This window comes from Nonomuraea sp. NPDC050383 (assembly GCF_044459125.1).
Taxonomy (GTDB): domain Bacteria; phylum Actinomycetota; class Actinomycetes; order Streptosporangiales; family Streptosporangiaceae; genus Nonomuraea.
In genome coordinates this window covers 278,401-335,251 of record NZ_JBITIP010000010.1, presented here as the reverse complement: position 1 = coordinate 335,251, position 56,851 = coordinate 278,401, and the positions used below count along the sequence as shown (strand labels likewise).

At 71.1% G+C, this 56,851-nt stretch carries 49 protein-coding genes and 1 pseudogene (2 of these 50 running past the window's edge); 28 read left to right on the top strand and 22 right to left on the bottom strand.

Features of this window, described 5'->3' with window-relative positions; genetic code table 11:
* Positions 1-570 carry the 3' portion of an aldo/keto reductase gene (locus ACIBG4_RS25830; protein WP_397203992.1) on the top strand. 348 nt of this gene lie to the left of the window's left edge, so the window shows 570 of its 918 coding nt (coding positions 349-918); the start codon falls outside the window, past its left edge; the stop codon is at positions 568-570.
* A 55-nt stretch (positions 571-625) separates the two neighbouring features.
* Complete coding sequence (locus ACIBG4_RS25825) at positions 626-1,855, top strand: MFS transporter (protein ID WP_397203991.1); 1,230 nt, start codon at positions 626-628, stop codon at positions 1,853-1,855.
* Positions 1,856-2,012: 157 nt separating this feature from the next.
* Here ACIBG4_RS25825 and ACIBG4_RS25820 read toward each other — a convergent pair whose 3' ends face one another.
* The 4 genes from ACIBG4_RS25820 to ACIBG4_RS25805 are packed head-to-tail and all read right to left on the bottom strand — an operon-like array spanning position 2,013 to position 6,712.
* Positions 2,013-3,713 carry an amylo-alpha-1,6-glucosidase gene (locus tag ACIBG4_RS25820; RefSeq protein ID WP_397203990.1) on the bottom strand — a complete coding sequence of 567 codons (1,701 nt, stop codon included), beginning with the start codon at positions 3,711-3,713 and terminating at the stop codon, positions 2,013-2,015.
* Between the two features lie 3 nt (positions 3,714-3,716).
* A complete protein-coding gene (locus ACIBG4_RS25815) occupies positions 3,717-4,523 on the bottom strand; it encodes a carbohydrate ABC transporter permease (RefSeq protein ID WP_310712552.1) in 807 nt (268 codons plus the stop codon).
* Positions 4,520-5,464, bottom strand: coding sequence for a carbohydrate ABC transporter permease (locus ACIBG4_RS25810; protein ID WP_397203989.1), 945 nt, complete (start codon positions 5,462-5,464; stop codon positions 4,520-4,522). Before ACIBG4_RS25810 ends, ACIBG4_RS25815 begins: the two co-directional genes overlap by 4 nt.
* A 6-nt stretch (positions 5,465-5,470) precedes the next feature.
* Positions 5,471-6,712 carry an extracellular solute-binding protein gene (locus ACIBG4_RS25805; protein WP_397203988.1) on the bottom strand — a complete coding sequence of 414 codons (1,242 nt, stop codon included), beginning with the start codon at positions 6,710-6,712 and terminating at the stop codon, positions 5,471-5,473.
* 270 nt (positions 6,713-6,982) lie between these two features.
* Between ACIBG4_RS25805 and ACIBG4_RS25800 the strand changes: the two genes are divergently transcribed.
* From ACIBG4_RS25800 to larC, 4 genes are all read left to right on the top strand, one after another.
* Entirely contained in the window at positions 6,983-7,999 is a 1,017-nt protein-coding gene (locus ACIBG4_RS25800; RefSeq protein ID WP_397203987.1) for a LacI family DNA-binding transcriptional regulator, read from the top strand.
* 202 nt (positions 8,000-8,201) lie between these two features.
* The gene (locus ACIBG4_RS25795) at positions 8,202-11,858 is read left to right on the top strand and encodes a LamG-like jellyroll fold domain-containing protein (RefSeq protein ID WP_397203986.1); all 3,657 of its coding nucleotides are present in this window, start codon (positions 8,202-8,204) and stop codon (positions 11,856-11,858) included.
* A gap of 101 nt (positions 11,859-11,959) precedes the next feature.
* Complete coding sequence (locus ACIBG4_RS25790) at positions 11,960-13,189, top strand: lactate racemase domain-containing protein (protein WP_397203985.1); 1,230 nt, start codon at positions 11,960-11,962, stop codon at positions 13,187-13,189.
* Complete coding sequence (gene larC, locus ACIBG4_RS25785) at positions 13,186-14,415, top strand: nickel pincer cofactor biosynthesis protein LarC (protein ID WP_397203984.1); 1,230 nt, start codon at positions 13,186-13,188, stop codon at positions 14,413-14,415. The genes ACIBG4_RS25790 and larC overlap by 4 nt, the downstream gene beginning before the upstream one ends.
* Positions 14,416-14,481: 66 nt before the next feature.
* On the opposite strand, the gene ACIBG4_RS25780 is transcribed toward larC, so the two are convergent.
* The gene (locus ACIBG4_RS25780) at positions 14,482-15,819 is read right to left on the bottom strand and encodes an FAD-binding oxidoreductase (RefSeq protein ID WP_397203983.1); all 1,338 of its coding nucleotides are present in this window, start codon (positions 15,817-15,819) and stop codon (positions 14,482-14,484) included.
* Between the two features lie 254 nt (positions 15,820-16,073).
* On the opposite strand from ACIBG4_RS25780, the gene ACIBG4_RS25775 reads away from it, so the two are divergent.
* Positions 16,074-16,958 (top strand): RNA polymerase sigma-70 factor, encoded by an 885-nt coding sequence (locus ACIBG4_RS25775; RefSeq protein ID WP_397204003.1) that lies wholly within the window; start codon positions 16,074-16,076, stop codon positions 16,956-16,958.
* Between the two features lie 48 nt (positions 16,959-17,006).
* Here ACIBG4_RS25775 and ACIBG4_RS25770 read toward each other — a convergent pair whose 3' ends face one another.
* Positions 17,007-17,441 (bottom strand): ester cyclase, encoded by a 435-nt coding sequence (locus tag ACIBG4_RS25770; RefSeq protein ID WP_355441558.1) that lies wholly within the window; start codon positions 17,439-17,441, stop codon positions 17,007-17,009.
* 262 nt (positions 17,442-17,703) lie between these two features.
* Here ACIBG4_RS25770 and ACIBG4_RS25765 point away from each other — a divergent pair, with 262 nt between their 5' ends.
* The gene (locus tag ACIBG4_RS25765; RefSeq protein WP_397203982.1) at positions 17,704-18,111 is read left to right on the top strand and encodes a hypothetical protein; all 408 of its coding nucleotides are present in this window, start codon (positions 17,704-17,706) and stop codon (positions 18,109-18,111) included.
* Positions 18,104-19,741, top strand: a complete 1,638-nt coding sequence (locus ACIBG4_RS25760; RefSeq protein WP_397203981.1) for a multicopper oxidase family protein — start codon at positions 18,104-18,106, stop codon at positions 19,739-19,741. The genes ACIBG4_RS25765 and ACIBG4_RS25760 overlap by 8 nt, the downstream gene beginning before the upstream one ends.
* 101 nt (positions 19,742-19,842) lie before the next feature.
* Here ACIBG4_RS25760 and ACIBG4_RS25755 read toward each other — a convergent pair whose 3' ends face one another.
* From ACIBG4_RS25755 to sigJ (ACIBG4_RS25745), 3 genes are all read right to left on the bottom strand, one after another.
* The gene (locus ACIBG4_RS25755) at positions 19,843-20,283 is read right to left on the bottom strand and encodes a hypothetical protein (RefSeq protein WP_397203980.1); all 441 of its coding nucleotides are present in this window, start codon (positions 20,281-20,283) and stop codon (positions 19,843-19,845) included.
* Positions 20,284-20,398: 115 nt separating this feature from the next.
* A complete protein-coding gene (locus ACIBG4_RS25750) occupies positions 20,399-21,562 on the bottom strand; it encodes an NAD(P)/FAD-dependent oxidoreductase (RefSeq protein WP_397203979.1) in 1,164 nt (387 codons plus the stop codon).
* 56 nt (positions 21,563-21,618) lie between these two features.
* Positions 21,619-22,491, bottom strand: a complete 873-nt coding sequence (sigJ, locus tag ACIBG4_RS25745) for an RNA polymerase sigma factor SigJ (protein WP_397203978.1) — start codon at positions 22,489-22,491, stop codon at positions 21,619-21,621.
* A gap of 179 nt (positions 22,492-22,670) precedes the next feature.
* Here sigJ (ACIBG4_RS25745) and ACIBG4_RS25740 point away from each other — a divergent pair, with 179 nt between their 5' ends.
* Positions 22,671-23,243, top strand: coding sequence for an ArsR/SmtB family transcription factor (locus tag ACIBG4_RS25740; RefSeq protein ID WP_397203977.1), 573 nt, complete (start codon positions 22,671-22,673; stop codon positions 23,241-23,243).
* Positions 23,240-24,520: an MFS transporter gene (locus ACIBG4_RS25735; protein ID WP_397203976.1), complete on the top strand. Its 1,281-nt coding sequence runs from the start codon at positions 23,240-23,242 to the stop codon at positions 24,518-24,520. The genes ACIBG4_RS25740 and ACIBG4_RS25735 overlap by 4 nt, the downstream gene beginning before the upstream one ends.
* 29 nt (positions 24,521-24,549) lie before the next feature.
* On the opposite strand, the gene ACIBG4_RS25730 is transcribed toward ACIBG4_RS25735, so the two are convergent.
* Positions 24,550-25,269, bottom strand: coding sequence for a nucleotidyltransferase domain-containing protein (locus ACIBG4_RS25730; RefSeq protein WP_397203975.1), 720 nt, complete (start codon positions 25,267-25,269; stop codon positions 24,550-24,552).
* Positions 25,266-26,318 carry a helix-turn-helix transcriptional regulator gene (locus ACIBG4_RS25725; RefSeq protein ID WP_397203974.1) on the bottom strand — a complete coding sequence of 351 codons (1,053 nt, stop codon included), beginning with the start codon at positions 26,316-26,318 and terminating at the stop codon, positions 25,266-25,268. Before ACIBG4_RS25725 ends, ACIBG4_RS25730 begins: the two co-directional genes overlap by 4 nt.
* 389 nt (positions 26,319-26,707) lie before the next feature.
* On the opposite strand from ACIBG4_RS25725, the gene ACIBG4_RS25720 reads away from it, so the two are divergent.
* The 3 genes from ACIBG4_RS25720 (at position 26,708) to ACIBG4_RS25710 (ending at position 33,745) form a co-directional block, all read left to right on the top strand.
* Complete coding sequence (locus ACIBG4_RS25720) at positions 26,708-30,598, top strand: metallophosphoesterase (RefSeq protein WP_397203973.1); 3,891 nt, start codon at positions 26,708-26,710, stop codon at positions 30,596-30,598.
* Positions 30,599-30,676: 78 nt separating this feature from the next.
* Positions 30,677-31,804, top strand: coding sequence for a HupE/UreJ family protein (locus ACIBG4_RS25715; RefSeq protein ID WP_397203972.1), 1,128 nt, complete (start codon positions 30,677-30,679; stop codon positions 31,802-31,804).
* A gap of 90 nt (positions 31,805-31,894) precedes the next feature.
* Entirely contained in the window at positions 31,895-33,745 is a 1,851-nt protein-coding gene (locus ACIBG4_RS25710) for a serine hydrolase (protein WP_397203971.1), read from the top strand.
* 19 nt (positions 33,746-33,764) lie between these two features.
* Here the strand turns inward: ACIBG4_RS25710 and ACIBG4_RS25705 are convergent, their stop codons facing one another.
* A complete protein-coding gene (locus tag ACIBG4_RS25705; protein ID WP_397203970.1) occupies positions 33,765-34,529 on the bottom strand; it encodes an SDR family oxidoreductase in 765 nt (254 codons plus the stop codon).
* Between the two features lie 143 nt (positions 34,530-34,672).
* Here ACIBG4_RS25705 and ACIBG4_RS25700 point away from each other — a divergent pair, with 143 nt between their 5' ends.
* Positions 34,673-35,545 (top strand): helix-turn-helix domain-containing protein, encoded by an 873-nt coding sequence (locus ACIBG4_RS25700; RefSeq protein WP_397204002.1) that lies wholly within the window; start codon positions 34,673-34,675, stop codon positions 35,543-35,545.
* Positions 35,546-36,115: 570 nt separating this feature from the next.
* Here the strand turns inward: ACIBG4_RS25700 and ACIBG4_RS25695 are convergent.
* The 3 genes from ACIBG4_RS25695 to ACIBG4_RS25685 all read right to left on the bottom strand — a co-directional run bounded on the left by ACIBG4_RS25695 (position 36,116) and on the right by ACIBG4_RS25685 (position 38,677).
* Positions 36,116-36,478: a nuclear transport factor 2 family protein gene (locus ACIBG4_RS25695; RefSeq protein ID WP_397203969.1), complete on the bottom strand. Its 363-nt coding sequence runs from the start codon at positions 36,476-36,478 to the stop codon at positions 36,116-36,118.
* A 219-nt stretch (positions 36,479-36,697) separates the two neighbouring features.
* Complete coding sequence (locus ACIBG4_RS25690) at positions 36,698-37,672, bottom strand: IS5 family transposase (protein ID WP_397203968.1); 975 nt, start codon at positions 37,670-37,672, stop codon at positions 36,698-36,700.
* A gap of 210 nt (positions 37,673-37,882) precedes the next feature.
* Positions 37,883-38,677, bottom strand: coding sequence for a nucleotidyltransferase domain-containing protein (locus ACIBG4_RS25685; RefSeq protein ID WP_397203967.1), 795 nt, complete (start codon positions 38,675-38,677; stop codon positions 37,883-37,885).
* Positions 38,678-39,170: 493 nt separating this feature from the next.
* Here ACIBG4_RS25685 and ACIBG4_RS25680 point away from each other — a divergent pair, with 493 nt between their 5' ends.
* Complete coding sequence (locus tag ACIBG4_RS25680) at positions 39,171-39,524, top strand: VOC family protein (RefSeq protein ID WP_397203966.1); 354 nt, start codon at positions 39,171-39,173, stop codon at positions 39,522-39,524.
* A 205-nt stretch (positions 39,525-39,729) separates the two neighbouring features.
* Positions 39,730-40,606: pseudogene (locus ACIBG4_RS25675) on the top strand (IS5 family transposase).
* A gap of 6 nt (positions 40,607-40,612) precedes the next feature.
* Here ACIBG4_RS25675 and ACIBG4_RS25670 read toward each other — a convergent pair.
* Both ACIBG4_RS25670 and ACIBG4_RS25665 read right to left on the bottom strand, forming a co-directional pair.
* A complete protein-coding gene (locus ACIBG4_RS25670; protein ID WP_397203965.1) occupies positions 40,613-40,930 on the bottom strand; it encodes a YciI family protein in 318 nt (105 codons plus the stop codon).
* Positions 40,931-40,973: 43 nt separating this feature from the next.
* Positions 40,974-41,255 (bottom strand): tyrosine-type recombinase/integrase, encoded by a 282-nt coding sequence (locus ACIBG4_RS25665; protein WP_397203964.1) that lies wholly within the window; start codon positions 41,253-41,255, stop codon positions 40,974-40,976.
* Positions 41,256-41,605: 350 nt separating this feature from the next.
* Between ACIBG4_RS25665 and ACIBG4_RS25660 the strand changes: the two genes are divergently transcribed.
* Positions 41,606-42,763 (top strand): WD40 repeat domain-containing protein, encoded by a 1,158-nt coding sequence (locus tag ACIBG4_RS25660; protein WP_397203963.1) that lies wholly within the window; start codon positions 41,606-41,608, stop codon positions 42,761-42,763.
* Positions 42,764-42,780: 17 nt separating this feature from the next.
* On the opposite strand, the gene sigJ (ACIBG4_RS25655) is transcribed toward ACIBG4_RS25660, so the two are convergent.
* Positions 42,781-43,719, bottom strand: coding sequence for an RNA polymerase sigma factor SigJ (gene sigJ / locus ACIBG4_RS25655; RefSeq protein ID WP_397203962.1), 939 nt, complete (start codon positions 43,717-43,719; stop codon positions 42,781-42,783).
* 175 nt (positions 43,720-43,894) lie between these two features.
* Between sigJ (ACIBG4_RS25655) and ACIBG4_RS25650 the strand changes: the two genes are divergently transcribed.
* Complete coding sequence (locus ACIBG4_RS25650; RefSeq protein WP_397203961.1) at positions 43,895-44,431, top strand: YceI family protein; 537 nt, start codon at positions 43,895-43,897, stop codon at positions 44,429-44,431.
* 189 nt (positions 44,432-44,620) lie between these two features.
* Here ACIBG4_RS25650 and ACIBG4_RS25645 read toward each other — a convergent pair whose 3' ends face one another.
* Together ACIBG4_RS25645 and ACIBG4_RS25640 are read right to left on the bottom strand one after the other, a co-directional pair.
* The gene (locus tag ACIBG4_RS25645; RefSeq protein ID WP_355441610.1) at positions 44,621-45,094 is read right to left on the bottom strand and encodes a hypothetical protein; all 474 of its coding nucleotides are present in this window, start codon (positions 45,092-45,094) and stop codon (positions 44,621-44,623) included.
* A 141-nt stretch (positions 45,095-45,235) separates the two neighbouring features.
* On the bottom strand, positions 45,236-45,946 hold the full coding sequence (locus tag ACIBG4_RS25640) for a hypothetical protein (protein ID WP_397203960.1): 711 nt from the start codon (positions 45,944-45,946) through the stop codon (positions 45,236-45,238).
* A gap of 140 nt (positions 45,947-46,086) precedes the next feature.
* Between ACIBG4_RS25640 and ACIBG4_RS25635 the strand changes: the two genes are divergently transcribed.
* On the top strand, positions 46,087-46,767 hold the full coding sequence (locus ACIBG4_RS25635) for a hypothetical protein (protein ID WP_397203959.1): 681 nt from the start codon (positions 46,087-46,089) through the stop codon (positions 46,765-46,767).
* On the opposite strand, the gene ACIBG4_RS25630 is transcribed toward ACIBG4_RS25635, so the two are convergent.
* Together ACIBG4_RS25630 and ACIBG4_RS25625 are read right to left on the bottom strand one after the other, a co-directional pair.
* On the bottom strand, positions 46,679-48,634 hold the full coding sequence (locus ACIBG4_RS25630; protein WP_397203958.1) for an NACHT domain-containing protein: 1,956 nt from the start codon (positions 48,632-48,634) through the stop codon (positions 46,679-46,681). The genes ACIBG4_RS25635 and ACIBG4_RS25630 overlap by 89 nt on opposite strands.
* Positions 48,635-49,639, bottom strand: coding sequence for a hypothetical protein (locus ACIBG4_RS25625; protein ID WP_397203957.1), 1,005 nt, complete (start codon positions 49,637-49,639; stop codon positions 48,635-48,637).
* 226 nt (positions 49,640-49,865) lie between these two features.
* On the opposite strand from ACIBG4_RS25625, the gene ACIBG4_RS25620 reads away from it, so the two are divergent.
* From ACIBG4_RS25620 to ACIBG4_RS25585, 8 genes are all read left to right on the top strand, one after another.
* Positions 49,866-50,780 (top strand): NmrA/HSCARG family protein, encoded by a 915-nt coding sequence (locus ACIBG4_RS25620; protein ID WP_397203956.1) that lies wholly within the window; start codon positions 49,866-49,868, stop codon positions 50,778-50,780.
* Positions 50,777-51,643, top strand: coding sequence for a TIGR03620 family F420-dependent LLM class oxidoreductase (locus tag ACIBG4_RS25615; protein WP_397203955.1), 867 nt, complete (start codon positions 50,777-50,779; stop codon positions 51,641-51,643). The genes ACIBG4_RS25620 and ACIBG4_RS25615 overlap by 4 nt, the downstream gene beginning before the upstream one ends.
* Positions 51,644-51,824: 181 nt before the next feature.
* Positions 51,825-52,787 carry a DUF6772 family protein gene (locus ACIBG4_RS25610; protein WP_397203954.1) on the top strand — a complete coding sequence of 321 codons (963 nt, stop codon included), beginning with the start codon at positions 51,825-51,827 and terminating at the stop codon, positions 52,785-52,787.
* 8 nt (positions 52,788-52,795) lie between these two features.
* A complete protein-coding gene (locus tag ACIBG4_RS25605; RefSeq protein WP_310712519.1) occupies positions 52,796-53,131 on the top strand; it encodes a hypothetical protein in 336 nt (111 codons plus the stop codon).
* Between the two features lie 13 nt (positions 53,132-53,144).
* Complete coding sequence (locus tag ACIBG4_RS25600) at positions 53,145-54,692, top strand: ABC transporter substrate-binding protein (protein ID WP_397203953.1); 1,548 nt, start codon at positions 53,145-53,147, stop codon at positions 54,690-54,692.
* 66 nt (positions 54,693-54,758) lie between these two features.
* Positions 54,759-55,781, top strand: coding sequence for a LacI family DNA-binding transcriptional regulator (locus tag ACIBG4_RS25595; protein ID WP_310712517.1), 1,023 nt, complete (start codon positions 54,759-54,761; stop codon positions 55,779-55,781).
* On the top strand, positions 55,778-56,704 hold the full coding sequence (locus ACIBG4_RS25590; protein ID WP_397203952.1) for an ABC transporter permease: 927 nt from the start codon (positions 55,778-55,780) through the stop codon (positions 56,702-56,704). Before ACIBG4_RS25595 ends, ACIBG4_RS25590 begins: the two co-directional genes overlap by 4 nt.
* A protein-coding gene (locus ACIBG4_RS25585) for an ABC transporter permease (RefSeq protein ID WP_397203951.1) crosses the window boundary here: on the top strand, positions 56,704-56,851 show its 5' end (the start). 761 nt of this gene lie beyond the right edge of the window; 148 of the gene's 909 nt are visible here — the first part of the coding sequence; it begins with the start codon at positions 56,704-56,706; its stop codon lies off the right edge, out of view. Before ACIBG4_RS25590 ends, ACIBG4_RS25585 begins: the two co-directional genes overlap by 1 nt.

Here is a 56,851-nt window from a genome sequence, read left to right as displayed (position 1 = left end):
CGCCGGATGCGCACCGACCATCTCGACATCCTGATGGTGCACATGAGCCCGAGCGTCGCGGTGATGCGGGCCGAGGAGACGATCGCCGAGATGCGGGCCCTTCAGGACGAGGGCGCGATCCGCTTCACCGGCATGTCAGGCGAGCTGCCCAACCTTCCGGAGCACATCGCGACCGGGGCGTTCGACGTCTTCCTCCTCCCCTACTCGGCGCTCGACCGCTCCCACGAGGAGCTCGTCGGCGCCGCCGCAGCGGCCGGCGCCGGAACGATCGCCCGCGGCTCGGTCGCCCGCCCGCTCACGGCCCCGCCCGAGGCCATGCCGGAGCCGATGCGCCGGCCGCTCGCCGACCGCCACGCGCGACTGGCCGCCGCCGGCCTGGACGATCTGGCCGACGGCGCCTCGACGATGGAGCTCCTGCTCCGCTTCATCCTCAGTCACCGGGATCTGGACTCGGTGATCGTCGGCTCGGCCCAGGTCGCGCACGTGCGGGCCAACGTCGCAGCCGCCCGGAAGGGCCCGCTCCCGGCGGACGTGTACGACGAGCTGCGGGACCGCCTCGGCACGGGGTGAGAGTGCGGCCGGTCCCCCGTCGGGCCGGCTCAAGGCCCCGGTGGATGATGTCCGGGTGACATTCCAGGCGAACGGCAGCAGACGCATGCCCGTCGGGCTCATCGCGCTCACCCTCGGCAGTTTCGGGATCGGCCTGACCGAGTTCGTGATCGCGGGCCTGCTTCCGCAGGTGAGCCGGAGCCTGGCCGTGTCCGAAGCCGCGGCGGGGTGGCTGATCTCCGGATACGCGCTGAGCGTCGCGGTCGGCGCGATCGTGGTGACCGCCGCCACCAGCGCACTGTCCCGCAAGGCGGTCCTCGTCGGACTGGTGGCGCTGTTCGTCGTCGGCAATCTCCTCTCCGCCATCGCGTCGGGCTACTCGATGATGCTGCTCGGACGCGTCGTCGCCGCCCTGTGTCACGGCTCGTTCTTCGGCCTCGGCTCGCTCGTCGCGCGGCGGATGGTTCCGGCGGAGCGGGCGTCGAGGGCGGTGGCGGTGATGTTCGCCGGGTTGACACTCGCGAACGTCCTGGGCGTGCCGTTCGGTGCCCTGGTCGGCGAACGCTGGGGCTGGCGGGCCACGTTCTGGGCGATCACCGCGATCGGCGTGATCGCGCTGATCGCCATCGCGGCGCTGGTGCCGCACTGGGCGGGCGCGGTGGACCGCGGGCATCCCTCGACGGCTTCCGGCCTGAGCGACCTGCGTGTCCAGCTACGCGCGTTCCGCTCCGCGCAGGTCTGCCTGACGCTGGCGGCCACCGCGCTCGGTTACGGAGGGATGTTCGGCGCGTTCAGCTACATCGCGTACACCTTCACCCGGATCACCGGCTTCTCCAGCGCCGACGTCGCCTGGCTGCTCGTCGTGTACGGGAGCGGGCTGGTGATCGGGAACATGGCCGGCGGGCGGGCCGCGGACGGCAACCGGGACCGCACGCTGATCGTCTCCCTGGCCGGCCTCGCCGTCACGCTGACCGCGTTCGGGCTGCTGGCCGGCAGTCCCGTCGCCGCGGTGGTGCTGGTCTTCCTGCTGGGCCTGTTCGGGTTCGCCGGCGTTCCCGGCATGATCACCCGCGTCACCGACTACGCGAACGGGGCCCCGCTGGCCGCCAGCGCCAACGTGTCGGCCTCGAACGTCGGGAACGCCCTGGGGGCCTGGCTCGGCGGCCTGGCCATCAGCGCCGGCCTCGGCTACACCGCTCCGCTGTACGTCGGCGCCGTCGTCGTCCTGGCCGGGCTCGTCGTGATGACGATCAGCGCGCGACGAGCAGCGGCCCAGGCTCCGGCGGATTTGCTAAGGCTCCGCTGACGGCAACACCCGGACCCCGACCCGCCCGGCCGTGCGGCCAGGACCGCCGTCCTGGCCGCGTCCGCCGGCGCCTTCGTCACGTCACCACCGGTCGGCGGCACCTGACGGGAACCGGACGCACCTGATCGGGACGGCCGTCCCCGGCCTGGTCATCCGGTCAGGCCGGGCGACGGCGGCGCCGCTCGTGGGCGGCGGCGAGGATCAGGTAGGCGCTGGCCGTCCACGTGTAGGCACGGTCGCGGAGCCCTTCGCCGGTGCGGGCGTCGAAGTTCTCGGCGAACCCGGACCGCTCGCACAGCCTGCGGAAGCGGGCGCTGATGTCGTCGGCCAGCGCGGTGTGGCCGGCACGGCGCAGCCCGTCCTCGATGAGGACGGTCGAGGGCGCCCAGATCGGGCCGCGCCAGTAGCCGTCGTCCTGGTAGTGCTCCGAGGAAGGGTGCTCGGTGGCGGGGCCGAACGTGGTCAGGTGCTCCTGGACCCGTGCGGCGAGCGCCGTGTGCACGGCCTCCGGGAGTTCGTCGCCGAGCACGATCGGCATGAGGTCGAGCAGGCTGGAGCTGGCCCAGGTCCTGCCGGAGTGCGCGCCGCGGGCGACGAACCGCTCCCCCGTCCACAGCTCGGCGAGCAGCGCGTCGCGCATCCGGTCGGCGGCGCCGGACCAGTGGGCCGCCGCGGCCGGATCCGGTGCGCGCCGGGCCAGCTCGCGCAGCTGCAGGACGAGGAAGGCGGCCAGGTCGGCGGTCTCGACGACGCGCTCGGGGTCGAAGGTGGTGGCGTTGTCCCAGCCGCTGTCGTTGCCGTGCTGGTAGTGCGGCAGCTCGTGGCCGGGGACGCGGCGGGCCTCCAGCCAGAAGGCGGTCCAGCGTTCCAGGAGCCGGTAGGTCTCCTCCGGCTCGTCCGCCGGCGGGAGGTGGCGCAGGGTCCAGCCGTGAATGGGAGGTTTGACGAAGTTGTAGAGGATCTCGGAGTGGGTGACGGAGTCGGGCAGCGCACCGGCGGCGTCCTGGTGGTCGAAGGGCAGCCGGAACTGGTCCCACGCCATCTCGGGCAGCCCGCCGCCCAGGGCGATGGCGTTGAAGCAGTGGTCCCAGCTCCACACCTTGTCCATCCAGTGCTTGGACATCAGCACGGCCGGTCGGGTGACGAATCCGGCCGGCCGTACGGTGGCCGACCACAGGACGTAGGCGGCCAGCTCGGCGGCGGGCGTGGCGTCGCTGCGCCAGGGGGCGACCGCCTCGGCGAAGACGTCGAACTCGGCGCGTGCCGCCTTGACCACCTGCTCGAAGGTGTCGGTGCCGGCGTAGGGAGCGCGGGCGGTCTCGTACTCCTCGATGGCGATCTCCCAGTCGCCCAGCAGCGTGACACCGCGTTCGGCGGTGCCGAGCGCCTGCGCGCCGAGCGCCTCGGCCTGTCCGCCGAGCACGGTGATCCGGTAGCGGCGTCCGGTCTGGTAGACGGTGAAGACGAACGATCCGTCGACGGGATCGCTGTAGAAGTACGGGCCGCTGAAGGGCGTCAGCACGGGGTCGGCGGCCAGCAGCCGCAGTCCGAGCCCCCGTCCGCGCAGCCGCACCGTGTCGGCGCTGTCGTAGGCGAGGTCGATCCGGCCGTCGTCGCGGCTCCAGGTGAGCTGGTGCGGGGTGGCGGTGACGTCGCTCTCGGCGGTGGGGGCCAGCCGCAGGATCGGGTGCATGCCGGTCTGGTGGGAGACCAGGTGCACGTCCTGGGCATAGGTGTGTTCGGCGATCACCGGCGAGAAGCCGAACCAGGAGCCCCGATGACTGAACGGGATGTCCCGCAGGGAGAACACCGGGCCTGAGGCGGCGACGGTCATGAAGAGGGGGTCCCTTCTTTTCACAGGTCAGTCCTTGACGGCGCCCGCGGTGACGCCGGCGGCGACGTAGCGCTGGGCGACGATGAGCAGCAGGGTGGCCGGGACGGAGGCCACGACGGCGGTGGCCATGATGGCGTTCCACTCCTGGTTGTTGTTGCCGATGTAGTGGTAGATGCCGAGCGTGATCGGCTGGTGGTCGCCGCCCTGGTCCAGGGTGGAGGCGAAGACGAAGTCCGACCACGCCCACAGGAACGCGAACAGCGACACGGTGATGAGCGAGTTGCGGGAGACGGGCAGCACGATCGAGACGAACGTGCGCACCACCCCGGCGCCGTCGGTGCGGGCGGCCTGCAGCAGCTCCTCGGGGATGCCGGACATGAACGTGGTCAGGATCAGCACCGCGAACGGCACCGCGAGGGTGGAGTCGGCCACGATCAGCCCGGGGACGGTGTTGAGCACGCCGGTGGTGAGGAAGATGGCGTAGAAGCCCATCGCCATGATGATGCCGGGGATCATCTGCGCGATGAGCAGCACGAAGCTCAGCGCTCCCCCGCCGCGCGGTCGCAGCTTGGCCAGGGAGTACGCGGCGGGCGCCGCGAGCAGCAGGGTCAGCGCCACCGTGCCGAGCCCGACGACCAGGCTCACGCCCAGGTACGGGAGCTGCTGGCCGAGGACCGCGCGGTAGCCGTCCAGGGTGCCGTTGACGGGGAAGAGGTTCGGCGGGCTCTTGCGCATGTCGGTGTCGCGGGTGAACGACACGTTGATCATCCAGTAGACCGGGAACAGCATGACGCCCGTCAGCACCAGACCGATGCACGTTCTGAGGTGTCTCATGCCGGGGACTGCCTTCGCTGCGTGCGGATGTAGACCAGCCCGAACACCAGAGCCATCACGATCAGCAGGTTGCCCACCGCCGCGCCGGGGCCGAAGGAGGGCACCAGGTTGCCGAACCCGAGCCGGTAGGACCAGGTGGCGAACGTGGTGGAGGACCCGCTCGGCCCGCCCTTCGTCATGATCCAGATGATGTCGAACACCTTCAGCGTGTAGACCAGGCCGAGCAGCAGCGTGATCGCCGAGACGGGCCGCAGCAGCGGGAAGGTCACCCGCCAGAACCGCTGCCATCCGTTCGCGCCGTCCAGCGCGGCGGCCTCGTAGATGGCCGGTGAGATGCCCTGCAGCCCGGAGTACAGCACCACGAGGTTGAACGGGATGCCGATCCAGACGTTGGCGATGATGACCGACCACAGCGACCAGTCGGGCGAGGTCAGCCAGTTCACCGGCCCTGCCCCGAGCAGGCTCAGCATGGCGTTGACCACGCCGGAGTCGCTGTTGAGCATCCATGACCAGGTCGAGGCCGACACGATCAGCGGCAGCAGCCACGGCACCAGGAACAGCGCCCGCAGCGTGGCCGACAGCCGGAAGTTCCTGACGAAGAACAGCGCCAGGGCCAGCCCGATGGTGAACTGGAAGGCCAGCGACACCACGGTGAAGAGCACGGTGTGCCACAGTGCCGGGCCGAAAGTCGCGTCGGCGAAGACCTTGGCGTAGTTGGCGAACCCGGCGAACGGCGCGTCCCCCTGCACGAAGGAGCGCACGGTGTAGTTGCGCAGGCTCAGCTCGACGTTGCGACAGAGCGGGTAGGCGTAGAAGACCAGCAGGTAGACGACGACCGGGGCCAGGAACGCCCACGCCGCCCACTGACCCGACCGGCCCCGCCCCGTCGCCGGGACGCCGGCGGGGGCGGGGCGGACCTGCGTCTGTGTGACTCGGTTCATCGCGGGTTACTGCGTCGCGCTCGCCGCGGCCGTCTGTGCCGAGGCCATCGCCTCCTGCGGAGGCTTCGACCCGCTCAGCGCGGCCTGCACCGCGCCCCACATCGGCTCGGAGATCTTCGGGTACTTGGTGCCGAGATCGTCACTGGTGCGACCCTTGGCCGCCTTGACCGCGTCCACCCACACCCGCAGCTCCGGGGCGGCGGAGACCTGCTTGGCCTGCACCGCCTCGGTGGGCGCGATGTAGGACAGGGTGGTCGTGGTGCTCAGCGAGTTGTCGGTGCTGGTCAGGCAGGCCACCAGCTTCTGCGAGGCGACGTAGCGGGCGGTGTCGGACTGCACCGGGATGCTGACGAACTCCCCGCCGGTCGGCGCCGGCGCGGTGCCGCCGTCCTTGCCCGGGATCGCGATGATGCCGTACGCGAAGCCGGTCTTCTTGGCGTTGGCCAGTTGCCAGGTGCCGTTCTCGGCGAAGGCGAAATCACCGCCGGCGAACTCCTGCCAGCTGGTGGTCTGCGTGTTGTTGATGACGGAGTTGGGTGCGTAGCCCTTCTTCAGCCAGTCGCGCCACAGGGTCACCGCCGCGACGCCCTCGGGCGAGTCGAGCTTGGTGAGGGTCGCACCGGAGCCCCAGAACCAGGGTAGGAACTGGAAGCTGCCCTCCTCGGTGCCGATCGCCGAGAACGTGATGCCCTTCTTCCCGGCCGCCTTCACCTTCTCCAGCGCGGCGGTCAGCGACGCCCAGTCCTTGACGCCGGCGGGGTCCACCCCGGCCTTCGTCAGGACGTCCTTGTTGTAGTACAGCGCCAGGGTGTTGGCGCCGATCGGCACGCCGTAGGTCTTGCCGCCGCTCTGCCCGGCCGCCAGCAGGTTGGGCGCCAGAGCGGAGACGTCCAGCTTGTTCTCCTCGGTCGTCGTCAGCACCCCGGCCTCGGCCAGCGTGGAGACGACCGGGTTGTCCACGATCAGCACGTCCGGCGAGTTGCCCTGCTGGGCCGCCAGCAGGGCCTTGTTGGTCAGGTCGCTGGTGTCGTAGCCGGTCCGTTCGACGGTCACCCCGGCCTGGGTGCCGCACGCCTGGAGCAGCTTCACCCACTCCGAGCTCTTGTCGTACTGCGGATAGGGGTCCCAGATCGTGTAGGCGCCGCCGCCCGCGGCGGTCCGGCCGGCGCTCGCCGAGCCGCCGCCGTCAGACGATGACGACGAGCAGGCCGCCAGTCCACCGGCGGCGGCCAGGACCGCCAGACTCATGCCGGCCGCGCGCCGGCCCCTTGACGCTGAACTCATTTGGCGTGACCTCCGCAGCGTTACGCGGCTGTTCTCGGGCCGCGGTCGAACCGATTCGGCGAATCGGTTCGACCGAACATAGGCCCGGCCTGTCGTGTGCGTCAATGGGCTGGGAGGCACGGTGTGCGGTCCGTGACACATCCCCGTCACGGACCCCGGGAGGGAAGGGCCGCGGCGTGAAACGATTCGACCTACGATGGTCTCCGGCCGACTGCCAGACTGAGGAGCGCGCGGGTGAACATCGGGGAGATCGCCAAGCGGGCAGGTGTGTCACGCAGCACCGTGTCGTACGCGCTCACCGGCAAGCGCCCCGTGTCCGAGGGGACCAAGCGGCGCATCCAGGCGGTGATCGACGAGCTGGGCTACCGGCCCAACGCCACCGCCAGGGCGCTGAAGGAAGGCCGCACCCGCACGATCGGCCTGGTCATCCCGCCCGCCGGCCGGCGCCTGACCGACATGCAGCTGGGCTTCGTGGCCAGCGTGGTCGACGCCGCCGCCCGCGCCGACCTCGACGTCCTGCTGTCGCCCTCGGGCGGCGAGCACGACCGCTCCTTCGAACGCGTCGTCACCGGCCGGCGCGTGGACGGCGTCATCCTCATGGAGATCCGGCTCGAGGACGACCGCGTCGCCCGCCTGAACGGCGCCGGCATGCCGTTCGTCGGCATCGGCCACACCAGCCATCCGGAGGAGATGTCCTGGGTGGACCTCGACTACGAGACGCTCATCGCCTCCTGCGTGCACCACCTGGCCGACCTCGGCCACCGGGACGTGGCCCTGGTCAACCGCAACGCCGAGCTGGTCGCCGCCGGTTACGGACCCGGCCACCGCGCCCAGGCCGGTTTCGACCGCGCGCTCGCCGAGCGCGGGCTGCGCGGCGTGCGGGTCTGCTCCGGGGACGACGCCCAGGCCGGGCAGGCGTGTGTCGAGCGGCTGCTGGCCGAGCACCCGGAGTTGACCGCCATCGCCACCATCAACGAGGCCGCCGTCGCCGGCATGTACCGAGCGCTGGCCGGAGCGGGCCTGGCCGTGCCCGCGCACTTCTCCGTCGCCGGCGTCGCCGCCCGGCACTGGGCCGAGAACCTGCACCCGCCGCTGACCGCCGCCGACGTGCCCGCCGATGACATGGGCGCGCACGCGGTCGAGCTGCTCCTCCAGCGCATCGCCGACCCGCTCGCCCCGCATCGCCGTCTTCTGCTCACCCCGCCGATCTCGCTGCGCGGCACGACCGGACCCGCCCGGCACCGCCCCTGACCCGGCACCGCCCCTGACCCGGGGACACGGCGGACCCGACTCCCGGCCCGACGCACGGCCGTGCGTGTCGGCGGCACGGCCCCGGCGTGTCGGCGGTGTTTCGGGCTCTTGACCGCTCCGCGGCATGACGCCTATCGTCCAGTCGAATCGATTCGCCGAATCGATTCGACTACTCCCCCGCACCCCCCGAAGGGGAAAGCGCATGGCACCTCCCTTGTCCCGGCGGACTTTCGGCCGCAAGCCGCACACCGCCCTCGCCACCGCCACCGCCCTCGCCACCGCCCTCACGCTGACCGTCCTCACCACGACCGCGATCCCGGCGGCCGCCCTGCCGGCCGCCGCCGCCGGCCCGGCACTCGTCCTGCACTACGACTTCGAAGGCGACCTGTCGAGCGGCACCGTCGAGGACCGATCCCCCTCAGGGCTGGACGGGACGCTGGTCAACCCCGGCTCGGCCACCACCGCCGCCGGCGCCGACGGCACGCAGGCGCTGTCCCTGCCCGGCGGCGCGAACGGCTCGGCCACCGCCCCCTACGTGACGATTCCGGGCGGCCTGTTCCGCGACCGCCACGCCATGACGATCTCCACCTGGCTCAGCTGGGACGGCGGGCCCGACTTCCAGTGGGTCTACAACCTCGGCAAGGACGCCGGCACCGCCACCTTCGTGACCCCGTCCTTCGCCGGCGACGCCACCACCCGCTCCTCCATCAAGCCGGTCAACGGCAGCGTCGAAGTCGGCGTCCCCGGCACGCAGAAGCTGCCCACCGGCCGATGGGTCAACCTCGTCACCACCATCGACGGCAGGACCCTCACCTACTACGTCAACGGCGCGGCCATCGGCAGCACCGCCGCCCAGATCGACCTGGCGGCGGTGATGCACGCCGACGGCAACACCACCTCCGGCTTCCTGGGCAAGGCGTTCTGGGGCGGCCACCCGTTCCTGGCCGGCGACCTGGACGACTTCCGCGTCTACGACGCCGCCATGAGCCCCGAGCAGGTCGCCGAGCTGGCCGGTGACCACCTGGCCACGCTGAAGAAGATGGAGCGGACCTCCTTCGGCGTCACCACCTACACCGGCATCGCGCCCGACCTGCCCAAGACCGCCACCGCCGAGTTCTCCGACGGCATCCGCCGCGGCGTGGCGGTCACCTGGGACCCGATCGACCCGGCACGGTACGCCGAGCCCGGCCAATTCACGGTCAAGGGCAGCGCGTACGGCACCCCGGTCGAGGCCACCGTCAAGGTGATCGCCAACAACCTCACCGTCGATCTGGGCGCCCCGACCGGGCCCTTCCACGGCGGCGCGTCCGGCACGCTGTATGGCGTCTACGGCGAAGGCGTCCCCACGGGCAACCTGCTGGAGGGCATGGGGCTGCGCACCGTGTCGACCAAGGCCCAGGACGGCCCGCAACACCCCGGCGCCGACGCGCTGGAGGTGGTCAAGCCGCTGGCCGACGCCACCGACGGCGACGTGTACATCTACATGACCGACATCTACCGCGGCTTCCCCTACCAGTGGCCCGGCGACACCCCCGAGGAGCGGCTGAACGACTACAAGGCCAAGATCGCCAAGCAGGTCGACCAGGTCCGCAAGCTCGACCCGAAATATCAAGACAACGTCGTCTTCGTGCCGTTCAATGAGCCCGAGGGCAACATGTTCGGCAGCGGCTCGTGGAGCTACAACAACGTCAGCTGGCTCGCCGATCCCCAGTACTTCTTCAAAGCCTGGGACGAGGTCAACGCGCTGATCAAGGGCAGGATGCCGAACTCCAGGATCGCCGGCCCCAACACCAGCTGGCTCTACGACGGCGTCAAGGGCTTCCTGCGGCACACGGCGCAGGCCGGCACCGCTCCCGAGGTCGTCACCTGGCACGAGCTGTCCGAACCGGCCCACATCCGCAGCGCCGTCGCCACGTACCGGCAGTGGGAGCAGGCCGCTTTCGACGGCACCGCCTACGCGGGCAAGCGGTTGCCGATCAACCTCAACGAGTACGCGCACAACTACCACACCTCGGTGCCCGGCCAGATGATCCAGTGGGCCTCGGCCATCGAGGAGTCGAAGGTCGACGCCGACATCGCGTACTGGAACATCGACGGCAACCTGTCCGACTCCGCCGTCCAGGCCAACCGCGGCAACGGCCAGTGGTGGCTGCTGAACGCCTACAGCCGGTTGTCCGGCGACACCGTCAAGGTCACGCCGCCGCGCCCGGACGTCAGCTACACCCTGCAGGGCGTCGCCACCCTGGACAGGGCCAAGGCGCAGGCCCGTGCCCTGTTCGGCGGCACCTCGGGCAAGGCCGGCGTCCGCTTCGACCACGTGGACACCAGACTGTTCGGCGGCACCGTGCACGCTCTGGTCCAGGAGATCCCGTGGACCGGCCAGGTGGGCGACTCGGCCCAGCCGGACGTCGTCGCCGAGCTCGACCAGCAAGTGAGCGACGGCTCGGTGGCCTTCGCCTTCGGCGACGTGCTGCCGCAGCTGAAGGAGTCCTCGGCCTACCAGATCATCCTCACCCCCGGCCGCAACGCCACCTCCCCCGCCAAGGCGACCAAGCTGTGGCAGAGCACCTACGAGGCCGAGGACGCGGCGCACACCGGAAGCGCCTACCGGCGCGAAGGTCCCCAGGGCTCGCCCGACGACGTCGGCCGGTACTACACCTCCGGCCGTCACGACGTCGGCGGCCTGCGCACCGGCTCCGACCTGACGCTCGACGTCAAGGTCTCGGTGCCGCGGGACGGCACCTACGACCTGTCGGTCTTCGCCAACTCCCAGAACACCGCCGACGCCGTCAAGGAGCAGGGGCCCACCAACGTCTTCCTCCGCGTGGACGGCAAGGCCGAGCAGGAGCTCCACCTGCCCCTGGGCTACCGCTGGCTGGTCTGGGACCACGCCGACACGAAGGTCGAGCTGACCAAGGGCGAGCACGTCGTCACCCTGGCCACCAGGAGCCTCGACGGCACCCGTTCCACGAAGGGCGACGCACTCATCGACAAGATCGACCTGTCGCTGGCCAATCCGGCGGCGGACGAGACGATCTACGAGGCCGAGTACGCCACCCTCAAGGGCGCCGGCACCGACTACACCCGCAAGAAGGTCTCCGGGTCCGGCGTGGCGACGGTCTCCAAGGACCAGACGGCCACCTTCTGGGTCTACTCCCCCGATGACGGCGAATCCACCCTGAACGTCGACACCCAGGGCGGCGGCCGAGGCCTGCTGGACGTCAACGGCCGGCGCCTCACCGGCGTCAGCGCCGACACCACGGTGAAGGCGTTCCTGTCCGGAGGCGTCAACAAGATCACTGTCACGGGCCAGGCCGGCAAGCTGGCGCTGGACCGCCTGCGCGTCACCGACACCGACGGGACGCTCAAGCCCGTCCGGTACGAGGCCGAGGCCGCCCGCCTCGCCGGCACGGCCAGGGTCATCGCCCACCCGCTGGCCGGCGGCGGCAAGGCCGTCACCGATGTCGGCGGCGCTCCCGGCAACGCCAACACCCTCACCTTCGACGTCACCGCCCCGGCCGACGGCACGTACGCGCTGACCGTCCGCTACGCCAACCCCGAGCAGTCCCCCGCCTCCCACTACAATCCCGACCCGCTGGCCCGCCACGCCGAGATCTCCGTCAACGGCGCCCAGCCCCGGCGGACCTGGTTCCCCCATTCCTTCCACGCGGGCAACTTCTGGGAGCTGAGCGTCCCGGTTCAGCTCAGGAAGGGAGCCAACACCGTCACCTTCGCCTCCCAGGAGCTGCCGAGCTTCGACGGCGGCACCTACATCTCCGACACCTTCCCCGACATCCTGCTCCGCTCGAAGTACGCCCCGATCGTCGACAGGATCGCGGTGACGCCGATCGCCAGGTAGCTTCCGCAGGTACTCGGAACCGGCCCTCGTCGCCATCCGTCTCGCCCTGGTCGCCCCCGCCGGCTTGCGCCCGCGGGGGCGGCCGTGGTCGTCTGGCCTCCATGACGTACCGGATCGGAGGGCCTGACGCCGTCCTCACCGAGGAGCGGATCAGGAGCTTCGTCGCCGAGCGGCTGGCGGAGGAGGATCTGGACGGCCGCAGCGTGTGCCTGGTGGTGCCCGACGGCACCCGGAGCTGCCCGCTGCCGTTGCTGCTGTCGGCGGTGCACGAGGCGCTGCACGGCCGGGTCTCCCGGCTGACCGTGCTGGTCGCGCTCGGCACGCACGCGCCGATGGGCGAGGCCGAGCTGGCCGCGCACGTTCCGCCGTTGCCGGGGATGACGGTGCTCAACCACGCGTGGTGGGAGCCGTCCACGTTCGTCTCGCTCGGCACGATCGGCGCCGACCGGGTCGGCGAGCTGTCCGGCGGGCTGCTGCGTCACGAGGTGGACGTACGGCTGAACCGGGCGGTCGTGGAGCACGACGTGGCGCTGGTGATCGGGCCGGTCTTCCCGCACGAGGTGGTGGGGTTCTCCGGCGGCGACAAGTACTTCTTCCCCGGCGTGGCGGGGGCCGACATCATCGACCTGTCGCACTGGCTGGGCGCCCTCATCACCAGCGCCGACATCATCGGCACGCGCGGCGTCACCCCGGTGCGCGCGCTCATCCACGAGGCGGCCTCGCTCATCCCCGCCCGCCGGCTGGCGCTGTGCGTCGTCGTGCGGTCCGGCTCCGACGAGCTGCACGCCATGGCGTACGGGCCGCCGCAGCGGGCGTGGGCGGCGGCGGCCGAGGTGTCCTCCGAGGTCCACGTGCGCTACCTGGACGCGCCCGTGCGCAGGGTGCTGTCGCTGATCCCGGCCAAGTACGACGACATGTGGACCGCCGCCAAGGGCTTCTACAAGCTGGAGCCCGTCGTCGCCGACGGCGGCGAGGTCGTCCTGTACGCGCCCCACGTCACGACGATCTCCGCGATGCACCCCGAGATCGAGCAGATCGGCTACCACTGCCGCGACTACTTCACCCGGCAGTGGGACCGCTTCAAGCACCTGCACTGGGGCGTGCTGGCCCACTCCACGCACCTGCGCGGCGCGGGCACCTACGACGAGGAGCACGGCGAGCGCTGCCGGGTGACCGTCACCCTGGCCACCGGCATCCCCGAGGACGTCGTGCGACGGGCGAACCTCGGCTACCTCGACCCGGCAGAGGTCGACGTCGAGGCGTTCGCCGCCGACCCGGAGACGCTGGTCGTGCCCCAGGCGGGCGAGGTCCTCTACCGGCTGCGCCGATGAGGCACGCGTGGATCGACGCCTCGGCGGGCGTCGCCGGGGACATGCTGCTGGGCGCGCTGCTCGACGCCGGCGCCCGGCTGGAGACGGTACGGGCCGCCGTCGAGGCCGTCGTGCCGGGGCAGGTGCGTCTCGGCCGGGAACAGGTCACCCGTGCGGGGCTGCGCGCGACGCGGGCCCACGTCACGCCGGCCGGCCACGGGCATCACCGCACCTGGCGCGACATCCGCCTGCTTCTCACCCGGGCCGAGCCGGCGGAGCCGGTGCGGGAGAACGCGCTGGCGGTCTTCGCCGAGCTCGCCCGGGCCGAGGCGCACGTCCACGGCATCGAGGCCGACGAGGTGCACTTCCACGAGGTGGGCGCCTGGGACTCCATCGCCGACGTGGTCGGTGTCTGCGCGGCCCTCCACGACCTGGATGTGAGCGAGGTGAGCGCCGGGCCGGTGGCGGTGGGCTCCGGGCGGGTGGTCACGGCGCACGGGGAGCTGCCCGTGCCCGTCCCGGCGGTCGCCGAGCTCGCCGCCGGCTGGCGGATCCACGCCGGTGGCCAGGGCGAGCTGGCCACGCCCACCGGCATGGCGCTGGTCACCACGCTGGCCCGGGAGTGCACGGAGCTGCCGCCCATGCGGCTGGAGGCCACGGGCGTCGGCGCGGGCGCCCGTGACACGCCCGGCCGGGCCAACGTCGTACGGGTGCTCGTCGGCGCCCCCGGGGCCGGTCCCGCCGAGGCCGTGGTCCCGGCGGAGGCCGTGGTCCTGGAGGCCAACGTGGACGACCTGGACCCGCGCGTGTGGCCGAGCGTCCTGTCCGCCCTCATGGAGGCGGGCGCGTCGGACGCCTGGCTGGTGCCCATCCTCATGAAGAAGGGCCGCCCCGCCCACACGCTGAGCGTGCTGTCCCCTCCCGGGCACGCGGACGAGCTCCGCGCGGCCATGTTCCACCTGACCACGACCCTGGGCGTCCGGGAGCGGACGGTCCGCAAGACCGCGCTCGAACGCGGCTGGGTGCACGTGGACGCGCTCGGCGCCCGGCTGCCGGTCAAGGTGGGCCACCGGGACGGCGTCGTGGTGCAGGCCACGCCGGAGTACGAGCCCGCCGCCCGGCTGGCGGCCGAACGGGGCCTGCCGGTGCGGACGGTGCTCGACGCCGCCGTGGCCGCGGCGTGGACGGCGGGACTCGCCCCCGGCCGGTCCGTTCCCCGCGATCTGCGCCCGCATCCGTCCCTGTGACCCGCCGACGCCGGCGGAGGCGGCAGGTGGCGATGCCTACGGCGACGGCCGGCCACCGCACCCTCGTCAGGGCCGGACGTTGTGGTTGCCGGCGAACAGGTTGGCGGGGTCGTACCGGCGCTTGACCGCCGCGAGCCGCTGGTAGGTCCGGGTCGGATAGACCGCGGCGACATCCTCCTCCGTGGCGGAGGCCAGGAAGTTCGCGTAGGCGCCGTCGACGTGAGGCGCGAGTCTCCCCCAGATCGCCTCCAGAGCGGGACGCGCGGCCTCGACGACCGCCTCCGGACCCGCGCTGGTGGTCACGACCATCAGCTCCGCCCGGCGATGCGCGTAGGCGGTGGCGTCGTCGGGGACTCGCGACACCGCGCCGCCGACGCTGCGAACGGCGATGAACGGCGATCCCTGCGATGCCCCGGTCTCGGCGAGGATCCGCAGGACCTCGGGCACCGACTCCTTGCCGACGAACGCGCTCCGGGTGACGAGCCGGATGCCGGGCGGCGGGGTCACGCCGTCCACGAGTATGTCCTCATTGGGCTTCAGCGCGACGTCGTCGTCGATCACCGTGCCGAGCCGGCGGATCGGGTCGATGGCCCGGGCCGCGAGCTCCGGGTCGTCGCCGTCGAAGGCGACCTGGATCTCGACCGGCGCTTCGGGGCCGCCGGCGAAGGGGTTGGCGAAGCTCGCGATGGAGGTGAGCTCCTCGGGGGCGGTGCGGAGGTGGTCCGCCCACCCCTGGAGCACGCCGGCCGCCTCCGCCGCCGGGAAGGCGATCCTGCCGTAGAAGACGTCTGTCGTCGGGTGTGCCGCGAACTCGAAGACGGTCACGATCCCGAAATTGCCGCCGCCGCCGCGAAGCGCCCAGAACAGCTCCGGGTTCTCCTGCGCGCTCGCCCGCACGACCTCTCCGCCGGCGGTGACCACCTCCGCGGCGACCACGTTGTCCAGGGCCAGACCGTACTTCCTGACCTTCCAGCCCATGCCGCCGGTCAACGTCAGCCCACCGACGCCGACGCTCCTGGTGTCGCCCGAGGAGATCGCCAGGCCGTGCGGGGCGAGGGCGGCCGCGACCTGACCCCAGGTGGCGCCGCCGCCGATCCGCACGAGGTGACGTTCCTTGTCGACGACCTCCACGTCCGCGAGGCCGCCGAGGTCGATCACGACGCCGTCGTCGTTGGTGCCGAAGCCCGCGAAGGCATGGCCGCCGCCTCGCACGGACAGCACGAGTCCCGCGGCGGCGGCGAACCTGACACCCGCCCGCACGTCCCCCACGCTCTTGGGCCGCAGGACGTAGGCCGGGCTGCCCGAGGCCAGTACCGAGCGACGGGCCGACTCGTACTCCGCTCCGCCCGGTTCGATGATGTCGCCGCCGAAGTCACGGCGAAGGGTTTCAAGCGCTGCGGTCATGACATTCCTCTCGTGATGCGAATCGTTCATGCGAACTGGCCCGGCTGGGCCGAACGAACACAAGATGCCGACGGCCCGGTCCTTGTGACGGCGCGGCGTGGTGACGTACGCCACAGGGACGGGCCACCGTCCCGGTGTCACAGAACGGCCGGGGCCGGCGTCTGATGGGTGTGACGAAGAACGAACAGGAGCCGCCCATGTCCGGCACGCCGGAGAGCAGGCCGGAGAGCACGCCCGCGGACCGCGGCGACGACATGAGCGGGCACGACGGCCCGGACCCCGCCACCGAGGCGTTCGTCGCCCACCGCAACCTGCTGTTCACCGTCGCCTACGAGATGCTCGGCTCGGCGGCCGACGCCGAGGACGTGCTGCAGGAGACCTGGCTGCGGTGGGCGGGCGTCGACCTGGCCACCGTGCGGGATCAGCGCGCCTACCTGGTTCGGATCGCCACCCGGCAGGCGCTCGGCCGGCTGCGTGCGCTCGGCCGCCGCAAGGAGTCCTACGTGGGCCCGTGGCTGCCGGAGCCGCTGCTGACCGCGCCCGACGTGGCGGAGGACGTCGAGCTGGCCGACAGCGTCTCGATGGCGATGCTGCTGGTGCTGGAGACGCTTCAGCCGACCGAGCGGGCGGTGTTCGTGCTGCGCGAGGTGTTCGATCTCGACTACGACGAGATCGCCGAGGCCGTCGACAAGAACCCGGCCGCGGTCCGCCAGATCGCCCACCGGGCACGCTCCCACGTCGCCGCCCGCCGCCCGCGCGGCACCGGCTCCCCGGCCGAGCACCGAGCCGCGCTCCAGGCCTTCCAGCGAGCGGTCCAGACCGGCGAGTTGCAGAGCCTGCTCGACATCCTCGCGCCCGAGGTCGTCCTGCTGACGGACGGCGGCGGAATCAAGCAGGCCGCGCTGGCTCCCGTCATCGGGGCCGGCATGGTGGCCCAGGTGCTGAGCAGGATCACCAGCACGGCGTCGCTACGGCCGGCACAGGTGAACGGCCACCCGGCGCTGACCGTCCACCTCGACGGCGAGCTCGACACCGTCGTGGCGGTGCGGATCGACGACGGGCTCATCACCGGGCTCTACGCCGTGCGCAACCCCGAGAAGCTGTCGCACATGGAGCGGGAGACCCCGGTGAGCCGCTGAGCCCGCCACTGACGGCCGACGAGACAGCGGCCGTGAGCCGGCGAGGTACTACGCCTGGACGAGGCCGAGTTGCCGCAGCTGTGAGTAGACGTCGACGACTCCCCAGAGGTCGGTGATCCGGCCGTCGGCGAAGCGGGCGATGAAGATCTCGTTGTAGGTGACGGATCTGCCGGTCGGGGGCATGCCGCGGTAGGCGCCGGAGTTGGTGCCGGTGACCGTCTGCCGTGCGACGATCTTGTCTCCGTCGGCGAGCAGGTCCTCGACCGCTACGTGAATGTCGGGGAACGCGCGCAGGAGTACCTCCCAGATGCGCTTCTGCGCCTGCACCGCCGTCATGTCCGTCAGCTCCGTCGTGTGAAAGCGCGCGTCCGGGTGGATGACCTCGTCGATCGCCTTCGAGATGATCTCCAGATCGCCGCTGTTGATGGCCTCGTGGAAGCGGTGGTACGTCTCCTTGTTGCGTGCTTCCTGAGCTGTCGACATGTCGTCTCTCCTTGATCGCGATGATGGGGTCCTCGTGGTGATGCGCTCCCCCGAGCAGTACGACGTCACAGCACCGCGAAATGTGAGGTGACGCGCCGACCTCACAAGTCGTACCGATGAGGGCGGATACGACCGAGGGAGCCGACGACACCATAACGTCCGACGCATAACTACATAACAATATTGATCTTGGAGAAAATAACTTCGAAGTCATAACGTCGGAGTCGTGCACAAATCGAGAACGGAGCCGGGAGGAGTCCCCATGCTCACCGTGGCCGCGCCCCGGACCACACCCACGGGATGGACGCTGCGGGCCGTCGTCAGCGCGCACGTGCTGGCGATCGCCGGTCAGCCGGTGTTCGCCGGGGTGTATCTGACCGGTGACTACGACGGTTTGCGCCTGCATGCGGCCGGCGCCGACGTCGTCACCTCCATCGGGTACCTGCAGGCGATCGTCGCGATCGCGGTCTGGGTCCGGCTGCGCCAGGTCTGGCCGTTCCTCGCCACGACGGCGGTGGTTGCGGCCGAGACGGTGCAGTACTTCGCCGGGCTGAACGGCGCGCTGTGGTTGCACCTCCCGTTGGGGGTGATGACCGTCGTCGCGGTCGTGGTGCAGTTCATCGACGTGTGGCGCCGGCCTCTCCTTCGTGAGGGGGCCCGGAGTGCGTGACAGCCGCGGCATGACCAGGCGGCGGGCGCTGGGCATCGGCGGGGCGCTCGGGTTGACGGCGGCCACCGGCCTGTCGGCCTCGGCCGCGCTGGCCCGGCGGCCGCCGACCACCGGTGCCGAGCTGCGCAGCGCCGTGCCGCTGCCGCCGCCGTTCCAGGTGCCGCTGCCGATTCCCGCCGTGCTGAAGCCGGTCGGCACCGCGGGCGGCGCCGACCGTTACGAGATCACCCAGCGGGAGGCGAGCGCGGAGATCCTGCCCGGCGTGAAGACGCCGCTGTGGACGTACGAGGGCACCTTCCCCGGGCCGACGATCGAGTCGCGCCGCGGGCGGCCGATCACCGTGACACACCGCAACGAGCTGCCCGTACCGACCGTCGTGCACCTGCACGGCGGACGGACCCCGGCGGCCTCCGACGGCTACCCGACGGACCTCGTCCTGCCCGAAGGCCGGCACGACGCCGCCACGCACATGGAGCACGGCTCCGAGCAGCACATGCAGCACATGCAGCACATGCAGCACGGCTCCGAGCACGGCATGCGGGACCCGAGAGCCGTGGTGACCAGGCTGACGCGGGACTACACCTTCCCGCTGGACCAGCGGCCGACGCTGCTGTGGTACCACGACCACCGGATGGACTTCACCGCCCCCGCGATCTGGCGCGGCCTGGCCGGCCTGCATCTCGTCCGCGACGACGCCGAGGAGGCGCTCGGCCTGCCCGCCGGGCCGCGCGAGCTGCCCCTCATGATCGCCGACCGCGCGTTCGCCGCCGACGGCAGACTCGCCTACCCCGCCCTCGACCCCACGCTGCGCGGACGGCCCGGCGTCCGCGAGCCGTACCTCGCCGGGGTCCTCGGCGACGTCATCCTGGTCAACGGCGCGCCGTGGCCCGTGCACGAGGTCGACGCGGCCCGCCACCGGCTGCGCATCCTGAACGCCTCCAACGCCCGTCACTACGAGCTCGAAGCCGTCACCGAGGACGGGCGCCGGCTCGACCTCGTGCAGATCGGCGCCGACCAGGGACTCCTCGCCGCCCCGGTCACCCACCGGCTGCTGCCGATCGCGCCCGCGGAACGCTACGACGTGGTCGTCGACTTCTCCGGCGTCCCGATCGGCGGCCTCGTCAGGGTGGTCAACCGGCTCGGCTCCGGCCGTACCCGCGACGTGATGGCCTTCCGGGTCGCGCGTGCGGCCGCCGACGACAGCCGCATCCCCCGCACCCTGTCCACCGACCTGCCGGCCTGGCGGCGCTCGGACGCCGTCAGGGTGCGCGAGTTCTCCTTCCGCGCCGGGCGGATGAACGCGGGCCACGGCTGGCTGATCGGCGGCCTGCCGTTCGACCCCGCCCGCACCGACGTCACCACCCGGCTCGGCGACGTCGAGGTCTGGCGGCTCGTGGCCGACGTCCATCACCCTGTCCACCTGCACCTGGTCGGCTTCCGGGTGCTCTCACGCAGCGGCCGGCCCCCGCTGCCCCACGACGCGGGACTCAAGGACACCGTCTCGCTACGGCCCGGCGAAGCCGTGGAGATCATCACCCGCTTCGACGGCTACCGCGGCCGCTACCTCTTCCACTGCCACAACGCCGAACACGAGGACATGGGCATGATGGCCAACCTCGAGATCGTCTAGGACGCCCCGCGGCCCGGCCGCCTGGCGCTCCCGCGGCCGGGCCCGCCGTACGTGTGGACCAGCGGTGCCCGGCCGGACCGGTCGTCAGGTGAGGGGGACGCTCAGCCGTGCGACCCGTACTTGGTGAGCAGCTTCTCCAGGTGCCGCACCACCGGCTGCCAGGTGGCGGGCGGCGTGTATCGGCTGGCCCGGTGGCCCTTGTAGGTGAGCGTGTACTTGAGGAAGTCGGCCCCCTGCGGCTGCGGCTCCGACGTGCCGACCTTCAGTTTCTGCAGAACGGTCCGGAGCCCGCGCAGCTCCTTGCCCGTCAGGCACGAGCTCACGATCGGACCGGTGCGGCGGCTGAACTGACCGCAGCCGTCGGTGAACACCCGCACCCGGTTGTCGAGTCCCGCGAAACCGCCCTGCTCCCGGAGGTCGACGAGCGTCTTTCGCTGCGCCTCCACTCCCTCTCGCACGTCCGCTCGCGCCTGTCGTCCGTCCGCGTGCGCCACCGAGACCCCCGAGGCGCCCAGGGCCAGGACGAGCACCGGTGGAAGCATGATCCGCCACATCTTCATGCCTACTCTGACGTACCGGGGCGGCGAATGGCTCACACGAACGGCAGGGAAGGCTCATCGGACCCGAGACCGACGAGCCGTGCCGGAGGTACGGGGCTCATGCAGCGGGGGCGGCCTTCCGCTCGTCGAGCTCGTCGAGAGGGAAGAAGGGCAGCTCGAGGTAGACGCTGCCGGCGGCGGCGAGGATCTTCGAGGCGTCGTCGACCGGCGGGTGGATGAGCTGGTTGATCAGCTTCTTGATGTCCGCGCCGTCGGCGCCCGAGGCCATCACCCTGCGGTCCCAGCCCCGGGCGAAGATCGCACCGGCGCCACCCAGGTCCAGGCAGGTGACGTACGGGCCGGGGGTGAAGTCGCGCAGCAGCATGCCGAGCAGGTCGGCCGCCGCGTTGTACCCGGCGACCTTGCCGAGCGGGGTGGCGTGCTGGCAGGCCTGCATGACCGTGTGCTCGGCGTCGAACGCCGCCGCGGCCGTGTCCCCGGCGACGAACACCTCGGGCAGGGCGCGCAGCCGCTCGTCCACCGGCACCCGGCCGAGGTGGTCGAGCTCGTCGGAGATCTGCCGGGTGAGCTCGCTGGCCCTGATCCCCGCGCACCAGACCACCGCGTCCGCCTCGACCCTGGTGCCGTCGGACAGGACGGCGTGTCCCTCGCCGACCTCCGTCACCGTCGTGCCGAGGCGGCGTTCGACGCCCAGCTCGTCCAGCGCCGCCTCGATCGCCTCGCGCGGGCCCGGGCCGAGCTGGTCCCCGACCACCTCCGACCGGTCCACCAGCAGCACCCGGCCCCTGGCGGCCAGCGCGGTGGCGGCCTCCAGGCCGACGAACCCGGCGCCGACGACCACGGCGGAGTAGTCCTCCCGCTCGCGCAGATGGCCGGTCAGCCGCCGGGCCCCTTCCAGGGTGTCGATGTCGAAGAGCCGTTCGGCGCCGGGCAGGCCCTCGGGACGGACGAGTTCGCTGCCCGCCGCCAGCACGAGGCGGTCATAGCCGATCTCCTCGCCGTCGGCCACCACCACGCGGCGGCCGGTGTCGATCGTGCTCACCCGGGCCCGCAGGTGCTCGACGCCGATCGGTTCGAGGACCCTGCCGAGCTCCACCTTGGCCAGGTCCGGCTCCGGCTCGTACAGGCGGGGCCGCAGCACCATGTGCTCGTCCGGCGCGATGAGCGTGATGCGCAGGTCCGCCTCTCCGCGGGCCAGCGCCGCTCCCGCCGCGCTCCACACGCCCGCGAAACCGCCTCCGATGATCACAATGTGTGCCACTGTCTCGTCCTTCTCTCATCCCGGGGATGGTTCGGCAGGGAGACAAGACGGCGGGTTCAGATGTGACCGAGGTGAGCGAGTTTTTCGGGATTGACCAGTCTCCTGAACGCAGTGATACGCCCGTCGGCGATCTCCACGGTGTCGAGCCAGACCAGCTCGCCGCCGTGGTAGGTCGCCAGCGCCGGGTGCCCGTTCACCTCGATGATCTGGAACGCGTCGGGGCGTCTGAGCTCGATCTGCCTGACCGCCAGCAGGGCGATGCGCTCCGCGCCCCGGACCGGCCTGCGCGCGGCGGTCACCTTGCCGCCGCCGTCGGCGACGTAGACGGCCTCGGGGTGCAGCAGCTCGACGAGCCCGGCCAGGTCCCCCGCGTCGGCGGCCGCCTTGAACGCCTTGAGCACGCGTTCGGTCTCGGCCCTGGACGCCCGGGGCGGCTCCTCGGCCGCCGCGACCCGTGCCCGCGCGCGGGAGGCCAGCTTGCGGCTCGCGGCGGGCGTGCCGCCGAGCACCTCGGCGATCCGGCCGAACGGGAGGTCGAAGACGTCGTGCAGCACCAGCGCCACGCGTTCGGCGGGGGTGAGCCGCTCCATGACCACCAGCATCGCGGTGCTCACCGACTCGTCCAGGAGCACCTGGGCGGCGGCGTCGGGCCCGGTCAGCAGCGGCTCGGGCAGCCAGGGGCCGACGTAGGACTCGCGCCGGACCCGCGCCGACATGAGCACGTTGTACGACGTCCGGGCGGCCAGGGTCACCAGCCAGGCCCGCAGATCCCGCACCTCGGACAGGTCGGCGGCGGCGGCGCGCAACCAGACGTCCTGCGTCACGTCCTCGGCCTCGGTCACGGTGCCGAGGATCCGGTAGGCCGCCCCGAAGACCGCGGCGCGATGCGATTCCCAGTCGGCCTCCGCCAACGTGCCGGTCAACTCCACCCGGGCCTCCCGCCCCCTCGGATCAGTGGTCGACCTCCGATCCTAGGCAGGTCACCATCGACGCCGGCACCGACACCAAGGTGAACGGGGCGATCACCGGCTCCGGCGGCGTGGGCCGCCTGGATGCATACGTACAAGAGCTGTTGTGCAATGCCTCTTGTCCGTATACGCTCCTCGCTGTGCCCGACGACGATCATGCGATCACCGACTCCCGGGTCCTGGCCGCCATGGCGCACCCCGTGCGCCGTCGCCTCCTCGACCTGCTGAAACTCAACGGCCCGTGCACCGCCAGCACCCTGTCCGAACACACCGGGGAAGCGGTCGGCAACGTCAGCCACCACCTGCGCGCCCTGGCGGCCGCCGAACTGATCGAGGAGGCGCCCGAGCTGGCCCGCGACCGGCGCGAACGCTGGTGGCGCCGGACCACTCCCACGCTCTGCTGGTCCTCCACCGACTTCGCCGACGACGCCGCGGGTGAGGCGGTGGCGCGGGCCGTCGAATCGCTCAACCTGGAGCGGCAGACCGGCCACGTGCGCCGCTGGGCGGACCAGCCCCAGTCCGAGCAGGAACGCTGGCCGCTCGGCCCGTTCTCGGCCGAGGCCTGGATCCGCGTCACCGACGAAGAGCTGGCCGAATACGCCGCCGAGCTCAAGGCCGTGATGAACAGGTGGGCAGAGCGCGAGCTGCCGGACGACGGCCGGGACCGCGGCACCGTCTTCACCTTCGCCCGCGCGGTTCCGGGCCGGCCGTGACGAGCACCGCGAAGACCCGGTTCGGGCTGCTGCGCCGGCGCGACTTCCGGCTGCTGTGGGTCGGGGAGAGCGTCAGCAGCCTGGGCAGCTCCGTCACCGGCGTCGCGCTGCCCCTGGTGGCGGTGACCGTGCTGGACGCGCCGCCGTTGGCGGTGGGCGTGCTGGCGGCGGCCACCTGGCTGCCCTGGCTGCTCATCGGCCTGCCGGCGGGTGTCTGGGTGGACCGCCTCCCCCGCCGCCGCGTGATGCTGGCCGCCGACTGGGCGTCGATGGCGGCCTTCCTCAGCGTTCCGATCGCCGCCGCCCTCGGCCGGCTGACGATCGGCCAGCTGATCGTGGTCGCGCTGGCCGCGGGGACCGCCAAGGTGTTCTTCGCGACCGCCTACCGCGCGTACCTGCCGTTCCTGGTGGACGGGCCTGACCTGCTGGAGGCCAACGCCAAGCTCCAGGGCAGCGAGCAGGTGGCGAACCTGGCCGGCCCCGGCCTCGCCGGGCTGCTCGCCCAGCTCTTCTCGGCGGTGGGCGGCCTGATCGCCGACGCCGCCACCTTCGCCGTCTCGGCCGTCTGCCTCATCCGCATCGAACGCCGCGAAACCCCCGTCCGCAGGCCCCGCCGGCGCCTGCGCGCCGAGATCCGCGACGGCTTGCTCCTGGTCGCCCGCGATCCGTTGCTCCGCGCCAACACGTTGTACGGCTGCGCGGCCAACCTGGCGCTGACCGGTTACACGTCGCTGACCGTGCTCTTCCTGGTCGACGACGTCGGGCTGGGCGCGGGCCAGACCGGTCTGCTGATCGCGGCCACCAGCCTGGGCGGCATCGTCGGCGCCATGGTCGCGCGCCCGATGGCGGCGCGGTTCGGCAGCGCGCGGGCCGTCCTGCTCGGCAAAGCCGGCCTGGCCCCCACCGGGCTGCTGATCCCGCTGGCGGAGCGCGGAGCCGGGCTGGCGCTGTTCGTCCTGGGCGGCGTGATGATCGTCGCGGGGGTCGTGGCGGGCAACGTGGTCTTCTCCGGTTTCATCCAGACGTACGTGCCGGGCGAGCTGATGGGGCGGGTGACGTCCAGCGTGCAGATGGTCAACTTCGGCGCGATGCCGCTGGGCGGCGTCCTGGCCGGGGCACTGGCCGGTGCGCTCGGCGTGCGCGCAGCGCTGTGGGTGATGCTGATCGGGTTCGCGCTGAGCGGCCTGATCCTGCTCGCCGGCCCTCTGCGCCGCCTGCGCGACCTGCCCTCCGGCCGGCTGGACACTGCCGGCCGCGAGGACCTTATGGGCGTGTGAGACCGGGCCCAGACAGCCGCGCCATCCAGTCAGAGGGTTTCCGCCACGAGGTCGAGGTAGGCGTGCCCGGCCGAGACGCTGGCGGGCGGCCCCGTGGCGGCGAATCCGCCGAGCAACCGGCGAAGGGTGGCGAGGTGGTCCCTCCAGGAGGCGGCGGGCGCATGGGGACCGCCGAGGAACTCGATCATCCGGGCCGTGTCCGGTGAGCGGCGGGCGATCCGCTTGCCCGCCACCGGGACGAGCCCGAGCCGCAACGCCTGGTGATCGTCGGGGCCCTTGGCTGTGGCCGGCTCGTGTTCACCGGCGTTCAGGTGCTCGGCGAAGGTGGTCGCGAGCCGGCCGAGTCCTCGCCGGTCGAAGATGACGGTGCTGTCGACGGTCCAGCCGGCCTGGGAGACCGGGTGGATGTGCCAGTCGACCCAGAGCGGGAGTCCGTCGACGACGTACTGTCCGCTGACCGCCCTGGTGCCGCGAGGGCCGTTGTGGCGCGCGTCGAAGGCGACTGCCGGCTTGCCGGGACCGGAGGGAAGACGGCCGGGTGCCGCGTAGTCGTCGATACGTGCGTCGTCCACGACGACGAGCAGATCGATGTCGCTCCAGTCGTCGGCGTGACCGGCTCCCAGCGAGCCGACCAGGCCGGCGCCGGCCACTCGCGGGTCGCTGTCGAGGGCGGCGGTTACGGCGCTGAGCCAGCGGGTCCGTATGTGGGCCAGTCGCGGGGCCGGGGGCCCGCTGTTCGTGACGCTCATCGAAGGGATGATCGCCCGGCGGAGGTGGGGGCGCAACCCGGCGCGGGCGGCGTGGCAGGGGTGGCGGTCGCCGCGTCGGCGTAGCGGCGGGCCAGGTGGGCGAAGGCGTCCTTGAGCTCCGGCGGGCCGACGACCTCGATGTCGGCGTCGTACCTGCCGATGGCGGCGGCCAGGCCAGGCCATGACCACGAGCCGAGGACGAGCCGGCAGCGGTTCGGGCCGAGCTCCTCGACGACGCCGTCGCGGGTGTGGCGGGACACTTCGGCGGCGGGCAGGTGGAGGATCACCTCGCCGCGGCAGGGCCAGTCGCCGGAGCCGTCGGAGCCCCGGAACCGGCCGGCCACGAAGGCGGCCACGTCGCCCCCGGGCAGCTCGCGAGGGGTGAAGCGGGGCCCATTGGGGGTGCGCGGGGTGATCCGATCGGCGCGGAAGGTGCGCCAGTCCTCGCGGTCGAGGTCCCAGGCGACGAGGTACCAGCGCCCGCCCCAGGTGACGAGATGATGGGGCTGCACCCGGCGCGGCGGGGCCGGCGCGCCGGTGTCGTCCGCCCCGGGCGGGGACGCGGGGGCGTAGTCGAAGCGCAGCACCTCGCGGGCGTGGACGGCGGCGCTGAGCGCCGTGAGCACGCCGCTGTCGGCCTGTGCGTCCGGCCGGATCGCGGGCCGCTCGACAGCGGTGACCTGGAGGGTGTCGATCCGGCGGCGCAGCCGTGCGGGCATGACCTGCCGGACGGTGTTCAGCGCCCGCGCCGCGGCTTCCTCGATGCCGGCGCCGGTGGTGGTGGCGATCTGGAGCGCGATGGCCAGGGCGACGGCCTGCTCGTCGTCGAACAGCAACGGGGGCAACTCCGTTCCGGCGTCGAGCCGGTACCCGCCGTCCGGCCCCTTGAAGGCCACGATGGGATAGCCGAGCTCGCGCAGGCGGTCGACGTCACGGCGTACGGTGCGCGGGCTGATGTCCAGCCGCTCGGCCAGCAGCGCCCCCGGCCAGTCGCGGCGCGCCTGGAGCAGCGAGAGCAACGCCAGCAGGCGCGCTGAAGTCTTCGGCATGATGCCCATGTTGCCCTGAGAAGCGGCCACATCCTGACCTCTTCACCCCGCCCGGCGAGACGTCGGCCGGGATCCTCGGGCGACGTACCCGATGCCGCGAACCTGACCGGCCGGGGTTCCGGTACGTGCCTGATGGTCGGCGTGTGACCTGGTTGTGCCTGTCTCGTGACAGATGACCAGAATGAGCGGATAGTTTCCGTCCCCTTCAGCCTCTCCACGCACACCGTTCACTCGTGCGCTCCAGTGTGTCCGCCCGAGAGCATGCCGCCTTATCGGCTGCTTATGAACGATGGAAGGGACTGCACCTGATGCAGCCAATGGCAGCACGAATGTCGTCGGGTGGCTTACGAGCTCGTCTGGGCACGGCCGCCGCGATCGCGACGCTCCTCGTGAGCAGCTTCGTGACCGCGGCGTACGCCGACCCGGGCCCGGCGGAACAGGAACGGGGACGGCCCACCCCGACGCCGACCAGTACCAGTACCAGAACCCCGCCGACGCTCACCCCCGCCGACGGTTCGTACCTGGAGGGCACGGCCAAGGTCGCGGCGGTCCCGGCCACGGCCGGTGACAGCGTCACGAAGCTCGCCGTGGACGGCACCGCGCTCGACGCGACCCGGACGGTGGGCGTCTCCAAGCTCCGCTTCGACGTCGGCTCGAACTCGACGGAGGCGCAGTACCACAGCTACGTGCTGGTCAACGGCGGGTACCGCAGCGAGATCGGCAACTTCGTCAACCAGCGGGCGACCATCGACATCCCGAACGAGCACCTCGTCAAGGGAGAGAACACCGTCGAGATCGTCCTCGGCGCGATCCAGTCGTCCTGCGGCCTCAACTACGACGACTTCGTACTCTCCGACGTGGGCCTCGAACTGCTCGGTGAGGTGGCGGACGGCGAGGACAACCCGTACACCCTGTCCTTCGGCGACGGCACCTGCGGCACCAACACCACGCTGCTGAAGCGGGCCACGCTCACGTTCTTCACCCAGTCCGACCCGCAGGCCACCACGGGCCTGGCCGCGGACGTGGACACCACGACGCTGCCCAACGGTGAGCACGCCATCACCGCGACGACCGCCTCCGGGGTGAGCGTCAAGAACACCGTGACGGTGAACAACGCCCGGGCCGGGGCGCCGCGGCTGCTCCCCACGGACGGCACGCTCGTGGCGGGCACCAAGCCGGTCTTCGCGACCGTGCCGGCCGGCGGCGGGGACGGCGTCAAGTCCCTCACCGTCGACGGCGACAAGCCCGCCACGAAGCCCACGCTGGGCAACGGCGCCGCGACGCTCGCCTTCGACGTGGGCACGGACCCGATCGACGACAAGTACGACGACTTCCTGCTCGTCAACGGCAAGCGCATCGACCTGGGCGGCACCTACGCGAGCCGGCGCGTGACCATCGCGGTCCCCGCCCGCTACCTGGTGCCCGGCGACAACACGATCAAGGTCGTCACCGGCGACTGGAAGAACACCTGCGGCAACGACCGCGACGACTTCACGATCGCCGGCCTGTCCCTCGCCCTCGACGGCGCCACCGTGACCGGCCGGGACGTCAAGCCGTCGTACGAGATGGGCGACGGCGACTGCGGCGGCGACCAGAGCCGCCTGCGCGAGGCCGAGCTGCGCTACACCATCGACGCCCCGGCGGTGACCGTCGTCGAGACGCTCGGCTCGGGCGACGCGACCCTCAGCTTCAACGTGGGCAGCAACTCGATCGAGGCGCGCTACCAGAACTTCGTGCTCGTCAACGGCCAGAAGGTCGTGCTCGACGGCGACTTCGTGAGCAAGCGCGTGGACTTCACGATCCCGAACGAGTTCCTCGTGCCCGGCTGGAACACGATCGACTTCGTGGCCGGCACCTTCCCGACGTCGTGCGGCAACAACCGCGACGACTTCACGATCTCCAACATCGCCCTCACCCCCGCGCAGGGCAAGGCGACCGGGCAGCTGCTCAAGACCTCGTACGGCATGGGCGACGGCAACTGCGGCGACAACGTGAACGCGCTGACCGAGATCGACCTCGAGTTCCTCGTCGACGCCCCGGCCCGGGGCCTGCGCGCGGACCTCGACACCACGGCCATCAAGGACGGCAAGCACACCATCGCCGCGACGTCGGCCGCGGGCCAGGTCGCCACCCGCGTCCTGATCACCGACAACTCGGCCCCGAAGGTCGCGAGGAGCGTCCCGGCCGCGGACGAGAAGATCACCGCCTCGGTCGTGCTGGACGTCAAGCTGGAGGACGCCTCCGGCGTCGTGTCCGGGCCGGACGTCAAGCTCGACGGCCGGCCGGTCGAGCTGGGCGCCGCGGTGGGCCCGGGCCTGAGCGCCGGCAAGCACACCCTGGCCGTGACCGGCGCCGACGGGCTCGGCAACACCACGACCCGGGAGATCGTGTTCGAGTCCGCGGGCATCCCGGACGCACCCGCCGAGCTGTCCCCGGCGCTGGGCGCCGTCGACGTGTCCGACCCGGTCAAGCTGTCGGCGAAGGTCGCCGAGCCCGACGGGGGCAAGGTCACGGCGACGTTCTCCGCGGCCGAGATCCTGGCTCCGAACCAGGTGTTCCAGGGCACGGCCCCGTCCGTCCCCACGACCCTGCAGGTCCCGGGCGAGCAGCGCGTCAAGACCGACGCGCTCGAACCCGCCGACGGCAGGACGCTCGACGCGCCCGCCGGCCAGGACCTCGTCTACCAGCGCTACGACGTCAAGGTGCAGGGGCACGTGGACTCCCCCGTCCTGCGCTGGGAGGGCGTCATCGACCCCGAGCGCCTGGCCTCGCTGCGCGTGTGGAACACGAAGCCCAAGGCATGGGACCTGCTGACGAGCGCCCGTGGCGGCGCGGCCGAGGGCAGGACCGTGCTCACCGCCGTCGTCGACCAGGAGTACGTGGACAAGCAGCAGGTCCACGTCATGGTGACGGCCGAGGACCCGTTCGCCGACGACATCGACCCCGGTGACCCGAACGGCTTCGCCGACCCCTCTACGTACGACTTCTCGATCGTCCACTTCACCGACACGCAGTACATCTCCGAGGGCGCGGTGGAGCAGGAGACCGCCGAGGAGCGCGCGGTGTGGGAGTCCGCCTACGCCGGCATCGTCAACTGGATCAAGGACAACAAGGACCAGCGCAAGATCTCGTACGTCGCGCACACCGGCGACATCATCGAGAACAACATCCGCAAGCCCGCCGACGAGGCCACGCAGCGGCAGATCGTCGGCGAGATGGAGGTCTCCTCCAAGCAGCAGCGCGTGCTGGACGAGGCGAACATCCCGAACGGCGTGATCGCCGGCAACCACGACAACCAGTCGGGCACCGAGGACGGGCCCGACGCGATCTACAACAAGTACTACGGCCCCGGCCGGTACCGCACCGCGGCGCAGGGCTGGCAGCACGCCGAGTACGGCGGCCCGTGGAAGGAGGGCGACAACCAGAACCACTACGACCTGTTCTCCGCGGGCGGACTGGACTTCGTGGTGGTCGGCCTGTCGTACGGCGTGACGAGGGAGGAGGCCGAATGGGCCGACTCCGTCTTCAAGAAGTTCCCGGACCGCAACGGCATCCTGCTCTCGCACGACTACCTCGTGCCGAGCACCAACCCCGACGGGCGCGGCACCGGATTCTCGGCACCCGACGGCTCGATGCTGTACAAGACCGTGGTCGAGAAGAACCCGAACGTCTTCCTCATCCTCGCCGGGCACGAGCACGGCGTGGGCACCAACGTGAAGCCGAAGGTGGGCCGGCTCGGCAACGGCGTCGTGGAGCTGCTGGCGGACTACCAGTTCTACACGGTGTCGGCCGACCGGCTCGGTCTCACCGAGGTCGGCGGGTACAACCCGGAGGACCAGCTCCAGTTCGGCGCGAGCTTCTTCCGGCTGCTCCAGTTCAACGTCAAGCGGGCCGAGCTGAGCGTGGACACCTACTCCCCGCTGCTCAAGGACTTCGGCGCCTCCGAGTTCGACCCGCTGCGCCGCTACGACGGGCGCGAGGACAACATGGTGCTGCCGGTGGACCTCACCTCCCGTACGACGAGCTTCCAGACCGACTCGCTGGCGCTGTACAAGCCCACGCGGATCATCGGCAGGAGCACGGTGCCGTCGGGTCAGGTCGCCTCGGTGACCTGGGACCGCCTCAAGGACGACACGGCCTACGCCTGGTTCGTCACGGCCCGCTCCACCGGCGGCGGCGTGACCGCCTCCGAGCCGAGCGTCTTCGTCACGAAGGACGAGCACGGCCGCCCGGGCACGTGGGGCCAGGAGTCGCCCATGTACCGCTGGTTCCAGCACTAGCCACACCCCTATCCCCATCCCCGCCGCCCCGGACCACGTCCGGGGCGGCCCCTGTCCCCGAACCTGGAGAGACACCACATGCCTCGCAGGAGCTGGCTGTCCGCCATCGTCCTCGCCGTCATCCTCGGCGGCGCGCCGGCCGACCTGGCGCACGCCGCTCCCGCGGCGGCGCACGACGCCACCACGACCGCCCACGCCGAGGTGACCGGCACGGGCCGGAACGTCAGGGTCGTGCTCGACCTCGAGTACGACCTGCTGATGAAGTCGGCCTGGCTCTACGCGGAGGCCTACGAGGCGAAGGAGCGGACGGAGCAGCTCCGCCAGCTCAAGGTCAACCGTGACGCCGTGATCGGCTACGTCACGGGCCGCTTCGCCGTGGCGTACGACGACAAGCCGTGCGTGCCCACGATGGCGGGCGACGCGGACGTGCGCGTCCGCGGCAAGGCGGCCTTCGCGGTGCTGACCCTCGCCTACGCCTGCGGCGGCGAGGGATCCCACGCCATCTCCAGCGCGCTGTTCCCCGACGCCGAGAGCTTCGTCCACAGCACGGAGACGATCGTCCGCTACGACCTCGACGGCGAGAAGGGCTCCGCGGTCCTGGTCGCCGGCAGCCCGACCCTGCTGATCGGCGAGCGCCGGGCATCGACCCAGGTCGGTGAGTTCGCCCTGCTCGGCGCCGAGCACCTGCTGTTCGGCCTCGACCACATCCTCTTCCTGCTGTCCCTGCTCATCGGCGCGCGCCGCCTGCGCGACATCGTCCTCACCGCCACGGCCTTCACGGCCGCCCACAGCATCACGTTCCTGCTGGCGGCGATGGGCATCGTGGACGTGCCCGCGGCGATCGTCGAGCCGGTCATCGCGGTGTCGATCACCGTCGTGGCGCTCGCCAACCTCCTGGGCCGCCAGGAGGACCGGCTGGGCCGCTGGCGCCTGCCGATCGTCTTCGCCTTCGGCCTGGTCCACGGGCTGGGCTTCGCGGGCGCGCTGGACATCGACCGGAGCGGGTCGTGGGAGCTGCTCCTGTCGCTCCTGAGCTTCAACCTCGGCATCGAGGTGACGCAGCTCGCGATCATCGCCGCGCTGTTCCCGCTGCTGGTGCTGCTGCGCCGGACGTCCGCCGCCCGCTGGGCGGTGGCCGCGCTGTCGGTCCCGATCGTGGCGGTCAGCCTGTACTGGTTCTTCGACCGCATCCCGCTGCCGCTCTGAATCCCGCTGCCGCTCTGACGCGTCGCCGCGAGCCCCTCGGCGATCTGCCATGATGCATCCGCACCTGGTGATCATCGAGGAGTTTCGCCCATGGACCGGAGACGTTTTCTCACCCTGACCGGCACCGCCGCGGTAGGCGCCGGGCTGGCCGCCGTGGACCCCGGCTCGGCGGCGCAGGCCGCCGGCTACCCGTACGCCGACAGCGGCGTCCCCGCCGAGGCGCACACGAAGACGGGCGAGCTGGCGCCGTACGGCATCACGGCGTTCGCGTTCACGCCGTCCAACGGCTGGGTCGTCGTCACCCAGGACGGCCGCTACTTCGCCCGCGGCATCCCGGACGCCTGCTTCGCCGAGCTCGGCCGGATGATCGGCAACGGCACGAAGATCCACTGCGTGGCGTTCCCGCCCGAGGGCGGCGACAGGTGGGTGATCACCGGCGACAAGGGGATGTCCGCCCGAGGGCTCCCCGACGAGTGCCACCAGCGCCTCACCGCCTGCTACGACGCCGGGCTCCAGGTCGTCGACGTCGCCTTCCCGCCCGCGGGCGGCAACCGCTGGGTGGTGGCCGACACCAAGGGCCACTACGCCCGGGGCATCGACGACGAGTGCTACCAGATGATGCGCAACCTGACGCAGGGCGGCCGCCGCGTGACCCGTGTCGCCTTCCCCAAGGCGGGCGGGTGGGTGGTCGTCGCGCAGGACGAGTTCCACGCGCGCGGCATCGACGACGCCTGCTTCCAGGAGCTGAACGACCTCGCCGGGAACGGCTGGCAGCCGCACAACCTGGCCTTCTCCCCCACCGGCGGCTGGTCGGTGAGCTCGCGCGGCAAGGTGCCGGCGCTGCCCGCGGACCGGGTCCGCCAGGTCGAGAACGCGGTGGGCGGCGCGACCGTCTGGCAGCGGATGAGCGCGTGGAAGACGCCCGGAGTGGCGGTCGCGGTGGTGGTCGGCAACAAGATCGCCTGGTCCACCGGGTACGGCTGGCTGGAGGCGGGCAGCGGCGCCGCCGCCCATCCCGAGACCGCCTTCCAGGCCGCCTCGATCAGCAAGGCCGTGGCCTCCGTCGGCGTCCTGCGGCTCATGCAGACGCGCAAGCTGCCCCTGACCAACGACATCCGCCCCTACCTGGGGTGGACCCTGCCGCGCCGCTCGTGCGTCCCGGCGACCGGGGTGCCGACGATCGACCGCGTACTGACGCATCGGGCCGGTGTCATCGGGCGCGGCTCCACCTCCCCGGCGGGGGCGTGCTCCGGCTTCGACGCCGGCGGTGGCGGGTTCGCCGGCTACGGCCCCGGCGCGACCGTCCCGTCACTGCTCCAGGTCATGAACGGCGAGGGCAACTCGCCGGGGATCGAGCTCACCACCGCCCCCGGGGCCGGGTTCCACTACTCCGGCGCGGGATTCGTGCTGCTCCAGCGGATGGTGGAGCAGCAGAGCGGCCTGCCGCTGGCGCAGTACATGGACAAGGAGGTGTTCGCGCCGCTCGGCATGAAGACCAGCTCGTACGCGCTGTCGCCCGCATTCGAGCTGGCCGCCGGGCACACCGCCGCCGGCGCGGTGATCCCCGGCAGGCGCAACCGCTACCCGGAGTCGGCCGCCGCCGGCCTCTACACGAACGTGCTCGACCTGTGCCGTCTCGTGTCCTACCTCAACCGGGCGTGGACCGCCTCCGGCGACATCGCGGGCCCGCTCAGCAGGGCCTCCGTGCGCACGCTGCTCAGCGCGGGCCCCGAGCCCACCATGGGCAGGGGGTTCTTCATCGCCGGCGCCGGCACGAAGAGCTTCTCCTACACCCATGACGGCTCCAACTACGGCTTCAAGTCCGTGGTCAAGGGCTATCCGGAGCTCGGCGCCGGCTACGCCGTCCTGGCCAACGGCAACAACATGACCCTGGTCAACGAGATCGCCTCGGCCATCAGATCGGTCTACGGCTGGGCCTGACCGGCGGCGCGTTCTCGCTTCACGGCTGCTTGGCCGGCATCACGATGATCTCGGGAAGGTTGACGTGGCGTGGCCGGCCGACGGTGAAGGCGATGACCTGCGCCACGTCCTCGGGGGTGAGCGGGTCGATCCGCGTCTTCATGTCCTCGGCCCAGGCGGTCCCCAGCTCGGAGCCGGACAGCAGCTCGGTGACGACCATCCCCGGCTGGACGTCGGTGACCCGCACGTTCCGCGGCGCGAGCTCCAGCCTGAGGTGCCTGGACAGATGCGTGACGGCCGCCTTCGTGGCCCCGTACACGGCGGTGCCGAACTCCACCCGGCTCGCCGCGACGGACGAGACGTTGACGAGGTCGGCGGCGCCTCCGGCGGCCGCGGCTTCGAGCAGGTCCGGCAGCAGGGCCCGGGAGAGGCGGAGCAGTCCGGTGAGGTTCAGCTCGATCTGGCGCTCCCCCTCGTCCACCGGACCGTCCGCCAGCGTGCCGGGCGACAGGATTCCCGCCGCGTTCACCACCAGGTCCACGCCGCCCAACTCCCGGGCCGCCAGCCGGGCGCCGGACTCGATCGCGCCCGGCTCGGTCCCGGCCAGGTCCAGGGCGATCGGCACGGCCCGGCCGCCCGCGTCCTCGATCTCCTTGCGCAGGGCGTCGAGCCGGTCGCGGCGGCGGGCGACCAGGGCGACCCGCGCGCCCTGCGCCGCCAGCAGCGTGGCGGTGGCGGCTCCGATGCCGGACGAGGCCCCGGTCACGACCGCGCGCCGACCGGCGAGGGGGGACAGAACAGTCATCGCTTGCTCCCAAGTGCTCGACATCTCCTGTGTTCACCACGATGCTCCGGCCTGCCGTACGGGGACAGCCAGGACCCTGGTGAGGGTGGTACTGGCAGGGTCAGGGGAACACAGGTGAGATGTCCGATACTGGGGGCGTGGACATGGACCGAGAACTGGGCGAGTTCCTCCGCTCGCGCCGGGCACGCGTGCGGCCCGAGGACGCCGGGCTCCCCACCTACGGGGAGCGCCGCAGGGTCGCGGGCCTCCGCCGCGAGGAGGTGGCCCTGCTCGCCGGGGTGAGCGTGCCGTACTACGTGCGCCTGGAGCAGGGGCGTGCCACCAACGTCTCCGACGAGGTCCTCGGCGCGATCGCCCGGGCGTTGCGGCTGGACGAGGCCGAGCAGGCCCACCTGCGCAACGTGGGCCGCCCCGTGCGCCGGTCCCGTACGGTGCGAAGGCCGTCGCAGCGCGTGCGGCCCACGATCCAGCGGCTGCTCGACGCGCACGGGTGTCCCGCGTTCCTCATCGGCCGCCGCAGCGAGCTGCTCGCCTGCAACCGGCTGGCCGCCCTTGTGCTGTTCGGCGGCTCCGATACGGCGCAAGAGGATATCAACTGCGCGCGCCTGGTGTTCCTCGACGACGCCGTGCGGGCCCTCTACCTCAACTGGGAGGACAAGGCCCGCGAGACCGTGGCCTTCCTGCGGCTCGACGCCGGCCGCCATCCCGACGACCAGGAGCTCGCCACGCTGATCGGCGAGTTGTCGATGCGGAGCTCCGACTTCCGCCGCCTGTGGGCGGAGCACGACGTCAGGGAACGCTCGAACGGCACGGTCCACCTGGATCACCCGCTCGCCGGCGAGCTGCTCCTCGACTACGAGAGCCTGCGGGTCGGCGACGATCCCGACCAGGTGCTGGTGACCTACCTGGCCGAGCCGGATTCGCCCAGCGACGCAGCGCTCCGTTTCCTGGCCAGCTGGCACGGCGAGCACCCGACATCACCGCAGAGCCCGGTGACGAGATCGACCGGGACCTGAGGGGCCCGCCACTCGGGTCCGCGCGACCAGCCCCGGGCGGGCGGTGTGGTACTGGATGGCGACCTTGCCCCGGCCGGTGCGGCAGGGTTAGCCGGCCGGGGCGGCGCAGGGAGACATCGGGCAGTCGCGGGACTCCACCCGCTGGAAGTCGTCGAGCACCGCCCAACCGTTTCATAGGTGGTCACTTATGAAACGGTTGGGCGGCCCCGGGACACGCGCTCCGCGAGCGTGATTACAGAAAGCTACTTTGGGGCTGGTCGCGTGGACCCGAGTGGAGGGCCTGGAAGGCCCGGAGTTCACGCGAACTGAAGGTTCTTCAGCGGGAACTCACGTGGGTTCGGCATCTCAAGGCCCGTTTGCCTCGTGGGTTCAGCGCATTGAACGTCGCTAAGAGGGTGTCTCTGATCCCACTGGCTTTGATCCTTTCGTGCATGGGCCGGAGCTGGGATACCAAGATCCAGTCCTTGATCTTGCCGGGATAGCCTGGCTTCCAGCTCGGCCCCCCGGGGGCGGTCGAACCTCGCCGGCTACCATCCGGCTGGCCGGTCGTCGGACAACGTGCCGGCTATGTCAATCGGTCGTGCCGGCGTGCACGGCGATGATTCGCCAGCCGTGCGTCTCGCTGTATAGCCAAGTACGGGTGTAGCGCATCCTGGCCGCGAACGGCGCACCGGAGACGGTCCCTTCGACGGTGCCGAGAAACCACGTCACCCCGGTGCGCCCATCGGCGAGCACGGTCAACTCCTCCTCGGCCACCCTCGTCACCACCTGCGTCCGAGTGCGGTGCAGCTCCAGGTCGTCCGCCTTGGTCGCAACGTTCGCACCGAAGGTAAAGATCAGCCGATCATCCAGCAGCCGATCCAGCGCCTCGACATCTCCAGCAAGCTGCGCGGCCTGGAGTCGGCGCTCGGCGTCCCGCAAGTCCTCCATCATGAGGTCCACCCTCCCAGCCAGCGCCGTATCCGCGCCAGGACGTTCACGCTCGGCTGATCTTTGCGGTCCGATCCAGGAACTCCGATCGTCGGTGAATGGGTGTCGGGTTCAGAAGGCTTTCCGACAGGCCGTTGAAGTGGTGCGCGGCGGCCCGGAACATCAGACCGTCGCGAGTTCGCGTCTTCTGTGATTCGCGACGGTCGAGGATTGAAGACACCTCTAAGAGCCTGCTGACAAAGGCTTAAGCGCTCGTGGGCATGGGTCCGTAGAGGGCTGGTCCGATCTTGTTGATGTAGCCCTGGTGGGACCTTGGGACAGTTGGACGCGGAAGCTGTTGATGTTCTCGATTCCGAGGATGGTGGCCAGCTCGGCCCCTTTCCAGGCTCGCCAGGGCTGAGCGGCCAGGAGTTCCAGGACCTTGCCACGCCGGTCGGGACTGGACAGCTCTGGCAGCGGGGGCGGGTCGCTCCAGCGGCCATGGGGTGGTTGACCTGCCAGTTCTCGGGTCAGGCGGCGGGTCATCCGGTGTACGTCGGCCCACCAGATCATGGCTTCGTGGTGCTCGGGCTTGCGTTCGTAGTTCCGCGCCAGCCGGCGATAACGAGTCAGCCAGGCGAATGTTCGTTCCGCCACCCACCTACGCGGCAACACGACGAAACCGCGCAGGTCATCAGAGCGCTTGACGATCGTGACGGTCAGGTGGAGCGCGTCGCGCGCCCAGGTGAGCAGGCGTCCGGCGTAGCCGCCGTCCGCCCATACCAGCGCGATGGTGGAGAACTTCTCCCGCAGCCGGGCCAGCAACGGGTATGCGCCGTCACGGTCCTGGACCGACGCGGCGGTGACGATCACGCACAGGAGCAGTCCCAGCATGTCGACCGCGATATGCCGCTTCTGTCCCTTCAGCTTCTTGCCCGCGTCATAACCGCAGACCGCGGCCCCGACGGTCTCGGCTGCCCTGATCGTCTGGGAGTCGATGCACCCGGCCGTCGGCAGTTCGCCGCGTCCGGCCATGATGCGCAGACGGCCGCGTAACCGCCCGACGAGCCGTTCGGGCAGACCACGCCCGGACCACCGCAGGAAGAACGCGTACACCGCCTCGTGCGGGGGGAAGTCGACCGGCAGGGCCCGCCACTCGATCCCGTACCGGGCCACATAGCCGATCGCGTCCAGCACCGCCCGCAGGTCATGCACCATCGGCCTGCCCGTGGCCGCGACCAGTGTAGACAGACAACCACGGGCTCCTGGTCGCCGAGTTGCGTAGACAACACCTCAGCTACCAGGAGCCCGCTCCTGTCCGCAGGCGCATCAGGATGCGCCTGCGGACAGGAGCGGCGTCAGCCTCGGCGCCTCCAAACGTCTCCTGCGGGGCGGCGTCTGTCAGACGGTGCGTGATGGGATGGCTGGTCAGCTCACCTGATCGATGACGTCGTGGAGGTACTGCACGGCGAGCTTTTCGGCGTGGCGACGGGGTTCGATCACCGCTGCGGAGTCGTCGAGCCACTGCCGGTAGAGCTCGACGCAGGCGAGCAGAGCCCGACCGGCGTCGAGCCGGTCGTAACCGCAGAGGGTTGCCTGAAGGGCGCGCGCCTCATCCGGTGCGATGGATTCGAGGTGGCGGACACCCCGCGGTGACGCACCCATCCGCCGAGCGGCCAGAGGACTCAGCACGGCCTCGCGCAGGTAGCTGAGGAAGCCGATGACCTCGAACAGCTCACCGCGGCCAAGTTTCGTCGCGCCGTAGTGCACCCAGACCCAGAATCGGTCCTCGATCCACTGGAGGTCGAGCGACGGGTCCGTCGGCGGATGCTCCGCCAGAGAGGCGGCCAGGTTGCCGTCTCGGTCCCACAGGATGTCCGGGTCCTCAACTCGCTCGGCGAAGTCGGAGGCCCGCACGAACTTGAAGTCGACATGGAGGAGGGGCGGCCCGACGAGCGTGATGATCAGGCGGGGTTCGCCGACGTGCTCCCCGGTGAACCCCGCCACCAGGGCGGCCCACGAGCCGATCAGCTCAAGACGCTCCTCCATAACCCGGTCGAACGCCTCGTCGTCGATGACCACGATGAGATCGACATCGGAGAAGATATCGGGGTGTCCTCTGGCGATCGACCCCGCGATGGCAACACCGGCCACTCTCGGATCTTGCTGAATCCGAGGAAGCGCGTCGCTGAGGAACCGGTTGTGCAGGGAGAGAGCGTCCATAGCGTGCCTTTCGATACGAACAAAGTCTTCGAACGTACCATGCCGTCCGATCGGCCCGGATTCGTGAGAAGAGCGCGGCGCAGAGGCGGCCGTGCCTGCGCACCTGGGAGGAGTGCCAGCCGACCCTCTGGGGATCTCTGTCGGACTCCAACACCAAATCCCTTTGCCAGCAGGCTCTAAGAGTGTCAGCGGAGAGCGGCTTCGAGCGCGTCCGGCAGAGCAGTGTTGGTGATGACCAGTTCGAGCCGAGATAACGGGAATTCCGGCCATGGGGGGATCTTGAGCGCTCTGACCGGATGCAACGAGGGGGTTCGAGCTCCGCCGTACGACTCGGGGCCAGCCGTACTTCCGAGATTCCGCACTCCAGGACTCCGAAGCTCACCCAGTCCACTTCCGAGATCACGAACATGATCGACCGTTGGCCGCTTCTGCTCTTATCTCGGGCTCGCCCCCCTCCGGGGCCGGGCCGCCGATCCTGTCTATGCTCAAGCCCATGGCACTGGACTGGGAACAGATCATCGTCGACTCCGCCGACCCTGTCGCTCTCGGGCGCTGGTGGGCCGAGGCTCTCGGCTGGGTTGTGGTCGACGAATCTGAGGAGATCATCGAGATCCGGCCCGAGCCGGACCGGATGCCGGGGCTGCTCTTCGTGCCTGTCGCCGAGGGCAAGACGTCGAAGAACCGGCTCCACCCCGACTTCCGCCCCGACGACCAGGAGGCCGAGGTCGCCCGGCTGCTCTCCCTCGGTGCCCGGCGCGTCGACACCGTGCAGGACGATCAGCGCTGGGTGACCCTCCTCGACCCGGAGGGCAACGAGTTCTGCGTCCTGGGTGAGCGGAAGAGCTGAGCGGAGGCCGGCAGTTATTCGGGGCCCCGACGTCCCACGCAGCAACGCGCACACCTCTCCTGCAGAGTTCACGATGACGTGACCGAAAGTGACCGACTACAAGGTCCGGTCCGGGTTAAAAGACAGGCACTCAGCCGGTCGGCGGCTCGTTGCTGCCCGGCTAGGGTCTGTTTCAGAAGTGGATCACAGGGTGATCGACTTTGGGATTGATCTTTGGGTGGGGCGTGGGGATTTGACTGCCGCTCAGTGGGCGGTCCTGGAGCCGTTGCTGCCGATCGGCAAGAAGCCGGGCAGGCCGCCGAAATGGACGAAACGGCAGCTCATCGATGGCATCCGGTGGCGGACGCGGACGGGTGCGCCGTGGCGGGACGTGCCAGCCCGGTATGGCGAGTGGGAGCCCGTGTACGGGCTGTTTCGGCGGTGGCAGCGGGACGGCACGTGGGCTCGGTCTTGAAGGAGCTGCAGGCCAGAGCCGACGCCAAGGGGCTGATCACCTGGGATGTGAGCGTGGACTCCACGATCACCCCCGCGCACCAGCACGCCGCTGGTGCGCGGAAAAGGGGGATCTGCAGGTCGAGACGCCCGGCGGCATCGATATCGAGCCTGCCGACCATGGCCTGGGCCGCTCTCGAGGTGGGCGGACCACCAAGCTGCATCTGGCCGTCGAGCAGGGGCAGAAGCTGTTGTCGCCGATCATCACTGCTGGTCAACGCGGGGATTCGTCTCAGTTCCAGCTCGTGCTGGAGCGGATCAGTGTGCCCCGGCTGGGGCCGGGGCGCCCGCGCAAGCGTCCGGACAGGGTCCGTGCCGACAAGGCGTACGGCTCGCGCGCCAACCTGCGCAGGCGCGGCATCGCGTGCACGATCCCGGAGAAGACAGATCAGATCCGTCACCGTAAGAAGCGGGGCAGCCGAGGAGGTCGGCCGCCCACGTTCGGCAAGATCGACTACCGGGAGCGTCACGCCGTGGAATGTGGCATCAACCGACACAAACGCCACCGGGCCGTTGCGACCAGGTACGAAAAGCTGGCCGTCCGCTATGAAGCCACCATCACCATCGCCGCCATCAACGAGTGGCTGTAGCCACCGTCAGCCGCGCACCCGAGACTGCTCCACCTCCAGCACCGCAGCCAATGTTGGGTGCACCCGCCCCACATCGATCGTCGTGACCGTGTACTTGGCGACGCCAGCCACATCAAACGGATCCTCGGCAGCTATCCGCTCGGCAACCACACGGTCAATGCCGTATGCCACGATGGCCCCACCCAGAGCCGAGGGCACCGTCTGCCCCGACAGCAAGAACATGCCATCGCGGTGATGACGTTCCAGGAACTCGACATGAGCAGCGACGAATGGCTCTGCCTCCCGCTCCGACGCCGTGTACTGCAGAAACAACAGGTGGAGCATCCCGTCCCTCAGATCTCCTCAGGCGATCGGCAAATCATCGCACTCATTGATCCATTTTTGCAGCTGGCCAGGCCTCTTCGACGTGCGTGCGATGGACGTGGATGTACTTCATCGTGGTGGCCACCCACGCGTGGCCGAGGGTCTCCTGGATGGCGATCAAGTCCATGCCGGCGAAGTAGAGCCGGCTGGCGCAAAAGTGCCGCAGAACGTGCGGTGTCGGCTTCTCTTTCCAGTCCGGCAGGTGCTGGGCGGCGCTGCCGTCGGCGTTCTTGATCGACCACAACGGTCGGCCGAGCCATGCCCGGACCTGATCGATGTGGATCACCTCAGAGCTGATCGTGGCGTCTGACAGGCCGGCAGCCGCGCGCGAGCACGATCCCGGCCGGCACGTCGGTCGCGACCTCAACCAGCTCTTCAGGGCCGACTGGGGCACGCGCCTCACGGAGGTCTCGCACGCCGGACAGGCTCGACTCGCGCCTCCTCGTCTTCATCGGCGATGTCAGACGATCGAGGAGAACGATGGACCTTCAGAATCTCTGAAGTCTCGTCAGCTTCGGAAACCCCCGGAACCCAGGCAGAAGGCGCAGGTCCAGGGACTCGTCAGGCCACAGGGACCTGCATGGAACCCAAGACTTATCTCTTAGTCAAGAAGGCCGCTCGTGCGATGATCGCTGCATGTCCTCCCGTGCGTCCGCCACGCTGGCGGGCTTGGCCCTGGCCGCCCTGGTCGCCGGGTGCGCCGATCCGGCCGCCGACCGGGTGTCGCTCGTCGACGCGCCTCAGCCGCCGGCATCCCCGCCGCAGCCGTCGTCCACGGTGCTCCTGCCGCGGCCCTCGCCCATGATGTCCTCGGGCCCCGTACGGCACCCGTTCCCGATGGCGACCTCCCTGGCTGACCCCATGGCGACCGGAACACCCCTGCCGGCGACGGGCCGGCCGCGCTTCTTCGTCTCCGCGCGAACTCCGCTCGTCCACTTTCCCGAGAAATCCAAGACCGGCGTCTTCACGCCGGTGCCGCCCGCCGTGCACAACGCCGAGACCGGGGCGTTCGTCGCGAACATCTCGCTGCCCCCCGGCATCGCCAGCTCCTGGCACCTCGTGGCCGCCGCCCGGGACAACCGCACGTTCGCCATCGCCGGCTGGACAGGACCGAAGACGGACATCCGGTTCTTCCTGGTGCGTCTCGGCGACGACGGGCGCCCCGAGAAGCCGGTGGCTGTCACGCAGACCGACCCCGACGACCTCCCGCTGGTCTACGACCTCGCCCTCAGCGCCGACGGCACCCGGCTGGCCTACGCCACGCCGCTCATCGGAGGTGGCGCCAAGATCTCCGTGCTCGACGTCGCCACCGGCCGGCGCCGAGACTGGAAGACGTTGACACACTCCATGGTGACGGGCCTGTCCTGGGCCCCGGACGGCCGCTCGCTCGCCTACGTGCTGGGTGCCCGGGCCATCGCCCTGCTCGACCTCGCCCGCCTGGGCACCGGCCCGGACAGCGCGGCGTCCCGGATCGTCAAGAGCTCCATGGACGCCAGGCCGATCGAGTCGGTGGTCCACACCCCCGACGGCGGCGCGCTGATCTACGCCTCGGGACACACCGTTGAACGCGTCCCCGTGGCCGGCGGGCCGGCGCAGGTCCTGGCCCGCCCGGGACTGCCCCGCGACGCCTCGCTGAGCCTGCGCTTCAGCGTCGACGGGACCGGCGAGCACCTCCTGTACGTGCACGGGTGGCGCGCCTACCGGGTCGGGCTCGCCGACGGCGCGGCCGGCTCGATGCCGATCACCGTCGGCGAGCGTCCAGGTGAGGGCAACTCACCGCGCGCAGCGTGGTGACCACCTGCCGGCGTGCGTCAACCGGTCGTCCAGGGCCGGAGCTTGTCGGGGTTGCGTACCGCCCAGAGGTGCGTGATCCGGTCCTCCGCGACGTCGAACGCCATCACCAGCACGGTGACGCCGTCCTGCTGGGCCACCAGGCCGGGCCGGCCGTTGACGGTGCGCTCCAGGATCGTCAGGTAGGGCGCCCTGGCGGCGATGTCGACCAGGTAGCGCGCGATCTGCTCGCCGCCCTCGACAGGGAGCAGCATGGCGTCGACCAGGCCGCCGCCGTCGGCGATCGCGGTGGCGTCCGGGGCCAGCAGGCCGATGAGGGCGTCGATGTCCTTGGCCTCCCACGCCAGCTTGAAGTCCCGGACCAGGCCGGCCTGACGCGCGGGCGGGATCGCGGGAGTCTGCGACGCGCGGATGCGGCGCCGGGCCGAGGAGGCCAGCTGGCGGCAGGCCGCCGGGCTGCGGCCGACGATGTCGGCCACCTCGGCGAAGGTGTAGCGGAAGACGTCGTGCAGGACGAACGCGACGCGCTCGGCCGGGGTCATCGCTTCGAGCACGACGAGGAAGGCCATGCTGACCGACTCGTCCAGGGTGACCCGGTCGGCCGGGTCGGCCATGGTGCCGCCCGGACGGCCGCTGATCCACTCCGTACGGTCGGGCAGCGGCTCGGGGATCCATTCGCCCACGTATTTCTCCCGCCTGGCCCGTGCCGAGCCGAGCAGGTCGAGGCAGATGCGACCGGCGACCGTCGTCAGCCAGGCGCCGGGTGACTCGATGGCCTCCCGCTGCTGCGGGGACATGGCGTACCAGCGCGCGTAGGTCTCCTGCACGACGTCCTCGGCGTCGGCCAGGGAGCCGAGCAGCCGGTAGGCGACATTGATCAGCTGACGCCGCTCGCTCATGATCGCGCTCAGGCTCGGGTCGAACCGGTCATCGCCCGGCCCGGATGCGGTGGTGCTCATGGTGTCGCCGACTTCCCCTTTGTCGCGGCTGCTCTCACCAGATCGACGGAACAGCGCCCCGGAATGTGAGGCCGGCGGCTCGCCTGACATTCCGAGGGGCTGCCTCGTCGTACTGCCAGTGGAGCACAGACGACAAGGACCCCTTCCCAGCAGGAGTGACCGAGCAATGTCAACCATGACCAAGCTCAGCGAGCTGACCGGCGACTACGTGTTCGACACCGCCCGCACGCGGATCGGGTTCGTCGCCCGGCACGCGATGGCGACCAGGGTGCGCGGGCGGTTCGACGCGTTCGAGGGCAGCGCGTACCTGGACGGCGACGACCCGTCGAAGTCCGGCGCACGCCTCACCATCGAGGCGAAAAGCATCCAGACCCGCAACCGGCAGCGCGACGACCAGCTGCGCGGCACATTCCTGGACATCGACCACCATCCGGCCATCACCTTCACCTCCTCCCAGGTGGAGCAGGTCGACGAGACCCGCTTCGAGGTCACCGGTGACCTGGCCGTTCGCGGCGTGACCAGAGCGGTCACCGTGGACCTCGAGCTGACCGGCGCGGGGAACGACCCGCGGGGCGGCCTCCGGGTCGGCTTCAAGGGCAGTGTCACGATCGACCGCAACGACTGGGGCGTGAACTGGAACGCCGCGACCAGGATCATGGTCAGCCCGAAGGTGACGCTGGAGTTCGAGGTCTCCGCGGTCCGCCGGCCCTGACAGGCTCATCACGACGGCTCATGTGTCGCCGGCGTTCCCGGACGGGGTCAGGTGCCGGAACCGGTACGTGGCGCCGCTGACGAGCCGGTCCGATGCTCGGGTTGCGGTGGAAGGCCTCGCGGGGGTTGGGCCGGCTCCGCGACCATGCCCCGGCCGTGCACGCCGCGCGGGCCGGCCGGGGGCGGCAGGTCAGCAGTGGCCGACGTACGGCTTGGTGAACACCTGGTAGACGTGGTTGTCGCCGGGCAGGTCGCTGATCTCGCCCCAGGCGGCGATGCACCGGCCGACGCCGTTGACGCGGGCGGGGCCGGCGTAGTACTCGAAGTTGCCGGAGTTGGAGTCGTCGTCGATGGTGTGGCAGTAGGTCGAGCCCTTGTCGGACAGTCGGCACGAGGAGATCGCGGCGACCATCCACTTGCGCTTGCCCCAGGTGGCTCCGGACGACTGCATCTCGGCGCAGTTGTTGGTGCCGTCCCAGTAGACGTTGAGCCAGCCGATCGTCGTTCCGGAGACGTTCTTCAGGGGTTGCGACTCGATGCGCGTCCCGCCGCAGGCCACGCCCGCCGACGCCGGGGCGCTCCACGCCACGAGCGATCCGGCCAGCACACCGGCGCCCAGGGCGACCGCGGCGACCTTCCGCAGCGCTTTCCGCAAGGCATGCATCGGCAAACTCCTCTTCATGATCAGCTGTTGAGGAGCCCACCCTAGGGCAGCCGCCCCCGCGCCCGCCAGGCCCGGGGACGACCGGCCGGGCCGCCGGAGGCGGTTCGGTTCGGGCCGGTGCCGGTTCGGTTCGGGCCGGTGTCAGGAGGTCGTCGTGGGGGCGGCGGTCGGCGAGGGCGAGGAGGTGGGCTGTCCGGGCTGGTCGCCCCGGTGCCGGCGGTCTCCCCGGCCGAACCGGCCCTGCCCGTCCCGCAGCGTCCCGTCGGGCGGGGTCCCGTCACGCAGGGTCCGGTCGCGCGGGCTCCGGTCGCGCAGGGTCCGGTCGCGGATCGCGACGGCAGTGGCCGTGCCGCCGTCCACCTTGGCCATGACCATGACCTTCTGCCCGGTCTTGACCGTGTCGATGCCGCCGCTGCCGCGGTTGAGCCGGGTGTCGGCGTTGACCGCGTACTCCTTGGTGTAGCCGTCCTCGCTCTTGACGGTGACCGAGTCCTGGTCGACGGCCGTGACGTCGCCGTACTGGGTGGCGACGGTCACGTACGCGCCCGCACCGTCGGGGACGACGTACTCGCCGTGGATGGGCGGACCGCCGATGCCCGTCCTGTGTCTCCAGCCCGGCGCCCTGTCGGAGGGGGCCCCGGAAGGAGTGGCGGACGGCGTACCGGACGGGCTCGCCGACGGCGACGGTGACGGCGCGGGTGACAGCACCGCCGCGGCGGCCACGCCGGCACCCGTGACCAGGGCGAGCGAGGTGGCGGCGACGAGCAGCAGGGAGCGGGGGAAGCGGCGTCCGGGCGGCGGCTCGTTCGCCAGGGTCTCCGCGGTGCCGAATCCGTCCGGCCCAGGGGTCATCTCATCCTCCCGACAGGTATGCAATGGGACAACAGTGCAGCGAACTATCTAAGACCGACGTAAGCGCCAGTTCGCCGGGGCACGCGGGCGGGACGGGCCGGTCAGTAACGCCGGGCGGCGTCTCGGGTGATACTGGCAAGATGCCGGTTACCTACGGGCCCGAGTACTCCCGCCCTGACCTGCCGGTCCCGCTGGTGCCGTTGTCGGGGGTGCCGGTGGTGGTCCGGCGAGCGCTGGCCTGGCCGGCGCCTGAGCGGGCCCCCGCGGCGACGGTCGGCTGGGCGGTGCTCACCGCCGGGCTGGCGCTGGCGGCGACCTTCGCCCCGCATCCCGCCTTCTCCGCCGCCACCTGGCTGACGGCGGGATTCGTGGTGGCGCGGGTCGTGGCGCTGCGGCAGCTGTCGCTGGCCCAGTGCCGGTTCGAGCCCGCCTGGCTGGCCGCGCAGACGCGGGTCCTGCGCGGGCACGGCTTCGACATCCTGCGCTGCACGGTCGGCGGCCGGGTCTGCGACCTGACCAGGGCCGGCGACGTGGCGGCGCTGACGCGGGCCGCGCCCGGCGCGGAGGTGATCCTGGAGTTCGGTTACCGGCCCGCGGCGGGAGACCGGGTCACGGTCGAGCGGGTCCGCCGCACGCGCGCGGAGCTGGAGATACGGCACGCGGCCTTCCCACCGGACAGCGGCCGCGTGCGCTTCCCCGAGGCGAGCTACGTCATCGGCGCGAGCGGCCGGGTCACGGTCTGGGCGCTGGCGGGGCGGGTGCTCCTGACGCCGGCGGTCGCAGCCCCGCTGCGGCCTGATCCTGCAGCAGCTCGTGCCTGAACTGGTAGTAGGGCCCGGTACGGCGGAGCACTCCGCGCTCGTAGGCGTCGTGCAGGAACGTCATCAGCCGCAGGGGCAGCGCCCGCCGCCACGCGAACCACAGCCGGACGTCGATGAATCGTCCCCAGGCGCTCGGCGCCATCATCGTGACGCCGAACCCGACCGCGCCGAGCACCGCGCCGCAGCCGGCGCCGATGAGCGTCTGCTGCCACCGGCCCAGGGTGAGCAGCCACACGTGGTCCCTGACCCGTAGCCCGGTCTCCATCCACCAGCCGAGGTAGGCGCCCACGGCGAGCCCGACCAGGCCGCCCGCGGCGAAGGCCAGCAGCACGGCCGCCCGGTCGTTGCGCAGGAAGCCGTCGGGCGTGCCGGCCTTGTCGGCGTTGGCCGGGGCCAGCGCGAGGGAGGCGGCCAGGAAGCCGACCAGGAACACCGCTCCCTCGGTGAACGCGTACGTCACCCCGTCGTACAGCACCAGGACGATCGCCATGCCGGGCGTCACGCACACCAGGCCCTGGCCGAGGCGGCGCAGCAGGTAGCGCCGGGTCAGTGTCTTGCGGAGCTTCGGTCCCGCCTCACGCGGGTAGTGCTGCCTGGCCAGCGACACCGTGAGGCCACCGGTCAGCCCGATCGCCAGGCCGAACCACCAGCCGACCGCTCCCAGCCCGAACAGCACGGTCACGGCGGTGCAGAGCGGCACGAAGATGGCCATCCCCAGCACGGTCTGGACGGTGGGGACCACCGCGCGGGGCAGCGCCTGGTGCAGCTCCCACCAGGCCAGGTCGCCGGTCCCCCGGCGGCGCAGGAACTCGGCCAGGAACCGGAGGTGGCGGGCCGCCTGTTCGGGGTCCCACCGCTGATCGGCCTCCGGTTCCGGCCGGTAGACGGCCGGCACGAACCCCGCGACCAGACCCTGCCTGATCCGTACGGCGGTGCCGTCGACGCGCGGGGTGTGGCCGCTCTCGCAGGTGCGGGCCGCCAGGAAGATCATCAACGGGGTGTCGAGGGCCTCGGCCAGCGGACCTCGCGGCTCCGCGCGCAGCCGGGCGACCAGCGCGGCGGCCGCCGGCACGTCGCCCCAGCGCGACTCGAGGTATCCGGCGGCCCCCGCGCCGTCCACCGGCAGCAGCCGCGCCACCGGCGTCCCGGCGAGCCTGCGAGTGACGGGGCCGGCGTACGCCTCGACTCGGCTGGTCAGCACGCACGGCGAGCCGGACCAGTCCTCGTCGATGGCCCTGACCACGTCGGCACGCCGCGCGGGCGGCACCTCGTCGAAGCCGTCGAACACGGCCAGCAGGCTGCCGCTCCTGATCAGCCGTTCCAACGCGAGGGGAGCTTCCCGCAGGAACGGGAACTCGGTGACCAGCCGCAGCGCCACCCACTCGCGCAGGGCCAGCCGTGGCTCCCACGACGACAGCGGCAGCGTGACCGGGATCGGCCGGTGCCGCACCGAGGACATGCGCAGCGCCAGGAGCAGGCCGAGCGTGGTCTTGCCCGAGCCTCGCCCCCCTGTCACCACCACGCGCCCTTTCATGGTGAGGAGGTGGTCGGCCAGCTCCTCGATCGTCCCGGGCAGCTCGCCGCCCGACTCGCACCGGATCGGGATGCCACGGCTGTCCGGGACGTCGCGGTTGCCCGCCTCCCGCCTGGCCGCCTTCATGACCTCGTCGGCCAGCCTGTCGGCCAGGTCGGAGGCGTCGTTGGGGGGCCGGGCGCCCCGCAGCGTGCCGATGTAGGCCACGACGAGGGCGGCGGCGGCGATGACCGCCTCCACGTTGGACCACCCGCCCACCGCCAGCCGGACGACGGCCAGGAGGACGAACGCCAGCGGGAGGATGACGAGAACCGCCGTCTGCAGCTTGCGCATCTATGAGGCTCTCTTCGGGGGGATGGCGTGGGTGCCGCCGGCCAGCAGCAGCCCCAGCGGGGTGTCTGTCGTGGTCCTGCCGCGTCCGCGCCTGTGGCGTTTGAGCACGTCAGCCACCAGGACGAGGAGGAGCGTCGCGGCGAAGGGCCGGGCGGCGGCTCGCCCGTAGCAGGCGGCCAGCCGGGGCCGCAGGGCCCGCAGCCGCGCGCCCACCTCGGCCAGGCTCACCTCGCCCCGATTGAGCGGGGTGCCGATGCCGTCGCGGAGGTCGGCGTCCTGGTCGAGGTAGTCGTCCAGGAGCTGCAGCGCCTCGCCCGCCTCCATGACCGCGTCGCGCTGCACCACGCTCATGTCCGGGTGCACCATCCCGAACAGCACGACGCACGCCAGCCCGCCCTTCCCACGAGTGATCTTGCCGAGCTGTGCCGCCGGGGTGGCGGGATCACGCTGCCGGCGGGAGAGCACCTGGTAGTCGTGCAGTTCGAGCAGCGCGGTGTGCCAGAGCTCGCCGGGAGCACGGCGGCGGATCTCCGCGTAGAGCGCGGCCAGCAGGCGCCGGTGCTGATCGCGGGCCACGGGATGCCCGCCGGCTCCGAACCCGTCGGCTACGAACCCATCGGCTACGGACCTGTCGGCCTTGGACCCGTCGGCCTTGAACAGGGATGCCACCCACGCGTCGATCTCCGCGTCGCCGCCGTTGTCGATCATGTCGTCGTAGAGCCGCGCGACCGATCCGGCGAGCATGACCAGCTCCCCGTCGCAGGGCCGGCCCGCCATCCTGGCGTAGGCGTGGATACCGACGTTGAAGGTCAGCGCGGTGCCGCGCAGGGAGGCGATCATCGCCGCCCGCTCGGGCTCGCGCAGCACGCCGCGGACGATCGGTTCCACGGCCCGCTCGAAGTCGCGCACGGCGGCGGGGGCGCAGGCGACGGCGTCCTTGAGCGCGATGGGAAGGGCGATCGCCAGCCGGGCGCACCGCAGAACGGTCAGTAAGTCGCGAATCACTGCGCTCCCATCGGCAGACGGTGAGCGCATGATGACATGACGTCGACCAGCGGTAAACACAGGCTTTCCGCCCCGTGCGACGACGGTACGACGCGCCTGGTCACCGAGCTGATCAGGCGGCGAACTTGCAAAACGGGGTGGCCCTCCATATCGTACTCGACCAGAACCGGAGGGGTACCCCACTTAGACGGGTGGCCTCCGCATGCCTACCGAGTGGAGACACATCGTGAAGACCATCGTGGTGGTGGGGGCGACCGGCCTGCAGGGCCGCGCCGTGACGGCGCGGCTGCTGGCCGAGGGCTGGCGGGTACGAGCGGTGACGCGCGACGCGACCTCCCCCGCGGCCCGGACGCTGGCGCAGGCGGGCGCGGAGCTCGTCAGCGCCGAGATGGACGACCTCGCCTCGCTCGTCGCCGCAGCCGAAGGCGCCCACGGCGTCTTCAGCGTCCAGCCCACCGTCGGCTCCCCCGGCACCGCGCCGGGCTTCGGCGCCGACGACGAGGTGCGCCGGGGCCGCAACGTCGCCGACGCGGCCCACGCCGCCGGTGTGCGGCACCTCGTCTACGCCTCGCTCGCCGGCGCCGGCCGTCACGACACCGAGAAGCTGCCGCAGAACGTGGTGAGCAAATGGCGCATCGAACAGCACATCACCCGGCTGGGCCTGCCGGCGACCTTCCTGCGCCCGGTCTCCTTCATGGAGAACTACACCGGCCCCTACCACCTGCACGGCGGCACCGTGGCCACCGCCTTCGCGGCGGACGTGCCCCAGCAGATCATGGCCGTGGACGACGTCGGGGTGTTCACCGCGCTGGCGTTCGCCCGGCCGCAGGAGTGGATCGGCCGCGCCGTCGACCTGGCCGGAGACGAACTGACCCCCGTACAGATCGCCGCCGCCATCTCCCAGGCCGTCGGGCTGTCACTGCCCTACGTCCAGATCCCCGTCGAGGCGATCGCCGAGTTCGGCGTGGACTTCGCCTACTCCTACATCTGGCTCAACGAGCGCGGCTACCGCGCCGACGTCGCCTTCACCCGCGCCCTGCACCCCGGCCTGATGGACCTGCCCACCTGGCTGGCCCGCGGCGGAGCGGCCCAGATCAAGAGCTTCCTGGCCGCGCAGGACACCGCGCGGCGGGACCGATGAGCAGGCTCGACCTCGGACGGGTCGGCATCTGGGCGGGTGAGGCGGACCGCTATCCCGCCCGCGCTCTGCGCCGGGCCGCCGCGGCCGTCGAGGACCTGGGCTATCGGGCCCTGTGGTTTCCCGAGGCGACCGGCCGCGAGGCCATGTCCCAGGCCGCCCTGCTGCTGTCGGCCACCCGGCGGACCGTCGTCGCCACCGGCACCGCCAGCATCTACGCGCGTGACGCGGTCAGCGCCGCGGCCGCGCAGCGCACCCTGGCGGAGGCGTTCCCCGGGCGGTTCCTGCTGGGCCTGGGTGTCAGCCATCCGGTTCTGGTCGCCGACGTGCGCGGGCACCGGTTCGGCCCACCGGTGGCGACCATGCGCGCCTACCTGGACGGGATCGACGCCGCCCCGTTCGGCCCGCCGGCCACCGCCCCGCCGCGGGTCGTGGCCGCGCTGGGCCCGAAGATGATCCAGCTCGCCGGCGAACGCTCGTGGGGCGCCCACCCGCTGGGCATGCCGGTCGAGCACACCCGCCAGGCCCGGAAGCTGCTCGGGTCACAGGCGCTGCTGGCCGTCACCCAGCTCGTCGTCCTGGAGCCGTCCCGCTCGCGGGCGGCCGAGCTGGCCCGCGCCCACGCGGCCGCCGCCCTGCCCAACCGGCTCACGCTGCTGCGCGACCTGGGATTCGACGACGCCGAGTCGCTCGACGACCGACTGGTCGAGGCACTGGTGGCCACCGGTGACCCCGACGACGTCGCCCGTCGCGTCGGGGAGCATCTCGACGCCGGCGCGGATCACGTCAGCATGCACGTGATCACCGCCACACCCGACGAGCCGCCGTCGCGCCAATGGGAGGAACTCGCCGCCCGGCTGCTCTGAGCGGGGGCCCTGTGAGCGGGCGGCTGCTCTGAGGCCGCGGCACATCCGGGCCGTGACCTGTTCGTGGACATCCCTTGACATGCGCGGACGCGACAAGTTAGCGTCCTCGAAACCTGGAATTAACGTTCACGTGAACGTTAATCCACCCAGGGAATTCATCGATGGGAAGGACGCCTCCAGCGTGGAGACCACCCATGTTCCGGCCGATGATCTACGGCGCGCACTGATCGCGGCGGATCCGAAGCTGTCCAAGTTCAATCCCCTGCCACGCATCCTCGCTTTCGACGAGTTCAACACCGGGACACACGGCTGGTGCGAACTCATCGGCAATCACGACGGCTACGGCAATCTCGACACCGTCGACGTCCACATGCGCGACTTCCGGCCGCCGCAGCTCAGCTCGTGCGATTTCTTCGACATCGGCACCCACGCCGCGATGAGCGGCAACTACGCGCTCAAGGTCGCCACCCGGCCGGTGACGGGCCACACCGCCGTCGCCATCCGCCGCCTGACCATGGCGCAGCGAGGGGTGGTGCAGTTCGAGACGTACTTCACCTACAAGAGCGAGGCGGCCACCGCCGACTCCTCGCTCGGCAACAGCTTCGGCGACATCGAGTGGGACGGCAACCTGCACCCGTCGGAGGCCCAGTTCGGCGCGTTCACCGTGGCCACGGACCTGTGCGACGGCGAGGGCATCCGCTACCACTGCGTCGCCCGCTACCAGAACACCGACCTGGACAACCGGCTGACCCGGCGCTGGGTCTACCCGGTGGTGCCCGAGCCCACCCCCAGGGAGAACCTGCACAACCAGGAGAACCTGTCGCCCACCGAGGACTTCACCGCGCCCGACCCGGAGGACTGGCACGCGCTGGAGGAGGAGCCGCAGTTCCTCTGCTACAACGAGGTCCCGACCAAGGTCAATTGGCATTACCTGCGCTGGCAGTTCGACACCAGGACCCGGACGAATATCGAGCTTCAGGTCAACGACCGGATCATGGACATGCGCCAGGTGCCGGTCCCCCACTATCCCGACAAGTACGACGGCCTGGAGAACCTGCTCAATTTCTACGTGAGCGTGCGCACCCATTCCCCGGTACGCAATTTCCTCTTCCTTGATTCCGCACTTATTTCCGTGGATTGGTGAACATCGGCATGAGGCATGCTCTTACCGCGGTTCTGGAGCGCAACACCACTTTCACCGCCGACTTCACGACCGAGCCGTACGAGGCCGGGTGGGCGGGGGAGGCGCGCTGGTTCGTGCGGACCCTGGCTCTGGAGGGCGAGGCGCCCGCTCTGGAGCTGACCACCCAGATCTCCCCCGACGGCCTGCACTGGTGCGACGACGACGACGCCGGCCAGGTCACCACCGAGCCGGGGCTGGTGTCCTGGCGGGTGCGCGAGTTCGGCCACTGGCTGCGCGTGCGCGGCACCCTGACCGGGTCCGGCGCCAAGGCCAAGGTCCTGATCTACCTGGCGCTCAAGAGCTGAGAGAGGAACGGACATGACAGCAACGGAGGGAGTGGGCAGGCGGCAGTTCCTGACCCTCCTGGGAGCTGGGGTCGCCGGCGCCTCCCTCCCCGCCCTGGTCTCCGGGTGCGCCCCCGGCGCCCCGGGGACGGCGGCGGCACCGGGACGGAACCGGCCGCTCAGCGCCGCGTTCTACCAGGCCATCAACGACCTGGACCCGCACGGGGCGAGCGCGGTCGACGAGGCGTCGCTGCTGGCCAACCGGCAGATCTACGACACCCTCGTCACGAGGAAGGGCGAGGAGCTCGCGCCGAGCCTGGCCACCTCCTGGCGGCAGCCCGACGACACCTCGTGGGAGTTCACCCTGCGCGAGGACGTCGTCTTCCACGACGGCGCCAAGCTGACCTCGGCCGACGTCAAGGCGTCGCTGGAGCGGCTGGCCGCCTCCGACGGCCCGCAGAAGCCCCTGTGGAGCGCCGTCGACAGCGTCGAGGCCCCCGACCCGCGCACCATCAGGATCACCACCAAGGAGCCCCTCGGCACCCTGCTGGTGAACCTGACGCTCGCCTTCGTCATCCCCGCCACGCAGATCGGCAAGGCCGACCTGTCCCGCAAGCCCATCGGCAGCGGCCCGTTCGCCGTCGAGTCGTTCACCCCGTCCTCGCAGCTGCTGCTCAAGCCCGCCGCGAACCACTGGGGCGGCGCCGCCAAGCTGTCCGGGCTGCGCCTGCCGTACATTCCGGAGGCCTCCACGCGCATGACCTCGCTGCAGAACGGCGAGGTGGACGTCACCTGGATCATCCCGCCCGACGAGCTCAAGCGGCTGGGCGGCGTCAACGGCGTGCGGATCGAGAGCAAGCCGGGCCTGAACTACTTCCTCGCCTGGTTCAACTGCGGACGCAAACCCTTCTCCGACCCGCGCGTGCGCCGCGCGCTCCACCACGCGCTGGACATCAAGGGCATCGTCTCCAGCCTGTACGGCGACGCCGCCACGGTCATGGACGCCCCGATCCCGCCCGCGGTCTTCGGCCACGCGCCGCAGCAGCCGTACCCGTACGACCCCGACCTGGCCAAGCGCGAGCTGGCCGAGGCCGGCCACGGCTCCGGCATCCGCACCTCGATGATGTGGTTCAAGGACACCGGCCCGCTGGCGACCGAGCTGGCGCAGTCGATCATCTCGGCCTGGGCCAAGGTCGGCGTCGTCGTGGAGCCGCAGCAGATCGAGAAGGCCGCCTGGATCAAGCGGCTGACGGCCCTCGACTGGGACATCGAGCTCCAGGTCAACACCGTGACCACCGGCGACGCCGACTACACCCTCGGCAGGCTCTACACCAGCACGGCCAACCGGATGGGCTACCACAACAAGGAGCTCGACGGCATCCTCGCCAAGGCCCGCTCGACCTCCGACCAGGACGAGCGCAAGTCGCTGTACGGCCAGGCGTGCGAGATCATCTGGCGTGACGCGGTCGGCGTCTTCCCCGCGGCGCTGTCGAGCACGTACGGGTTGCGCTCCACCGTGACGGGATTCGTCCCCGCGGCCAACAGCCAGCCCGAGTTCCGCACGGTGTCGACCGCCGGGTGATCCATGCGGAACTCGATCGAGTCTGGGGGCAGCATGCGTAACGCACGCCGTACCACCCTGAAAGATGTGGCCGAAAGCCTCGGCGTCTCGGTGAACACCGTGTCGCGGGCGCTGGCCGACAAGGACAGCGTCGGAGTGGAGACCAGGAACCGCGTCAAGGCCGAGGCCGAGCGGCTCGGCTACGTGCCGAACGTGACGGCGCGGTCGCTGGTCCTGGGCTCCGCGAGCACGCTCGGCATGGTGATCACCAACCCGTCCAACCCGTTCTACGCCCAGCTCATCAGCGGGATGGAGCAGCACTGCCGCAGGCACGGCTACTCCCTGCTGCTGATGGCGACGGAGGAGAGCGTGGCCAACGAGCGGCGCGCGGCCGACGAGCTGCTGCGCCGCGGCGTCGACGGCGTCCTGGTGGTGGCGGTGCAGGAAGGGGCCGACCACTGGCGGCGCTTCCGCTCGGCCGGCGTCCCGCTCGTGCTGATCAACCGTGACGTGCCCGAGCTGAACACCGACCTGGTGGGCGTCGACCATGTCCGGGGCGGCTACGAGGCGGCCCGGCACGCCATCGCCATGGGCGCCAGGCAGATCTACTTCCTGGAGGAGGACCTGGGGGTGTCCTCGGTCGCCGACCGCGTCGAGGGCTACCGCCGGGCCATGGCCGACAGCGGGCTGCCCGTGGAGCCGGACACCATGATCAAGGTGCCGACCCGGCGGCTGGAGCAGAGCGCCATGCCGTGGGACCCGAGCGAGGCGTACCGGCTGGCCAGGGAGGTCGTGCGGACCGCCCAGCGGCCCATGGCCTTCGTGGTCGGCAACGACTACTTCGCGCTCGGCGTCTACCGGGTGGCGGACGAGGCGGGGCTGAGGATCCCCGACGACATACTGGTCGTCGGCTACGGCGGCCACCCCTTCGCCCCGTTCGTCATCCCCTCGCTGACCACCGTGGAGCTGCCCGCGGCCGACATCGCCGTGTCGGCCGTGGACCACATGCTGCGGCGGCTCAAGCGGCCGGACGCCGACGGCCGGCCCGACCAGATCCTGTTCCCGCCGCGGCTGGTCGTGCGGGCGTCGAGCGGCGGGAGCGGCACATGACCGCCTTCGTCGCACGCCGCCTCGCCCAGGCGCTGCTGCAGATCTGGGGCGCCATCACCATCGTGTTCATCGCGCTGCGCGTGCTGCCGGGCGACCCGGCCGAGCTGATCCTCGGCAGCCAGGCCACCCCCGAGGCACTGGAGTCGCTGCGCACGCAGCTCGGCCTGCGCGACCCGCTGCTCGCGCAGTACCTGCACCACCTGCAGGACGTCGTCCGGCTCGACTTCGGCCAGTCCTGGCGGCAGGGCGTCAGCGCCCTCGACGCCTGCCTGGAACGGCTGGGCCCGACCCTGTCCCTGTCGGCGTGGGCAATGGTGATCACCGTGGTGCTGGGATTCCTCGCCGGCACCTTCGCCGCCCGGCGCGCCAACACCTGGGCCGACCACCTGGTCTCGGTGTCCTCGCTGGTCGGTCAGGCGCTGCCGCCGTTCTGGATCGGCATCATGCTGTCGCTGATCTTCGCGCGGTGGATGCAGATCCTGCCCAGCACGGCCGACGGGACGATGGCCGCCCTGCTGCTGCCCGCCCTCACGCTGGCGCTGCCGTTCGTGGGCTGGCTGGGCCGGCTCGTGCGCACGGGCGTCCTGGAGGAGACCAACCAGGACTACGTCCGCACGGCGTACGCCAAGGGGCTGAGCCACCGGGTGGTCTTCTACATCCACGTGCTGCGCAACACCCTGGTGCCGGTGGTGACCATGCTGGGCCTGCTCATGGGCTACTTCATCGCCAACGGCGTCATCGTCGAGGTGATCTTCGCCTGGCCCGGGATCGGGTCGCTGCTGGTCGACTCGATCACCTTCCGCGACTACTCGGTCGTCCAGGCCATCCTCACCGTCATCACGGTCTGCTACATCATGCTCAACCTGCTGGTCGACGTGCTGTACGTGTACCTCGACCCCAGGATCCAGTTGGAGAACGCCTGATGCCAGTGAAAGCCCCTGACCGGAGCGACGCGACGGCGTCACCGAACCTGCCCAAGCGGCTCACCGTGACCAAGCGGCTGGCCGGGCTGCCGGCGCGTGCCCACCTGGCCCTCGGGATCGTCGCGCTGTTCGTGGTGGCCGGCCTGC

Excerpts from the sequence above, each read along its gene's own strand:
- ACIBG4_RS25815 (WP_310712552.1), bottom strand. The coding sequence starts at position 4,523 with ATGAGACACCTCAGAACGTGCATCGGTCTGGTGCTGACGGGCGTCATG.
- ACIBG4_RS25810 (WP_397203989.1), bottom strand. The coding sequence starts at position 5,464 with ATGAACCGAGTCACACAGACGCAGGTCCGCCCCGCCCCCGCCGGCGTC.
- ACIBG4_RS25805 (WP_397203988.1), bottom strand. The coding sequence starts at position 6,712 with ATGAGTCTGGCGGTCCTGGCCGCCGCCGGTGGACTGGCGGCCTGCTCG.
- ACIBG4_RS25795 (WP_397203986.1), top strand. The coding sequence starts at position 8,202 with ATGGCACCTCCCTTGTCCCGGCGGACTTTCGGCCGCAAGCCGCACACC.
- ACIBG4_RS25790 (WP_397203985.1), top strand. The coding sequence starts at position 11,960 with ATGACGTACCGGATCGGAGGGCCTGACGCCGTCCTCACCGAGGAGCGG.
- larC (WP_397203984.1), top strand. The coding sequence starts at position 13,186 with ATGAGGCACGCGTGGATCGACGCCTCGGCGGGCGTCGCCGGGGACATG.
- ACIBG4_RS25780 (WP_397203983.1), bottom strand. The coding sequence starts at position 15,819 with ATGACCGCAGCGCTTGAAACCCTTCGCCGTGACTTCGGCGGCGACATC.
- ACIBG4_RS25775 (WP_397204003.1), top strand. The coding sequence starts at position 16,074 with ATGAGCGGGCACGACGGCCCGGACCCCGCCACCGAGGCGTTCGTCGCC.
- ACIBG4_RS25770 (WP_355441558.1), bottom strand. The coding sequence starts at position 17,441 with ATGTCGACAGCTCAGGAAGCACGCAACAAGGAGACGTACCACCGCTTC.
- ACIBG4_RS25765 (WP_397203982.1), top strand. The coding sequence starts at position 17,704 with ATGCTCACCGTGGCCGCGCCCCGGACCACACCCACGGGATGGACGCTG.
- ACIBG4_RS25755 (WP_397203980.1), bottom strand. The coding sequence starts at position 20,283 with ATGCTTCCACCGGTGCTCGTCCTGGCCCTGGGCGCCTCGGGGGTCTCG.
- ACIBG4_RS25730 (WP_397203975.1), bottom strand. The coding sequence starts at position 25,269 with ATGAGCGTCACGAACAGCGGGCCCCCGGCCCCGCGACTGGCCCACATA.
- ACIBG4_RS25725 (WP_397203974.1), bottom strand. The coding sequence starts at position 26,318 with ATGCCGAAGACTTCAGCGCGCCTGCTGGCGTTGCTCTCGCTGCTCCAG.
- ACIBG4_RS25715 (WP_397203972.1), top strand. The coding sequence starts at position 30,677 with ATGCCTCGCAGGAGCTGGCTGTCCGCCATCGTCCTCGCCGTCATCCTC.
- ACIBG4_RS25710 (WP_397203971.1), top strand. The coding sequence starts at position 31,895 with ATGGACCGGAGACGTTTTCTCACCCTGACCGGCACCGCCGCGGTAGGC.
- ACIBG4_RS25705 (WP_397203970.1), bottom strand. The coding sequence starts at position 34,529 with ATGACTGTTCTGTCCCCCCTCGCCGGTCGGCGCGCGGTCGTGACCGGG.
- ACIBG4_RS25700 (WP_397204002.1), top strand. The coding sequence starts at position 34,673 with ATGGACCGAGAACTGGGCGAGTTCCTCCGCTCGCGCCGGGCACGCGTG.
- ACIBG4_RS25695 (WP_397203969.1), bottom strand. The coding sequence starts at position 36,478 with ATGATGGAGGACTTGCGGGACGCCGAGCGCCGACTCCAGGCCGCGCAG.
- ACIBG4_RS25690 (WP_397203968.1), bottom strand. The coding sequence starts at position 37,672 with ATGGTGCATGACCTGCGGGCGGTGCTGGACGCGATCGGCTATGTGGCC.
- ACIBG4_RS25685 (WP_397203967.1), bottom strand. The coding sequence starts at position 38,677 with ATGGACGCTCTCTCCCTGCACAACCGGTTCCTCAGCGACGCGCTTCCT.
- ACIBG4_RS25680 (WP_397203966.1), top strand. The coding sequence starts at position 39,171 with ATGGCACTGGACTGGGAACAGATCATCGTCGACTCCGCCGACCCTGTC.
- ACIBG4_RS25670 (WP_397203965.1), bottom strand. The coding sequence starts at position 40,930 with ATGCTCCACCTGTTGTTTCTGCAGTACACGGCGTCGGAGCGGGAGGCA.
- ACIBG4_RS25660 (WP_397203963.1), top strand. The coding sequence starts at position 41,606 with ATGTCCTCCCGTGCGTCCGCCACGCTGGCGGGCTTGGCCCTGGCCGCC.
- sigJ (WP_397203962.1), bottom strand. The coding sequence starts at position 43,719 with ATGAGCACCACCGCATCCGGGCCGGGCGATGACCGGTTCGACCCGAGC.
- ACIBG4_RS25650 (WP_397203961.1), top strand. The coding sequence starts at position 43,895 with ATGACCAAGCTCAGCGAGCTGACCGGCGACTACGTGTTCGACACCGCC.
- ACIBG4_RS25645 (WP_355441610.1), bottom strand. The coding sequence starts at position 45,094 with ATGCATGCCTTGCGGAAAGCGCTGCGGAAGGTCGCCGCGGTCGCCCTG.
- ACIBG4_RS25640 (WP_397203960.1), bottom strand. The coding sequence starts at position 45,946 with ATGACCCCTGGGCCGGACGGATTCGGCACCGCGGAGACCCTGGCGAAC.
- ACIBG4_RS25635 (WP_397203959.1), top strand. The coding sequence starts at position 46,087 with ATGCCGGTTACCTACGGGCCCGAGTACTCCCGCCCTGACCTGCCGGTC.
- ACIBG4_RS25630 (WP_397203958.1), bottom strand. The coding sequence starts at position 48,634 with ATGCGCAAGCTGCAGACGGCGGTTCTCGTCATCCTCCCGCTGGCGTTC.
- ACIBG4_RS25615 (WP_397203955.1), top strand. The coding sequence starts at position 50,777 with ATGAGCAGGCTCGACCTCGGACGGGTCGGCATCTGGGCGGGTGAGGCG.
- ACIBG4_RS25605 (WP_310712519.1), top strand. The coding sequence starts at position 52,796 with ATGAGGCATGCTCTTACCGCGGTTCTGGAGCGCAACACCACTTTCACC.
- ACIBG4_RS25600 (WP_397203953.1), top strand. The coding sequence starts at position 53,145 with ATGACAGCAACGGAGGGAGTGGGCAGGCGGCAGTTCCTGACCCTCCTG.
- ACIBG4_RS25590 (WP_397203952.1), top strand. The coding sequence starts at position 55,778 with ATGACCGCCTTCGTCGCACGCCGCCTCGCCCAGGCGCTGCTGCAGATC.